Source organism: Mesorhizobium sp. 113-3-3 (genome assembly GCF_016756495.1).
Taxonomy (GTDB): domain Bacteria; phylum Pseudomonadota; class Alphaproteobacteria; order Rhizobiales; family Rhizobiaceae; genus Mesorhizobium.
In genome coordinates, this window is record NZ_AP023243.1 from 2,762,018 (window position 1) to 2,814,851 (window position 52,834).

At 64.6% G+C, this 52,834-nt stretch carries 64 protein-coding genes and 2 pseudogenes (1 of these 66 only partly in view); 34 read left to right on the top strand and 32 right to left on the bottom strand.

The window, feature by feature from the left end; all coding sequences use genetic code 11:
- Positions 1 to 97 precede the first annotated feature (97 nt).
- Both JG746_RS13355 and JG746_RS13360 read right to left on the bottom strand, forming a co-directional pair.
- Positions 98 to 1,345 (bottom strand): ABC transporter substrate-binding protein, encoded by a 1,248-nt coding sequence (locus tag JG746_RS13355; RefSeq protein ID WP_202358550.1) that lies wholly within the window; start codon positions 1,343 to 1,345, stop codon positions 98 to 100.
- Positions 1,346 to 1,410: 65 nt separating this feature from the next.
- Positions 1,411 to 2,454, bottom strand: a complete 1,044-nt coding sequence (locus JG746_RS13360; protein ID WP_202358551.1) for a LacI family DNA-binding transcriptional regulator — start codon at positions 2,452 to 2,454, stop codon at positions 1,411 to 1,413.
- Between the two features lie 592 nt (positions 2,455 to 3,046).
- Between JG746_RS13360 and JG746_RS13365 the strand changes: the two genes are divergently transcribed.
- The 4 genes from JG746_RS13365 (at position 3,047) to JG746_RS13380 (ending at position 5,357) form a co-directional block, all read left to right on the top strand.
- The gene (locus JG746_RS13365; protein WP_202358552.1) at positions 3,047 to 4,105 is read left to right on the top strand and encodes a sensor domain-containing diguanylate cyclase; all 1,059 of its coding nucleotides are present in this window, start codon (positions 3,047 to 3,049) and stop codon (positions 4,103 to 4,105) included.
- A gap of 583 nt (positions 4,106 to 4,688) precedes the next feature.
- Positions 4,689 to 4,895, top strand: a complete 207-nt coding sequence (locus JG746_RS13370) for a hypothetical protein (protein WP_244730777.1) — start codon at positions 4,689 to 4,691, stop codon at positions 4,893 to 4,895.
- A gap of 5 nt (positions 4,896 to 4,900) precedes the next feature.
- Positions 4,901 to 5,092 carry a hypothetical protein gene (locus JG746_RS13375; RefSeq protein WP_202358554.1) on the top strand — a complete coding sequence of 64 codons (192 nt, stop codon included), beginning with the start codon at positions 4,901 to 4,903 and terminating at the stop codon, positions 5,090 to 5,092.
- 43 nt (positions 5,093 to 5,135) lie between these two features.
- On the top strand, positions 5,136 to 5,357 hold the full coding sequence (locus JG746_RS13380; RefSeq protein ID WP_202358555.1) for a DUF6500 family protein: 222 nt from the start codon (positions 5,136 to 5,138) through the stop codon (positions 5,355 to 5,357).
- Between the two features lie 67 nt (positions 5,358 to 5,424).
- Here the strand turns inward: JG746_RS13380 and JG746_RS13385 are convergent, their stop codons facing one another.
- On the bottom strand, positions 5,425 to 5,691 hold the full coding sequence (locus tag JG746_RS13385) for a DUF1488 domain-containing protein (RefSeq protein WP_202358556.1): 267 nt from the start codon (positions 5,689 to 5,691) through the stop codon (positions 5,425 to 5,427).
- Positions 5,688 to 5,942, bottom strand: coding sequence for a hypothetical protein (locus JG746_RS13390; protein ID WP_202359345.1), 255 nt, complete (start codon positions 5,940 to 5,942; stop codon positions 5,688 to 5,690). The genes JG746_RS13385 and JG746_RS13390 overlap by 4 nt, the downstream gene beginning before the upstream one ends.
- A 246-nt stretch (positions 5,943 to 6,188) precedes the next feature.
- Between JG746_RS13390 and JG746_RS13395 the strand changes: the two genes are divergently transcribed.
- From JG746_RS13395 to JG746_RS13415, 5 genes are all read left to right on the top strand, one after another.
- Entirely contained in the window at positions 6,189 to 6,503 is a 315-nt protein-coding gene (locus JG746_RS13395) for a co-chaperone GroES (protein WP_202358557.1), read from the top strand.
- Positions 6,504 to 6,564: 61 nt separating this feature from the next.
- The gene (groL, locus tag JG746_RS13400; RefSeq protein ID WP_202358558.1) at positions 6,565 to 8,193 is read left to right on the top strand and encodes a chaperonin GroEL; all 1,629 of its coding nucleotides are present in this window, start codon (positions 6,565 to 6,567) and stop codon (positions 8,191 to 8,193) included.
- A 132-nt stretch (positions 8,194 to 8,325) separates the two neighbouring features.
- A complete protein-coding gene (locus tag JG746_RS13405) occupies positions 8,326 to 8,484 on the top strand; it encodes a hypothetical protein (protein ID WP_019859659.1) in 159 nt (52 codons plus the stop codon).
- 280 nt (positions 8,485 to 8,764) lie between these two features.
- Positions 8,765 to 9,079 carry a GYD domain-containing protein gene (locus JG746_RS13410; RefSeq protein WP_202358559.1) on the top strand — a complete coding sequence of 105 codons (315 nt, stop codon included), beginning with the start codon at positions 8,765 to 8,767 and terminating at the stop codon, positions 9,077 to 9,079.
- A 175-nt stretch (positions 9,080 to 9,254) separates the two neighbouring features.
- The gene (locus tag JG746_RS13415; protein WP_202358560.1) at positions 9,255 to 9,752 is read left to right on the top strand and encodes a GAF domain-containing protein; all 498 of its coding nucleotides are present in this window, start codon (positions 9,255 to 9,257) and stop codon (positions 9,750 to 9,752) included.
- On the opposite strand, the gene JG746_RS13420 is transcribed toward JG746_RS13415, so the two are convergent.
- The 5 genes from JG746_RS13420 to JG746_RS13440 all read right to left on the bottom strand — a co-directional run bounded on the left by JG746_RS13420 (position 9,753) and on the right by JG746_RS13440 (position 12,947).
- Positions 9,753 to 10,820 carry a YeiH family protein gene (locus tag JG746_RS13420; protein WP_202359346.1) on the bottom strand — a complete coding sequence of 356 codons (1,068 nt, stop codon included), beginning with the start codon at positions 10,818 to 10,820 and terminating at the stop codon, positions 9,753 to 9,755.
- A 118-nt stretch (positions 10,821 to 10,938) separates the two neighbouring features.
- A complete protein-coding gene (locus tag JG746_RS13425; RefSeq protein ID WP_202358561.1) occupies positions 10,939 to 11,223 on the bottom strand; it encodes a type II toxin-antitoxin system RelE/ParE family toxin in 285 nt (94 codons plus the stop codon).
- Positions 11,220 to 11,501, bottom strand: a complete 282-nt coding sequence (locus JG746_RS13430; protein WP_202358562.1) for a type II toxin-antitoxin system ParD family antitoxin — start codon at positions 11,499 to 11,501, stop codon at positions 11,220 to 11,222. Before JG746_RS13430 ends, JG746_RS13425 begins: the two co-directional genes overlap by 4 nt.
- Positions 11,502 to 11,600: 99 nt before the next feature.
- Positions 11,601 to 11,978, bottom strand: a complete 378-nt coding sequence (locus JG746_RS13435) for an ester cyclase (RefSeq protein WP_202358563.1) — start codon at positions 11,976 to 11,978, stop codon at positions 11,601 to 11,603.
- Positions 11,979 to 12,053: 75 nt separating this feature from the next.
- The gene (locus JG746_RS13440; protein WP_202358564.1) at positions 12,054 to 12,947 is read right to left on the bottom strand and encodes a LysR family transcriptional regulator; all 894 of its coding nucleotides are present in this window, start codon (positions 12,945 to 12,947) and stop codon (positions 12,054 to 12,056) included.
- 151 nt (positions 12,948 to 13,098) lie between these two features.
- Here JG746_RS13440 and JG746_RS13445 point away from each other — a divergent pair, with 151 nt between their 5' ends.
- From JG746_RS13445 to JG746_RS13500, 12 genes and pseudogenes are all read left to right on the top strand, one after another.
- Positions 13,099 to 13,494 (top strand): (R)-mandelonitrile lyase, encoded by a 396-nt coding sequence (locus JG746_RS13445; RefSeq protein WP_202358565.1) that lies wholly within the window; start codon positions 13,099 to 13,101, stop codon positions 13,492 to 13,494.
- 52 nt (positions 13,495 to 13,546) lie between these two features.
- Complete coding sequence (locus JG746_RS13450) at positions 13,547 to 13,885, top strand: carboxymuconolactone decarboxylase family protein (protein ID WP_202358566.1); 339 nt, start codon at positions 13,547 to 13,549, stop codon at positions 13,883 to 13,885.
- 4 nt (positions 13,886 to 13,889) lie between these two features.
- A complete protein-coding gene (locus tag JG746_RS13455) occupies positions 13,890 to 14,264 on the top strand; it encodes a DUF2255 family protein (protein WP_202358567.1) in 375 nt (124 codons plus the stop codon).
- Position 14,265: 1 nt separating this feature from the next.
- Positions 14,266 to 15,255, top strand: coding sequence for an aldo/keto reductase (locus JG746_RS13460; RefSeq protein ID WP_202358568.1), 990 nt, complete (start codon positions 14,266 to 14,268; stop codon positions 15,253 to 15,255).
- Between the two features lie 8 nt (positions 15,256 to 15,263).
- Positions 15,264 to 15,422: pseudogene (locus JG746_RS13465) on the top strand (oxidoreductase); the annotation flags it as partial.
- Positions 15,423 to 15,890: 468 nt separating this feature from the next.
- The gene (locus JG746_RS13470) at positions 15,891 to 16,358 is read left to right on the top strand and encodes a GNAT family N-acetyltransferase (protein WP_202359347.1); all 468 of its coding nucleotides are present in this window, start codon (positions 15,891 to 15,893) and stop codon (positions 16,356 to 16,358) included.
- A 28-nt stretch (positions 16,359 to 16,386) separates the two neighbouring features.
- Positions 16,387 to 16,773, top strand: a complete 387-nt coding sequence (locus tag JG746_RS13475) for an ACT domain-containing protein (RefSeq protein ID WP_202358569.1) — start codon at positions 16,387 to 16,389, stop codon at positions 16,771 to 16,773.
- A 170-nt stretch (positions 16,774 to 16,943) separates the two neighbouring features.
- Positions 16,944 to 18,377, top strand: coding sequence for an aldehyde dehydrogenase family protein (locus tag JG746_RS13480; RefSeq protein WP_202358570.1), 1,434 nt, complete (start codon positions 16,944 to 16,946; stop codon positions 18,375 to 18,377).
- 422 nt (positions 18,378 to 18,799) lie between these two features.
- Positions 18,800 to 19,210 carry an MbcA/ParS/Xre antitoxin family protein gene (locus JG746_RS13485; RefSeq protein ID WP_202358571.1) on the top strand — a complete coding sequence of 137 codons (411 nt, stop codon included), beginning with the start codon at positions 18,800 to 18,802 and terminating at the stop codon, positions 19,208 to 19,210.
- On the top strand, positions 19,204 to 19,902 hold the full coding sequence (locus JG746_RS13490; RefSeq protein ID WP_202358572.1) for an RES family NAD+ phosphorylase: 699 nt from the start codon (positions 19,204 to 19,206) through the stop codon (positions 19,900 to 19,902). Before JG746_RS13485 ends, JG746_RS13490 begins: the two co-directional genes overlap by 7 nt.
- 165 nt (positions 19,903 to 20,067) lie before the next feature.
- On the top strand, positions 20,068 to 20,358 hold the full coding sequence (locus tag JG746_RS13495; RefSeq protein ID WP_013894257.1) for an ArsR/SmtB family transcription factor: 291 nt from the start codon (positions 20,068 to 20,070) through the stop codon (positions 20,356 to 20,358).
- Positions 20,359 to 20,411: 53 nt separating this feature from the next.
- On the top strand, positions 20,412 to 21,527 hold the full coding sequence (locus tag JG746_RS13500; protein WP_202358573.1) for an alkene reductase: 1,116 nt from the start codon (positions 20,412 to 20,414) through the stop codon (positions 21,525 to 21,527).
- 180 nt (positions 21,528 to 21,707) lie between these two features.
- On the opposite strand, the gene JG746_RS13505 is transcribed toward JG746_RS13500, so the two are convergent.
- The 7 genes from JG746_RS13505 to JG746_RS13535 all read right to left on the bottom strand — a co-directional run bounded on the left by JG746_RS13505 (position 21,708) and on the right by JG746_RS13535 (position 27,704).
- On the bottom strand, positions 21,708 to 22,436 hold the full coding sequence (locus JG746_RS13505) for an amino acid ABC transporter ATP-binding protein (protein WP_202359348.1): 729 nt from the start codon (positions 22,434 to 22,436) through the stop codon (positions 21,708 to 21,710).
- A gap of 71 nt (positions 22,437 to 22,507) precedes the next feature.
- The gene (locus JG746_RS13510; protein ID WP_115142564.1) at positions 22,508 to 23,182 is read right to left on the bottom strand and encodes an amino acid ABC transporter permease; all 675 of its coding nucleotides are present in this window, start codon (positions 23,180 to 23,182) and stop codon (positions 22,508 to 22,510) included.
- Positions 23,179 to 23,850 carry an amino acid ABC transporter permease gene (locus tag JG746_RS13515; protein WP_202358574.1) on the bottom strand — a complete coding sequence of 224 codons (672 nt, stop codon included), beginning with the start codon at positions 23,848 to 23,850 and terminating at the stop codon, positions 23,179 to 23,181. Before JG746_RS13515 ends, JG746_RS13510 begins: the two co-directional genes overlap by 4 nt.
- Before the next feature lie 153 nt (positions 23,851 to 24,003).
- Positions 24,004 to 24,792, bottom strand: a complete 789-nt coding sequence (locus tag JG746_RS13520) for an ABC transporter substrate-binding protein (protein WP_096448535.1) — start codon at positions 24,790 to 24,792, stop codon at positions 24,004 to 24,006.
- A 95-nt stretch (positions 24,793 to 24,887) separates the two neighbouring features.
- Positions 24,888 to 26,048: a saccharopine dehydrogenase family protein gene (locus tag JG746_RS13525; RefSeq protein WP_202358575.1), complete on the bottom strand. Its 1,161-nt coding sequence runs from the start codon at positions 26,046 to 26,048 to the stop codon at positions 24,888 to 24,890.
- Positions 26,045 to 26,545: an Lrp/AsnC family transcriptional regulator gene (locus tag JG746_RS13530; RefSeq protein ID WP_010910740.1), complete on the bottom strand. Its 501-nt coding sequence runs from the start codon at positions 26,543 to 26,545 to the stop codon at positions 26,045 to 26,047. The genes JG746_RS13525 and JG746_RS13530 overlap by 4 nt, the downstream gene beginning before the upstream one ends.
- Positions 26,546 to 26,807: 262 nt before the next feature.
- Positions 26,808 to 27,704 carry an AraC family transcriptional regulator gene (locus tag JG746_RS13535; RefSeq protein WP_202358576.1) on the bottom strand — a complete coding sequence of 299 codons (897 nt, stop codon included), beginning with the start codon at positions 27,702 to 27,704 and terminating at the stop codon, positions 26,808 to 26,810.
- A gap of 135 nt (positions 27,705 to 27,839) precedes the next feature.
- On the opposite strand from JG746_RS13535, the gene JG746_RS13540 reads away from it, so the two are divergent.
- Positions 27,840 to 28,568: an SDR family oxidoreductase gene (locus tag JG746_RS13540; protein WP_202358577.1), complete on the top strand. Its 729-nt coding sequence runs from the start codon at positions 27,840 to 27,842 to the stop codon at positions 28,566 to 28,568.
- 24 nt (positions 28,569 to 28,592) lie between these two features.
- Here JG746_RS13540 and JG746_RS13545 read toward each other — a convergent pair whose 3' ends face one another.
- Positions 28,593 to 29,468 (bottom strand): LysR substrate-binding domain-containing protein, encoded by an 876-nt coding sequence (locus tag JG746_RS13545; protein ID WP_202358578.1) that lies wholly within the window; start codon positions 29,466 to 29,468, stop codon positions 28,593 to 28,595.
- A 148-nt stretch (positions 29,469 to 29,616) separates the two neighbouring features.
- Here JG746_RS13545 and JG746_RS13550 point away from each other — a divergent pair, with 148 nt between their 5' ends.
- Together JG746_RS13550 and JG746_RS13555 are read left to right on the top strand one after the other, a co-directional pair.
- Complete coding sequence (locus tag JG746_RS13550) at positions 29,617 to 29,820, top strand: hypothetical protein (RefSeq protein ID WP_202358579.1); 204 nt, start codon at positions 29,617 to 29,619, stop codon at positions 29,818 to 29,820.
- Positions 29,821 to 29,841: 21 nt separating this feature from the next.
- Positions 29,842 to 30,591 (top strand): sulfite exporter TauE/SafE family protein, encoded by a 750-nt coding sequence (locus JG746_RS13555; RefSeq protein ID WP_202358580.1) that lies wholly within the window; start codon positions 29,842 to 29,844, stop codon positions 30,589 to 30,591.
- A gap of 7 nt (positions 30,592 to 30,598) precedes the next feature.
- Here JG746_RS13555 and JG746_RS13560 read toward each other — a convergent pair whose 3' ends face one another.
- The 3 genes from JG746_RS13560 to JG746_RS13570 form a co-directional block, all read right to left on the bottom strand.
- Positions 30,599 to 31,156, bottom strand: a complete 558-nt coding sequence (locus tag JG746_RS13560) for a sugar O-acetyltransferase (RefSeq protein WP_202358581.1) — start codon at positions 31,154 to 31,156, stop codon at positions 30,599 to 30,601.
- A gap of 92 nt (positions 31,157 to 31,248) precedes the next feature.
- Positions 31,249 to 31,524, bottom strand: coding sequence for a type II toxin-antitoxin system TacA family antitoxin (locus JG746_RS13565; RefSeq protein WP_202358582.1), 276 nt, complete (start codon positions 31,522 to 31,524; stop codon positions 31,249 to 31,251).
- A 106-nt stretch (positions 31,525 to 31,630) separates the two neighbouring features.
- Positions 31,631 to 32,080, bottom strand: coding sequence for a universal stress protein (locus JG746_RS13570; protein WP_202358583.1), 450 nt, complete (start codon positions 32,078 to 32,080; stop codon positions 31,631 to 31,633).
- 356 nt (positions 32,081 to 32,436) lie between these two features.
- Here JG746_RS13570 and JG746_RS13575 point away from each other — a divergent pair, with 356 nt between their 5' ends.
- Both JG746_RS13575 and JG746_RS13580 read left to right on the top strand, forming a co-directional pair.
- A complete protein-coding gene (locus JG746_RS13575) occupies positions 32,437 to 33,381 on the top strand; it encodes a VirK/YbjX family protein (protein ID WP_244730779.1) in 945 nt (314 codons plus the stop codon).
- Between the two features lie 135 nt (positions 33,382 to 33,516).
- Complete coding sequence (locus tag JG746_RS13580) at positions 33,517 to 34,098, top strand: histidine phosphatase family protein (RefSeq protein WP_202358584.1); 582 nt, start codon at positions 33,517 to 33,519, stop codon at positions 34,096 to 34,098.
- 51 nt (positions 34,099 to 34,149) lie between these two features.
- Here the strand turns inward: JG746_RS13580 and JG746_RS13585 are convergent, their stop codons facing one another.
- The 3 genes from JG746_RS13585 to JG746_RS13595 form a co-directional block, all read right to left on the bottom strand.
- Positions 34,150 to 34,551, bottom strand: coding sequence for a VOC family protein (locus JG746_RS13585; RefSeq protein WP_202358585.1), 402 nt, complete (start codon positions 34,549 to 34,551; stop codon positions 34,150 to 34,152).
- 95 nt (positions 34,552 to 34,646) lie between these two features.
- Positions 34,647 to 35,699 carry a sigma-70 family RNA polymerase sigma factor gene (locus JG746_RS13590; RefSeq protein ID WP_202358586.1) on the bottom strand — a complete coding sequence of 351 codons (1,053 nt, stop codon included), beginning with the start codon at positions 35,697 to 35,699 and terminating at the stop codon, positions 34,647 to 34,649.
- 54 nt (positions 35,700 to 35,753) lie between these two features.
- A complete protein-coding gene (locus tag JG746_RS13595) occupies positions 35,754 to 36,500 on the bottom strand; it encodes an SDR family NAD(P)-dependent oxidoreductase (RefSeq protein WP_202358587.1) in 747 nt (248 codons plus the stop codon).
- A 429-nt stretch (positions 36,501 to 36,929) separates the two neighbouring features.
- Between JG746_RS13595 and JG746_RS13600 the strand changes: the two genes are divergently transcribed.
- Positions 36,930 to 37,433 (top strand): hypothetical protein, encoded by a 504-nt coding sequence (locus JG746_RS13600; protein ID WP_244730782.1) that lies wholly within the window; start codon positions 36,930 to 36,932, stop codon positions 37,431 to 37,433.
- 78 nt (positions 37,434 to 37,511) lie between these two features.
- Positions 37,512 to 37,919 (top strand): hypothetical protein, encoded by a 408-nt coding sequence (locus JG746_RS13605; RefSeq protein ID WP_202358588.1) that lies wholly within the window; start codon positions 37,512 to 37,514, stop codon positions 37,917 to 37,919.
- A 20-nt stretch (positions 37,920 to 37,939) separates the two neighbouring features.
- Here the strand turns inward: JG746_RS13605 and JG746_RS13610 are convergent, their stop codons facing one another.
- A complete protein-coding gene (locus tag JG746_RS13610; protein ID WP_202358589.1) occupies positions 37,940 to 38,686 on the bottom strand; it encodes a pseudouridine synthase in 747 nt (248 codons plus the stop codon).
- 184 nt (positions 38,687 to 38,870) lie between these two features.
- Between JG746_RS13610 and JG746_RS13615 the strand changes: the two genes are divergently transcribed.
- Positions 38,871 to 39,338, top strand: coding sequence for a DUF2231 domain-containing protein (locus tag JG746_RS13615; protein ID WP_202358590.1), 468 nt, complete (start codon positions 38,871 to 38,873; stop codon positions 39,336 to 39,338).
- A gap of 32 nt (positions 39,339 to 39,370) precedes the next feature.
- Here the strand turns inward: JG746_RS13615 and JG746_RS13620 are convergent, their stop codons facing one another.
- The 6 genes and pseudogenes from JG746_RS13620 to JG746_RS13645 form a co-directional block, all read right to left on the bottom strand.
- Positions 39,371 to 40,066 carry a VIT1/CCC1 transporter family protein gene (locus JG746_RS13620; RefSeq protein ID WP_202358591.1) on the bottom strand — a complete coding sequence of 232 codons (696 nt, stop codon included), beginning with the start codon at positions 40,064 to 40,066 and terminating at the stop codon, positions 39,371 to 39,373.
- Positions 40,063 to 40,467 (bottom strand): OsmC family protein, encoded by a 405-nt coding sequence (locus JG746_RS13625; RefSeq protein WP_202358592.1) that lies wholly within the window; start codon positions 40,465 to 40,467, stop codon positions 40,063 to 40,065. Before JG746_RS13625 ends, JG746_RS13620 begins: the two co-directional genes overlap by 4 nt.
- A gap of 108 nt (positions 40,468 to 40,575) precedes the next feature.
- Positions 40,576 to 43,773 (bottom strand): efflux RND transporter permease subunit, encoded by a 3,198-nt coding sequence (locus JG746_RS13630; RefSeq protein WP_202358593.1) that lies wholly within the window; start codon positions 43,771 to 43,773, stop codon positions 40,576 to 40,578.
- Positions 43,770 to 44,732: an efflux RND transporter periplasmic adaptor subunit gene (locus JG746_RS13635; RefSeq protein WP_244730784.1), complete on the bottom strand. Its 963-nt coding sequence runs from the start codon at positions 44,730 to 44,732 to the stop codon at positions 43,770 to 43,772. The genes JG746_RS13630 and JG746_RS13635 overlap by 4 nt, the downstream gene beginning before the upstream one ends.
- Before the next feature lie 11 nt (positions 44,733 to 44,743).
- A complete protein-coding gene (locus JG746_RS13640; RefSeq protein WP_202358595.1) occupies positions 44,744 to 44,944 on the bottom strand; it encodes a YgaP family membrane protein in 201 nt (66 codons plus the stop codon).
- Positions 44,945 to 45,096: 152 nt separating this feature from the next.
- Positions 45,097 to 46,404 (bottom strand): annotated as a pseudogene (locus JG746_RS13645) (NAD(P)/FAD-dependent oxidoreductase).
- 213 nt (positions 46,405 to 46,617) lie between these two features.
- Here JG746_RS13645 and JG746_RS13650 point away from each other — a divergent pair.
- Complete coding sequence (locus tag JG746_RS13650; protein ID WP_202358596.1) at positions 46,618 to 46,953, top strand: ArsR/SmtB family transcription factor; 336 nt, start codon at positions 46,618 to 46,620, stop codon at positions 46,951 to 46,953.
- A 25-nt stretch (positions 46,954 to 46,978) separates the two neighbouring features.
- Here the strand turns inward: JG746_RS13650 and JG746_RS13655 are convergent, their stop codons facing one another.
- The gene (locus JG746_RS13655) at positions 46,979 to 47,863 is read right to left on the bottom strand and encodes an aldo/keto reductase family oxidoreductase (RefSeq protein WP_202358597.1); all 885 of its coding nucleotides are present in this window, start codon (positions 47,861 to 47,863) and stop codon (positions 46,979 to 46,981) included.
- 93 nt (positions 47,864 to 47,956) lie between these two features.
- Here JG746_RS13655 and JG746_RS13660 point away from each other — a divergent pair, with 93 nt between their 5' ends.
- Positions 47,957 to 48,862, top strand: coding sequence for a LysR family transcriptional regulator (locus JG746_RS13660; RefSeq protein WP_202358598.1), 906 nt, complete (start codon positions 47,957 to 47,959; stop codon positions 48,860 to 48,862).
- 76 nt (positions 48,863 to 48,938) lie between these two features.
- Here JG746_RS13660 and JG746_RS13665 read toward each other — a convergent pair whose 3' ends face one another.
- Entirely contained in the window at positions 48,939 to 49,616 is a 678-nt protein-coding gene (locus tag JG746_RS13665) for a pyridoxamine 5'-phosphate oxidase family protein (RefSeq protein WP_244730787.1), read from the bottom strand.
- A 193-nt stretch (positions 49,617 to 49,809) separates the two neighbouring features.
- Here JG746_RS13665 and JG746_RS13670 point away from each other — a divergent pair, with 193 nt between their 5' ends.
- The 3 genes from JG746_RS13670 to arsB form a co-directional block, all read left to right on the top strand.
- Complete coding sequence (locus JG746_RS13670) at positions 49,810 to 51,723, top strand: diguanylate cyclase (RefSeq protein ID WP_202358599.1); 1,914 nt, start codon at positions 49,810 to 49,812, stop codon at positions 51,721 to 51,723.
- A gap of 66 nt (positions 51,724 to 51,789) precedes the next feature.
- A complete protein-coding gene (locus tag JG746_RS13675; protein ID WP_202358600.1) occupies positions 51,790 to 52,122 on the top strand; it encodes an ArsR/SmtB family transcription factor in 333 nt (110 codons plus the stop codon).
- 58 nt (positions 52,123 to 52,180) lie between these two features.
- Positions 52,181 to 52,834, top strand: partial view of an ACR3 family arsenite efflux transporter gene (gene arsB / locus JG746_RS13680; protein WP_446721197.1) — the 5' portion only. The gene runs 453 nt beyond the window's last position; the window shows 654 of its 1,107 coding nt (coding positions 1-654); its start codon is at positions 52,181 to 52,183; its stop codon lies beyond the right edge, outside the window.

A 52,834-nucleotide genomic window follows, 5' to 3' on the forward strand; every position in this document is an offset into this window, starting at 1 on the left:
CGAGTGAGTCTTCTCAACGCGATAGTCCTGCTATTTGAACAAAAACAATAGCCGGCCACCCGCCCAGGGAGAGAGGCGGGCGGCCGGCAGGCGGCCGCTACTTCTGCGGCGCCTGGTCGATGATCGACTGCATGGTCTCCTGCGCGTTGGCGATGGCGCCGTCGACGTCGTCGCCGAAGAAGACCTCGTTGATCATCTGCGTCCACGGGCCGTTGGCGGAGTTGATCAGGTCGTTGAACACCACCGAATAGGGCGTCTTGCCCTTGGCCATGGCCTCGGCGGCGACCTGGTAGCGCGGGTCGAGTTCCCTGAGCGCGTCCTTGGCGATGTCGCCGCGCACCGGCAGGCTGCCATATTTGGCCAGGATGGTCTGGCCTTCAAGCGAATAGGCGAAGTCCAAAAACTCCTTCACCACGGCGAGCTTCTTGGTGCCCTTGGTGACGACGAAATTGTCGCCGCCGGCAAAGGACGACCAGCCGCCGTCCTTGCCCGGCAGGAAGGTGACGCCGTAATCGACATTGGGATACTGGGTGTTGAGCGCGCCGATGGCGAAGGCGCCGGAGGGCGAGATCCCGATATTGCCGGCGGCGAAGGCGGCAAAGAAATTGGCGCCGGTGTCGGTCTGGGCGCCTGCCGGCACCAGGTCCTTCTTGACCATCGAGCGGTAGAGATCGATGGCGCCGCGCAGTTGCGGGCTGTCCAGCGTCGCCTTGGAGCCGTCTTCACTGAGGATATCGCCGCCCGAGGCCCAGATCAGCGGCGTGAAGGTGAAGATGTTGCAGCCGCCGCAATTGCCGGAGAAGTAGAAGCCCTTGATGTTGCCGCCAAGCGCGTTGACCTTCTCGGCATCGGCGGCGATCTCGGCCCAGTTGGCCGGGCCTTTCTCAGGGTCGAGGCCGGCCTGCTTGAACAGCTTCTTGTTCCAGATCAGCACCGAGGCGTCGGCCGAGAAGGGCAGGCCGTAAATGTGGTCCTTGTAGGTGCCGGTCTTGACATGCGCCGGCGACAGGCTGGCGAAATAGGGCAGGGACTTGGCCCAGTCGGTGATGTCCTCCAGCTGGCCGGCGGCGGCGAAGGACGGCGTGTAGATGAGGTCGAGCGACAGCGCGTCGGGCGCCGTGCCGCCGGCGGCGGCCGCGCCATATTTCGGGATGATCTCGGCATTGGGGATGATGTCGAGCTTGATCTGGTTGGTGTGCGCCTTGTTGTAGGCGTCGACGATGCGCGGCATGAAATTCGAGCCGTCGGCGCGCACCCAGATGTTGGCGGTGTCGGCGGCGGCGGCACCGAGACCGCTGCCCAGAACGGCAGTGGCCAGGGCCAGTTTGGCAATCAGCTTCCTCATGTTTTCCTCCTCCAAGGGTTGGCCGCTGTGCGCGGCTTGGCGCCGATCTCGCGGCGCTTTCGTTTTCAGCCGTCCGGTGAGCGGCCACAGGACTGACGCACCACCAGCCGGCACGGCAGTTTTCGAATGCCCGGCGCGGCGGGCTGGCCGCCGACCAGGGAAAGCAGGGTCAGCCCGGCCTCGCGGCCGAGGGCGACCAGGTTCATGTCGACCGAGGTCAGCGGCGGGCGCGTCGCTTCCGCGACGATCTCCCAATTGTCGAAACCGATGACGCCGACATCGCCGGGAACATCGAGGCCGCGCTCGCGCAAGGCATCGATGACGCCGCGCGCGATCTGGTCGTTGCCGCAAAAGACGGCGTCCGGTCTTTGGCTTTTGCCGTCGAACAGCTGCGCCACCGCTTCATGCCCCCAGGCTTCCGACCAGGAGCCGAGCAGCGGTTCGGTCACCGGCAGGCCGTTTTCGGCGAGCACGTCGCGATGGGCCTGGGCGCGGGCATGCACCACGGCGAAGCTCGCCGGTCCGCTGACATGGGCGATGCGCCTGCGGCCGAGCCGGCAGAAATGTTCCACCGCCAGCCGCGCGCCGCCGGCATCGTCCGAGACGAAGGCGACGGCGTCGGGATCGGGCTGGGTGAAGGCGTAGATCACCGGGATGCGCAGATTGGCGAGGTCGACCGGCAGGTGGCGGTCGATGCGTTTTCCCGTGGCGATGATGCCGTCGACGCGCTTGTCGAGCATGGCCTCGACATGCAACTGGCCCAGCCGCGGATCCTCCTCGACATTGCACAGGAACACCGAGACGCCATTGTCGACCAGCGCGTCCGAAATGCCCGACATCAGCGGCAGCGAGAAGCGGCCATAAGTATCGTTGGTGAGCAAGCCGATGGTGAAGGAGCGGCGCCTCAGAAGGCTCTGCGCCAGGCTGTTGGGCCGGAAGCCCAGGCTGCGCGCCGTCTCGCGGATGCGCTCGCGGGTCTCGGCGGTCATGCGCCCCTGGTCGTTGAGCGCCTTCGAGGCCGTCGCAACGCTGACGCCGGCCCGAGCCGCCACGTCACGCAAGGTGACGGGCTTGGGAAAGACCGGAACAGGCTGATCGTCCGCTGCCATCGCGCCGAGAAATCCTTAGTTGGGAAAAGGTTTTCTCACATAGGCCGGGACAAGGCCCGACCAATGGCCGAGCCCGATCAGATCTGTTTGGAAAAACCTTTTCTCAAGTCAGGCTAGGCCAGATTGGGGGAGTGTTCAAGGGGGAAAAGTGGAGCTCTGTCGGTGGGAACAGAAAGTGTGGCTGATCGGCGCGAGGCCTGATTGCCACGTGGTTCCCCCAATCCGTCGCTGCTTCGCAGCGCCACCTTTCCCCCCTCCGGAGGGAAAGGAAGGGAGCGTTATCGGACGAGCGTTGACGGCAAAAAGCTTGGCGCCTTTCCTCTACCCCGTCGATCGGGGGGTCCGAAGGACGGGCGAGACCCGTGGCTCGCCCCGGCTGGTGGCTCGGCGAAGCCGAGACGGAGTGGGGGTCGACCAGCGCAGCATAAGACAATCTATGCGCCAAGCTGCCATGCACGCTGTCGCCAAAGACCAGCTGCCTGGAAATGTGTGCATGCCGTCGCCACTCCCGTGGGGGCGAGGAAACCCAAGGATTGTCAGCGAAGTTTTAATCGCTGCTGCACCATGGTGGTCGCCCGCCAGGAGTCTTGCCATGCCCGATACGCCATACGTTCCGAAAGGCCCGGCCTCGCAGCCCGGCAAGCGGGCGGGGCATGAGAGCGCCGGCGAGCGGCGCCGCGACGCCGACATCTCCAAGCTCAAGGCCGAACTCGCCGCGCAGGCCGCGCTGATCGCCGGCCAAGAGGTTGCGCTGGCGCACAGCCGCAAGATCTTCGATCGCGCCTCGCTCGCAGCGCGCATCGGCGTGTGGGAATGCAGCCTGCCCGGCGAACAATTGCACTGGACCGATGTGGTCTACGATCTGTTCGACCTGCCGCGCGGCGCCACGCTCGACCGCTCGGAGATCATCAAGTGCTATCCACAGGAGTCGCGCAAGGCGCTGGACAGTCTGCGCAGCCGTGCGATCGCCGAGCGCAGCGGCTTCACCCTCGATGCCGAGATCACCACCTTCGCCGGCCACAGCCGCTGGATCCGCATCACCGCGACCGTCGAGTGCGAGGCCGATGTGCCGGTGCGCATCTTCGGCATGAAGCAGGACATCACCGAGGAAAAGATCCTGTCGGACAGGATGCGCTATCTCGCCGAGTTCGACGCCATGACCGGGCTTGCCAACCGCGCCCGGTTCCAGGCGCGGCTGGCGCAGGCGGATGCCAGCCATCCGCTCGGCGCGTTGCTGTTGATCGATCTCGACGGCTTCAAGGCGGTCAACGACACGTTCGGCCATGTCGTCGGCGACGAGTGCCTGAAGGCGGCGGCCGAGCGCCTCGTCGAAGGCTGCGGCGAGGCGGATCTGGTGGCGCGCGTCGGCGGCGACGAGTTCGCGGTGCTGCTCGGATCGCATCTCGACCGGGCCGCCGTCTCCAGCGTGGCGCGCGAGATCGTCGAGAGGATGGGCAAGCCGGTCCCGATACGCGGCCAGTCGCTGCGGCTGGGCGCCTCGGTCGGCATCGCGTTCGCCGGCGCAGGCTCGCCTTGCGACCTGTTCGCGCAGGCCGACACGGCGCTCTATGCCGCCAAGGCGGCGGGTCGCAACACCTTCCGCATCTTCAAGGCCGAGGCCGGCGCGAAAGGCCGGAGCGCCGCGGCGTGAAGGCCTGCGTTTTTCAGGGGAGGCCTGGCAGGCTTACCTTTGGAGTCATTTGTAAACAAAGTGTTAGGGCTGTGATTTGAAGTTCTGAATCACCAGGCGGCGCGCAGCGTCGGTCATTTCTTGTCCGCGCAGCCAGGATACCCGCCCATGGCAGCGCTCACGCCTTCGGGGTTTCGGGGGCGAGGCGTCTGCCAAAGAGCGCTGCCAGCCGACATTTCGCAAAGTGCCGACAGAACAGCGGTCGGGCTTAACGTTTCCGCAAGCATTTCCCCGTTAGTTCGGTCGCAATGGCCTCGTGGCGGAGCGGCTACGCTGGAGACGGCAAATCTCTGAAGCCTCGGTTCGATCCCGAGGCGAGGCCTCCAAAATCCTACAGCCGAGACCCCTGTGCCCGACCACTTGTCGCGGCCGATTTGTGCGGTTGCGGTCGTTGTCGCCTGCGACGGACATGCTCACGCCGGCATGGGGCCGAGGTTAAAACCACCTATCTGCATTTGGCATGCAGGGCGCTCGCGAAAAGAGTGCTATGGCAGGGGCGCGAGCCTGCTCGCTCCGATCTTCCCCGGCATTCGAGGTCATTTTCGTGCGTGAACCGTCATCGCTGCCGGTCTTTGGGAAACTTGGCGTCAAGCCATCCGTCGCCGTCGCGGCGGTGCCAACCGCTTCGGCTGGCATCGTGCCGCGCTTGCGGGAGCTTGTGGCCGCGCATGGCGGCATGGCGTTGAAGCTGTCGGTGATCGCCTGGACGATGCTGGTCCTGGGCACGGTGTTTTTCATGTTGCAGGGCTGAGGATCATGGCAAATCGCTATGCGCTGCGCATGGATCTGCCCCAGAGTTGGGCGATCGTCGATGTCTTCACCGGCCAGCCTGCGATGATCAGGCAAAAGGTGATGGTCGGCATGAGCCCGCGCGAGGCCGAGGACATGGTCGTGCAGATGAATGTCGGCGACATCCGGCGCCGCGAAAGGGCGGAGCGCAAGGGTTGAACGGGGGGCCAAGACCCCGCGGCATAAAAACAAGAGGATTCCCGTGAGAGCCAGCCTGAAGCAAAAGATACTGGAGGTCTGCGACCGCAAGATTTCCGAGAAAGGCCCTGGCGTCGGCCTGTCGTTCTACGCGTTTTTCGCCAACAGGAATGACGACCCCGAACTGCTGATGGAAGCAGCGGAATGGTGGATCAGGACCCACCGCCTCGACCATTTCGAAAAGGCCGCGAAGATACGCACGATGGTCGAGGACATGGACCTTTGATCTTTGTTTCTATGCATGTCGTTATCTCAAAACCGGGGTCACTTTTGAGCGACATGCATAGGGCTGATCAGCCGAAGTCGTCGGCCGTCAGCACATACATGCTCTTGCGCGTGCGGTCATAGGCCTTCGACGCCACGTCGCGGATGGCGCTGCTCTGCGTGTCGAATGTTGCGAGGTAACCGGCCTCATTGGCCGCGGTTGCCGGCTGCATCCTGGTCATCGCGTCGGCGGCTACCGAGAAGGAAATCTGGAACATGCCGTCATGGCCGACGAAGCGGATGCGTTTGCCGGCTTCGTCATAGCTGCGGCTGCGGTTGGGGAAGGTCAGGCTCATGTTTTTGCCTCCGTTGCGGCGGCCTTCTTGGTCGCCCGCTTCTTCTTCGGCGTCGGGTTCAGGGCTTCGGCGACGCGGTCAGCCTCTTCCTTGGCCAGCCGCAACTCCCGCAGCCTTGCCGTCTTGATCTCCCGGGCCCGCGCCTCGGACATGTACTCGGCTGTCGCCTTGTTGCGCTCGGCCGTCTTCTTCTGCTTGTCGACGAAGCGGGCTTCAGCTTTTTCCATGATCGTCTGATTGCCGTCGGCCATCGCATAAATCTCCTTGGTGCCTGGAATCGTGAAAATGAACTTGTCCGATAAATAGGCACTCGACCGGCAAAATTCAATTTTTTGAATTATTTGACTGCTTTGCGATATCACGAAACGGCAGGCCGAAATAATACTTTTCAATATTTAATTCCGGCCGCGAATAATTTTTGGCACTCCTATCTATCGAGTGCCAAAGCGCCTATATAAGGGCGCGGCCGCCTAAGCCGGCCCCAGAAAGAAGTTTTCATGAAGTTTCGGCCACTCCACGACCGCGTCGTCATCCGGCGCGCCGAAGGCGATACCAAATCCAAGGGCGGCATCATCATTCCCGACAATGCCAAGGAAAAGCCGCAGGAGGGCGAAGTCATCGCCATCGGCCCCGGCGCACGCGACGAAAACGGCGCGCTTGTGCCGCTCGACGTCAAGGCCGGCGACCTGATCCTGTTCGGCAAATGGTCGGGCACCGAGGTCAAGATCGACGGTGAGGACCTTCTGATCATGAAGGAAGCCGACATTATGGGCGTGATCGAGAAGAGCGTCGAAGCCAAGAAGGCCGCCTGACTGGAGCGCCGCGCCTTCCGCGCGGGGTTCGTCCACTCCAAATTCGAACGGGATTGAAAAAATGTCTGCCAAGGAAATCAAATTCGCCACCGACGCGCGTGACCGCATGCTGCGCGGCGTCGAGATCCTCACCAATGCGGTGAAGGTCACGCTCGGCCCCAAGGGCCGCAACGTCATCATCGACAAGGCCTATGGCGCGCCGCGCATCACCAAGGACGGCGTCACCGTCGCCAAGGAAATCGAGCTTGCCGACAAGTTCGAGAACATGGGCGCGCAGATGGTGCGCGAAGTGGCCTCCAAGACCAACGACCTGGCCGGCGACGGCACCACCACCGCGACCGTGCTGGCCGCCTCGATCCTGCGCGAAGGCGCCAAGCTTGTTGCCGCCGGCATGAACCCGATGGACCTGAAGCGCGGCATCGACCAGGCGGTCGCCGCCGTGGTCGTCGAGATCAAGGCGAAGGCCAAGAAAGTCAAGTCGTCGGCCGAGATCGCCCAGGTCGGCACCATCGCCGCCAATGGCGACGCCACCGTCGGCGAGATGATCGCCAAGGCGATGGACAAGGTCGGCAATGACGGCGTCATCACCGTCGAGGAAGCCAAGACCGCCGAAACCGAACTCGATGTCGTCGAAGGCATGCAGTTCGACCGCGGCTATCTCAGCCCGTATTTCGTCACCAATGCCGACAAGATGCGTGTCGAGCTCGAAGAGCCCTATGTGCTCCTCCACGAGAAGAAGCTCGGCAATCTGCAGGCGATGCTGCCGATCCTCGAAGCGGTGGTGCAGAGCGGCAGGCCGCTGCTGATTATCTCCGAGGACGTCGAAGGCGAGGCTCTGGCCACGCTGGTCGTCAACAAATTGCGCGGCGGCCTCAAGGTCGCTGCCGTCAAGGCGCCGGGCTTCGGCGACCGCCGCAAGGCGATGCTGGAAGACATCGCCGTGCTGACATCCGGCCAGATGATTTCCGAGGATCTCGGCATCAAGCTCGAAAACGTCACCATCGAGATGCTCGGCCGCGCCAAGCGCGTGCTGATCGAGAAGGACACCACCACGATCATCGATGGCGCCGGCACCAAGGCGACGATCCAGGCGCGCGTCGCCCAGATCAAGGGCCAGATCGAGGAGACGACCTCAGATTACGACAAGGAAAAGCTGCAGGAGCGGCTGGCCAAGCTGTCGGGCGGCGTTGCCGTCATCCGTGTCGGTGGCGTCACCGAGTCGGAAGTGAAGGAAAAGAAGGACCGCATCGACGACGCGCTGAATGCGACGCGCGCGGCGGTCGAGGAAGGCATCGTGCCCGGCGGCGGCGTGGCTTTGCTGCGCGCCCGGTCGGCGCTGGCCGGCCTCAACGGCGCCAATGCCGATGTCACCGCCGGTATTTCGATCGTGCTGCGCGCGCTTGAAGCGCCGATCCGCCAGATCGCCGAGAATTCCGGCGTCGAAGGTTCGATCGTGGTCGGCAAGCTCGCCGACAGCAAGGATCACAATCAGGGCTTTGACGCCCAGAACGAGACCTATGTCGACATGATCAAGGCCGGCATCGTCGATCCGGCGAAAGTGGTGCGCACCGCATTGCAGGACGCCGGCTCGATCGCAGCACTCCTGATCACCGCCGAAGCCATGATCACCGACATCCCGGCCAAGGATGCGGCGCCTGCCGGTGGCGGCGGCGGCATGGGCGGCTACTAACGATTCAGCGGGGGGTGGCTTCATCGAAGCCGCCTCCCGGGCCTGAGCTGCATCCACGCCGGTTCCAGGAGCCGGATATTACCGCCGGGGGCCGCTCCCGGCGCACAGGCCTCTAGCCCAGGAGATCGATCCATGATCGTGTTCGCGCAGAAGCCACAGACGGTCGTCACGACCGAAACCACCGAAGAGAGCCGCTTCGACCGCATCCGCAGGATTGCCGCCGACAAGCACAAGAAATCGGATTCAGATACCGCAACGCCACAAAAGGGCGAGCCGAAGCGTCCGATGTAAGGCTGCGCCGCGACGCCGCCGGCCGTCAGCGCCACATCGCCCATCAACGGCGCGAGCTCGATGCCGTTGGCCGAGCTTTGGTCCAGCCAGACAACATCCCGTCGGCCCGATCGGCGTGTCCGGTATTGTCATTATATTAGCTTCAGCGCATATTTGGGTGGCAGCGAGCCCTTGGCCGCCAACGCGTCCCAGGGCGCCTGCAATTGTTCCGAAAAATAAATCACTCCGTGCGGCTCGAATATGGAGCGGCACGAGACAATGACATTTGGAGGAAATACCCATGAAAGTGACGATCTTGGCAAACTATGCGCCTCATGCCGCCAAAGGATTGATGCAGGGGTCGGACAGGCAGGCTGCGGTCAAGGCGCTTTTTGAAAGCGTTGGCGGCAAGATGACCAGCGTGATGTTCACGCGCGGCATCTATGACGTCGTTGTCAATGGCGAGGTGCCGGACCAGTCAGCGGGAATCGGCATGTCCCTTGCGGTGCGAGCGAGCGGCTCGCTGACCGAGATGGTTGTCCTGGAAGAACTCGACATGAAGGCAGTGCTCGCGGCCGCCAAGAAGGCTGCCGGCTCGTACAAACCCGCCGGCTGATGGCTCGCCGTCTTGATCAAGGCAGCACGGTTCGATGCCGTGCTGCCGAGTGTCGGACAGACATCTTCTTCCGACTTTCGCGGCGACTGGAATTCAAGCTAGTATCGTCCGATGGTCGTTTGGTGCAGAGAGCTTGCGGAAACGGAACCGCGTTTTCTCAATTCGGAGACAAGCCATGTTTGCGGCCAAGGCCATCGACACCTCCGACAAGGCCGCGTTCTACCGCGACCTCGCCGCTCAGCTGAAAGCGCTGCTCGACGGCGAAAGCGATTCGATCGCCAATGCCGCCAACACCGCGGCGCTGATCTTCCAGATGGTGCCGGACCTCAACTGGGCCGGTTTCTATTTCCTGGCCTCGGACGAGGAGCTGGTGCTGGGACCGTTCCAGGGCAAGCCTGCCTGCGTGCGCATCGCCGTCGGCAAGGGGGTGTGCGGAACGGCGGTTGAACTCGGCACCTCGATGCTGATCAAGGACGTGCACGATTTTCCCGGCCACATCGCCTGCGACGCCGACTCGCGTTCGGAACTGGTGGTGCTGCTGGAGGACGATGAAGGCGTCTTCGGCGTGCTCGATCTCGACAGCCCGCTGCCCGGCCGCTTCGACAAGGCCGATCAGGCGGGTATCGAAATGCTGGCGGCGATCTATGCCGCTGCGAGCTCGTTCGAGGACTGATCAGCCTGCGAACTTCACCAGCATCAGGCTGAAGCAGCCGATGAACAGGAAGGCCGAGAAGGCGAGCGCCAGCGGGCGCAGGCCGCGCGAGCGCAGCTGCGAGATGTCGGCCCGCAGGCCCATGGCGGCGAGCCCCATGGTCAGCATGATGGTGGTGGCGAGCGCCATTGCCGCCTTCACTTCGGCCGGCACGGTGATCAGGCTGTTCAGCGCCACGACGGCGACGAAGGCGGCGACGAACCACGGCATGGGCGGCCGCGCGGCCTGCTGGTCGCCGCTCGCCTTGCGGCGCGCCATCAGGCCGAGTGCGATGACCATCGGCGCCAGCATGGCAACGCGCGTCAGCTTGGCGACGGTGGCGATCTCGCCGGACTGGGTGCCGTTCTGGAAGCCTGCGCCGATGACCTGCGCCACCTCGTGGATGGAGGCGCCGGCCCACAGGCCGAACGCATGCTGGTCGAGGCCGAGGGCAGGGGCGAGCAGCGGGAAGCCGAGCATGGCGACGGTGCCGAACAAGGTGATCGAGGCGACGGCATAGGTGACGTCCTCGTCGCGCGCATCGGTGACGATGTTGGTGGCGATGATGGCCGAGGCGCCGCAGATCGAGGTGCCGGCGGCAATCAACTGCGCCAGCTTGCGGTCGACGCCGATCAGCCGGCCGAGCGTGATGGTGAACAGGAAGGTGGCGCCGAGCGTCGCCGCCACGATGCCGACGCCGCCGGCGCCGATCGAGACGACCTGGCCGAGCGTCAGCTGGAAGCCGAGCAGCACGATGGCAAAGCGCAGCAGGCGCTTTTGCGAGAAGGCGATGCCCGCCTTGGCATGCGCCGGCGTGCCGAGCACGTTGGAATAGACCATGCCGGCGACGACGGCCAGGATCATAGGGCTGAACAAGGCAAAGCCGGAGACATTGTGCGCCGAGAAGGCCACGGCTGTGATCATCGCCACCAGCACGATGCCGGGAATGATGCCGTTCCACACCGAATCGAGCCGCTTGCGGCCAGCGGCCAGATCGGCGGAAATTGTGCTTTTCGGAATATCGTTCGCGATGTGGGTAAGGGAAGACAATGCAATGCTCCAGGCGGGTACGCCGGAGGAATGCCATTTCATAATCGATCTTTCCAACGAATTGTTATGGTTGGAATGATCGATTTTTACGAACGATCGTAGTGAAGGACCAGTTCGGCTACAACAATTCCTGCCACCGACGCGCGCCATGAACCACGCGCACAATCTCCGCGCCGTCGTCGATCTGGCGATAGAGGATCAGGTAGTTTCCTGCGGGGAACGTGCGCAGGCCAGCGCGCACGTCTGGCCGGGCAACACCCATTCCCGGCATGTCGGCGATCCGCTGGCAATGGGCATGGATTTCGTCATACCAGCGCAGTGCCGCCGAAGGACTGTCCTCGGCGATATAGAGCGCGACGGCTTCGATATCCGCTTCGGCTTCCGGTCGTAGGCGCAGCGTCATCGCGACGTGCGCTCGGCGATCCTTGCATCGAGCTTGCTTTTGATCCGGGCGAAGGCTTCGTCTCCGTCGACGGCATTGCCGCTTGCCATGCCTTCATCCCAAAGTCGGCCCAACTCGTCGACGGCCTGGTCACGCTGTATCCGGCGAAACTTCCATTCGCGCAATGCTTCACGCATGACCTCGCTCGCCGAGGCATATTCACCCGCCGCGACGACTTCGCGCATCATGCTTGCCATTTCAGGGGTGAGGGCAACGCTCACTTTCTCGACATTGGCCATCTGTGTTCTCCTGCTACACAAGGTAGGCAAGTTTACCACCGGCTGCAAGGACGACTGACAGCCCGCATGATTCCTGGCACCTTCGCGAGATCATGCGTGTCAAAGCTGCGCTTCGATCGCCGCCTTGTCGATGACCGACCAGACGTTCCTGATCCGGTCGTTCAGAAATTCATAGAACACATTCTCGCTGAACGAGACCTTTTTGCCGTTGATGGGCAGGCCGAAGAAGGTTCCCTTCGGCGTGCAGTTGAACTGGATGCGGCTGGCGATGAAGGGCGGTTCGGAGACCAGCAGCTGAACGTCGAAATAGAGGTCCGGAATTTCGCGGAAATCCCGCTCCAGCATGGCGCGGTAGCCTGAAAGGCCGACGCGCTCACTGTTGTAGTGGACCTCGTCATGGACGAAGCGATGCAGCCTTTGCCAATCCTGGTTGTTGAGGCAGTCGATATAGCCTCGGTAGAGGTCGGTCTCGGTCACGGCGATGCTCCGGGGTTTTGGAAAGATCACGCCCGATCGCGAAGATAGAACGACTGCCGGCGCAGTCCAGATCGATCAACCGCGATAGCGCAGCGCATCGACCAGCAGCGAGAAGGCGGGCGTGGTCTGGCGGCGGCTGGGGTAATAGAGGTGGTAGCCGGGGAAGGGTGGGCACCAGTCGGCCAGCACCCGCACCAGCTCGCCGCTGGCAAGCGGCGCGCGCAGCTGGTCCTCGGGCAGATAGGCGAGGCCGAGGCCGGCGCGCACCGCATTCAAGCGCAGCCCTGCCGTGTTGAAGATCAGCTGGCCCTCGACGCGCACCTTCAGCTCGCGCCCGGCCCTTTCGAATTCCCAGGCATAGAGCCCGCCATAGGTCGGCAGGCGCAGGTTGATGCAATTGTGGTTGGTCAGGTCCTGCGGCACGCGCGGCTTCGGCTGCCTGGCGAAATAGGCAGGCGAACCGACCACGGCCATGCGCATGTCCGGGCCGATGCGCACCGCGATCATGTCGTGCGCCACTTGTTCGCCAAGCCGCACGCCGGCGTCGTAGCGCTCGGCGACGATATCGGTCAGGCCGTAGTCGACGATGATCTCGACCTTGATGTCGGGATAGTCGGGCAAAAGCCTCGATATCGCCGGCCACAGCACCGCTTCGGCGGCGTGCTCGCCGGCGGTGATGCGGATGGTGCCGGCGGGCTTTTCACGCAAGGCGCTGAGCGCGGCGAGCTCGGCCTCGATCTCGTCGAGCCTCGGCCCGACGGAGCGCATCAGGCGCTCGCCGGCCTCGGTGGGCGACACGCTGCGCGTGGTGCGGGTGAGCAGGCGCACGCCGAGCCGCTCTTCCAGAGCGCGCACCGTGTGGCTGAGCGCCGATTGCGAGACGCCGAGCTGTGCCGCCGCCCGGGTGAAGCTTTTTTCGCGCGCGACGGCGAGGAAGGCGGTCAGCTCGTTCAGATTGTCTCGCGGCATTGATGAGCTTTCCTCATAAGTACATGCCGGATATAGCACCTAATCCGGACCAATCGCAGGCGCTAAATAGACGCCATCACGATCGCGTGCCCAGGAGCGGCGGCCCAGATGGCGAGTGCGTCGCCCAGCAACGGCGTGGAGAAGGAAAACCATGGACATCAAGCGAAGCGGTTCGCAGCCTTCCGTAAAGGGCGCCGCCGATTATTTCAGCGGTACCGTGCGCGTCGATGCGCCCTTCAAGGGCAGCGAACCGGCCCGCGTGGGTGGCGCCACGGTGACGTTCGAGCCGGGTGCGCGCACGGCCTGGCACACGCATCCGCTCGGCCAGACGCTGATCGTGCTGTCGGGCGCCGGCCTGGCCCAGCGTGAGGGCGGACCGGTCGAGCCGATCCACCCCGGCGACATCGTCTGGTTCGCGCCCGGCGAGAAGCACTGGCATGGCGCGGCACCGACTACGGCGATGAGCCACATCGCCATCGCCGAAGCCCTCGATGGCACGGTCGTCGACTGGATGGAGCATGTTACCGACGAACAATACGGGGTTTGAGCAAGCATCAGCGCCTTGCGCTCGAACCCATGCCGCAACGAAGGAAAGCACCATGACCGATGCACCAGTGCCGCACAGGAATCCGTTCTCCGATATCGCACCCGCGCTCGGAAAATACACCGACGAGGTGTTGTTCGGCGACGTCTGGAAGCGGCCCGGCCTCTCGCCGCGCGACCGCAGCCTCGTCACCGTCAGCAGCCTGATCTCGGGCTACCGGATCAATGAAATGCCTTTCCACATGAAGCGGGCGCTCGACAATGGCGTCACCCGCGACGAACTCATCGAAACCATCACGCATCTCGCCTTTTACGCCGGATGGCCCGTTGCAAGCACCGCGATCGGCATTGCCCGAAAGGTCTTCGAGCAGGCCGACGCCGAGAAAAAGGAATAGGAAAATGCCCTGGGCGAAGGACGAACTCGAAAGGATCGCGGCAACCGACGATCTGCATATTTCGCCTTTGCGCGATGACGGCGTGACCCCGGGCACGCCGACCTGGATCCGGTCGGTCGTTGCCGATGGCGCGCTTTATGTGCGCGGCTACAATGGCCAGCAGTCGCGCTGGTATCAGGCCGCGATCAGGCAGAAGGCCGGACGCATCACTGCCGCCGGCATGACCAGGGACGTTGCCTTCGAAGCCGTCGAGGGAACCGTCAACGCCCGCATCGATGACGCCTACCGGGCGAAATACACAGCCAGCCCTTATCTCGCGCCGATGATCGCGGCGCGCGCCCGCGCCGCCACGGTGCGGATCACACCGAAGGAGAATTGAAATGCAAAAGCGCACACTTGGAAACAGCGGCCTCGAAGTCTCCGCTATCGGGCTGGGATGCATGGGCATGAGCCAGTCCTACGGGCAGCCGATGGAGACGGCGGATGCCGTTCGGCTGATCCGCTCGGCGTTCGAGCGCGGCATCACCTTCTTCGACACCGCCGAGGTCTATGGACCGTTCAAGAACGAGGAGGTCGTCGGCGAGGCTCTGGAGCCGATCCGCGACCAGGTGGTGATCGCCACCAAATTCGGCATCGACATCGCCGGCACCGCCGGACATGAGGGCATGGACAGCCGGCCGCAGCATATTCGCGACGTCGTCGAAGCCTCGCTCAAGCGGCTGAGGACCGACCGCATCGACCTTCTCTACCAGCACCGCGTCGATCCCGTGGTGCCGATCGAAGAGGTGGCGGGTGCGGTCAAGGACCTGATCGGCCAAGGCAAGGTCAAGCATTTCGGCCTCTCCGAGGCGGGCGTGCGCACCATCCGCCGCGCCCACGCGGTGCAGCCGGTCGCGGCGCTGCAAAGCGAATACTCGCTGTGGTGGCGCGAACCCGAGGAGGCGATCCTGCCGGTGCTTGAGGAACTGGGCATCGGCTTCGTGCCGTTCAGCCCGCTGGGCAAGGGTTTCCTGACCGGCGCCATCAATGCCGATACGAGGTTCGACAGCAGCGACTTCCGCAACACCGTGCCGCGTTTCGCGGAAGAGGCGCGCAAGGCCAACCAGGCGCTGGTCGACGCGATCATCGCGATCGCGGCGCAGAAGCAGGTGACCCCGGCGCAGGTCGCGCTTACCTGGCTGCTGGCGCAAAAACCCTGGATCGTTCCGATCCCCGGCACGACGAAGCTCAACCGCCTCGAGGAGAACATCGGATCGGCCACGGTTGCGCTGACGGCGCACGATCTTGCCGACATCGAGCGCGCGGTCTCGGCGATCGCCGTGCAGGGAGAGCGCTACTCGCCGCAACAGGCGGCACGGATCGACCGCTGAGACGGAAGGAGCCCGATGTCGCGGAAGGGGTGCGCGCGCTCTACGACCGGGTGGCCATCCCCGCCGGTTCCTTCGCCAGGGCGGTGGTGTTCGCCATGAGCCAGCCGGACGAGGTCGATATCAATGAGATCCTGTTTCGGCCGACGGCGCAGGAGTATTGGAACTGAGCGATCGCTTCGGATTTCGAATTTGCCCGTCACCTTCTCTGAACGCCGGCGCTGCCCCTCACCTGCCTGCCGGCATCCTCTCCCCGTATAATGACGGGGAGAGGGTCGCTGCCATCGCCGATTTCGCCAATCTTCAACGCTGCAAGGAGGGCGCCGTCGTTGCCGCCAGCCCCTTCTCCCCGTCACTATACGGGGAGAAGTGCCCGGCAGGGCGATGAGGGGCGGCGCCAGCTTTGGCAATTGAGTGGTCTCCGCCACAAGTTCGCCCGACCTTGACAGCCGTACGCTTCCTGCGCCAGCTTGGCGTCATGTTCGCCCTCGCGCCCACCAACACCCAGCGACGCCGCCGTCTAGCACGGAGCGGCAAGCTGATTGCGCGACGACAAAACCCGGCACAATAAAGCCGGTTCGTTCGTTTCCAGCCCCGCCCGCGACAACGCCGGTGGGGTTTTTCATGCCTGGAGCATCTTGATGACAAACAATTCCATCCGGTTTCGGCCGGCCGAAACCGCTGACGCCCTCGCGATCAGGGACATTGTGCGCGCGGCCTATGGCAAATGGGTGCCGGTGATCGGCCGCGAGCCGCTGCCGATGCGCGCCGACTATGACAAGGCTGTTGCCGAGCATCCGTTCGAGCTCGCCGTCGCCGACGGCCGTATCGTCGGCATGATCGAAACCATGCTGGCCGACGACCATCTGTGGATCGAGAATGTCTGCGTCGCGCCGCAGGCGCAGGGCAGGGGGATCGGCCGGCTGCTGCTGGAGCGGGCCGAGCAGAGGGCGCTTGAAGCGGGCCGCCCGGAGTTGCGCCTGCTGACCAATGGCGCCTTCGAGGCCAATGTGTTGTTGTACAAAAAGCATGGCTATACGATCGACCGGGAGGAGCCGTTCATGGGCGGCATGACGGTCTATATGAGCAAGAGATTGACGCGATAGCGGACGAATCGGAGGCATGGATACGACGATGGCGGCCAAGGTCAAACTGAGGCAGCTTCCCGGGTCGTACGCGGTTTCGCGGCTCGGAGCGGGCGACAGCATTCCCGGCTGGGCGGACGGGCCGGGCTTCGTCAGCATCACCAGGACCGACGACGAGCTCTCGATCACCTGCCTGCAGGATCGCGTTCCAGGCACGGTCAAGCACGATGGCGACTGGGTCGCCTTCAAATTGCAGGGGCCCTTTGCCTTCGACGAAACCGGCATCGTGCTGTCGGTCATCCAGCCGCTGTCGGAAAACGAGCTGGGCATCTTCCTGGTGTCCACGTTCGACGGCGATCACCTGCTGGTGAAAGCGACGGATCAGGATGCGGCGCGACAGCATCTGGTGGAGGCCGGACACACGCTGCTGTCATGATCCTACGCCATCGAAACGGCGGGGTTCGCTGGCCCAACGCCTCTGGCTCAATGACTGGCGCGCTGGCTTAACCATTTCGGGGGTTGCGTTTGACAGCGGCGTTTGTGCATCGTTATTTCTGAATGGATATGACGGCCGGAACGGCCATCCGGCGCCCCCAAGGAGAAACCATGTCACACAATCTGCAGTTCTACATTGACGGCGCGTGGGTGGATCCTGTCGTGCCCAGCACGCTCGACGTCATCGATCCGTCGACCGAGGACGCCTTCGCGCAGATCTCGCTCGGCTCCAAGGCCGATGTCGACAAGGCGGTTGCCGCCGCCAAGCGCGCTTTCAACACATTCGGCTTCACCTCGGTGGAAGAGCGCCTCGACATCCTGAACCGCATCATCGCGGTCTACAAGAAGCGCTCCAGGGACCTGGCGCTCGCCGTGTCGCGCGAGATGGGCGCGCCGCGCCAGATGGCGCTCGACAGCCAGGTCGGCGTCGGCCAGGCGCATCTGGAGAAGATGGCGGAGACGCTGAAGACATTCCAGTTCCGCCACGTCAAAGGGTCTTCGCTGATCGTCAAGGAGCCGATCGGCGTCGTCGGCCTGATCACGCCGTGGAACTGGCCGCTGAACCAGATCACCTGCAAGGTCGGCCCGGCGCTCGCCGCCGGCTGCACCATGGTGCTGAAGCCGTCCGAGATCGCGCCGCTCGACGCCATCATCTTCGCCGAGATCCTCGACGAGGCCGGCGTGCCGAAAGGTGTGTTCAACCTCGTCAATGGCGACGGCCCCGGCGTCGGCCAGGCGTTGTCCAGCCATCCCGACGTCGACATGATGTCGTTCACCGGCTCGACGCGGGCCGGCATATTGGTGGCCAAGGCGGCCGCCGACACGGTCAAGCGCGTGCACCAGGAACTGGGCGGCAAGTCGGCCAACATCCTGTTCCCGGATGTCGATCTCGCCCGCGCCGTCACCAAGGGCGTCGCCGGCTGCTTCGGCAACAGCGGTCAGTCCTGCAATGCGCCGACCCGCATGTTCGTGCCGCGCGACCGCCACGACGAGGCCGCCGGTTATGCCAAGGCGGCCGCGGAAAAGTTCGTGGTCGGCCCGGCCGACGGCGCCAACACCAAGCTTGGCCCTGTCGTCAGCCAGATCCAGTTCGACAAGATCCAGGATCTGATCCAGGCCGGCATCGACGAGGGTGCGACGCTGGTCGCCGGCGGCCCCGGCCGCCCGGCCGAACTCAACCGCGGCTACTATGTCAGGCCGACCGTATTCGCCGACGTCACCCACGACATGCGCATCGCGCGCGAAGAGATCTTCGGGCCGGTGCTGGCGATCCTGCCCTATGACACGGTCGAACAGGCGGTCGAGCAGGCCAACGACACCGTCTACGGCCTTGCCTCCTACATCCAGGCCAAGGACATCCAGAAGGCCCGCGACGTGGCGGCGCGCATGCGCTCCGGCAATGTCTACATCAACTACCCGGCCTGGGACGCCGGCCTGCCCTTCGGCGGCTACAAGCAGTCGGGCAATGGCCGCGAATACGCCGAATACGGGCTGGAGGATTTCCTCGAGATCAAGGGCATCGCGGGCTATGAGGCGGCGGAGTAGACGTCGATAAGGTGCGCCGCGACAGGCGGCGCGCCTGCCAGGGGTCGATAGTTCGAAGCCGGCGCCGCCCCTCATCCGCCTGCGGCACCTTCTCCCCGTATAGTGACGGGGAGAAGGGAAGCTGCGTTGGCCTCGGCGCTCTTCTTGCGACATTGGTGATTGGCGAAAGCGCCGATGACAGCGTCTTTCTCCCCGTCACTATACGGGGAGAAATGCCCGGCAGGGCAATGAGGGACAGCGCGAACGTCCGGATCTGGGCCTGAAGAAACATCTGTCAGAGCTGAGCCCGGCCGGCAAGGCGAAGGTGCTGGGCAGGTAGCGGGTACTGGGCGCCGACTTTCCAGAACCCTGGTCTGTTGAGGTCTCATCCTTGCCAATTGGCAAATACATGCTATATCTCTGCCAATAGCAGGGTGAGCAACATGCAGCTTCAGTCCATCGTCACGACGCCGGCCACGGTCGGGTCAGCCATTTCGGAAGAAGAGGCGGGCGCGCTGGCGCGCACCACCGTCAATCTGTTCAAGGCGTGGGGCCTCACCGACTTGGAGGCTTGCATCCTGCTTGGCGGCATGTCTGCACGCACCTGGGCACGCTGGAAGGAGGGCGGCATCGGCCGGATCGACCGCGATTTGCGCACCCGCATGGCGCATTTGATGGGCATCCATAAGGGCCTGCGCTATCTCTTCACCGAGCCGGCACGCGGCTATGCCTGGATACGCAAGCCCAATGCCACGTTCGGCGGCCAGTCGGCGCTCGACCTGATGCTGCGCGGCGAAATCTCCGACCTTGCCGCCATGCGCGAATGGCTCGATGCGGAGCGTGGTGCATGGTGAGTGGGTTTGCGGTCCGGCGCCGTGTCCACTGGCCCCAGACGTTTCGCATCATCCGCTCCATCCATCCGCCGATCGACCTGTTCGAGGACATTGCCGATCCGCGCGACTGGGAGGCGCTGGCCGCCGTCGAGGAGAAGACCAACCCGCGGATCCGGCTGGAGATCGGCGACCTCGGCAAGGTCGCGGCCGCAAGGCGGGTGTCCGGCCCGGGCGCCAGCTTCGTCATGGCGCCCTTCGTGCATTGTTCGACGCTGCGGCCCGGGCGTTTTTCCGATGGCAGCTACGGCCTCTATTATGCCGGCGACAGCGAGGATGTGGCGCTGGCCGAAACCATCCACCACCACCAGAACTTCATGCGCGCCACCAATGAGGATCCGGGCTGGACGGCCGACTTTCGCGTGCTGATCGGCAGCGTCGATCGCGACCTCGATGACGTCAACGCGGTGCCCGGCGTGCTCGATCCCGACGATTACACCGCCTCGCAGGCGGAAGGGCGAGCGCTGCGGGCGCAAGGCAGCGACGGGCTTCTCTGGAACAGCGTGCGCATGCCGGAGGGCCAATGCATCGGCATCTTCTGGCCCGATGTCATTCCCGTTCCGGTGCAGGGCCGGCACTACTCCTATCACTGGGACGGCAAACGCGTGGATTTCGTGCGCCAGCACGATACGGGCAAGGTCCTGGCGGTCGTGTGACGGGATAGAGGCGCATTCGCTGGGCTCGCGCCCGGCGGCGAGTTTCCGGTTCCTTGCAGCGTTCAGAGAGCGCCATGCTCCGATCACCCCGAAAAATGGCATGGATTTCCTGCCATATCGGCTCCACCCGATCTATATATCGGTTGAGATCGATGCGAGGTGAAGATGGACCACGACATCATATTGAAGGCACTGGCGCATCCGTTTCGACGCGATGTCCTGGCGTGGCTGAAGGAGCCTGAACAGCACTTCGCCGCGCAGGCGCATCCGCTCGAAATGGGTGTCTGCGCCAGCCAGTTCGACCATCGCGGCCTGGCGCAGTCCAGTGTCTCCGCGCATCTGGCGACGCTGGCGTCGGCCGACCTCGTGACGACGCGGCGGGTCGGCCAATGGGTGTTCTACAAGCGCAACGAAGAAACCATCGCCGCCTTCCAGGCCGCCTTGTCCGATCTCTGACGATTCCGATCTCTGACGATCCTCCCCCCCCGAATGCATGAAAGGCATTTCTCATGACCACCCTCTTTGATCCCTTGCGGGCCGGCGATCTTGCGCTGGCGAACCGCATCGTCATGGCGCCGCTGACGCGCAATCGCTCGCCCAATGCGGTGCCCGGCGACCTCTCGGTGACCTATTACAGCCAGCGCGCCACGGCCGGTCTAATCGTGACCGAAGCCACGGCCATCAGCCATCAGGGCCAAGGCTACGCCAACGTGCCCGGCCTTTATGGCGAAGATCAACTGGCCGGCTGGAAGCGCGTCACCGACGCCGTTCACAAGGGCGGCGGCAAGCTCGTGGTGCAGCTCTGGCACGTCGGACGCATCTCGCACACCACGCTGCAGCCCGGCGGCGGCAAGCCGGTGGCGCCATCGGCGATCAGGGCAAACTCCAAGACTTTCCTGGTCAAGCCGGATGGCAGCGGCGAGTTCGCCGAGACCTCCGAGCCGCGCGCGCTGGAAACGGCCGAACTGCCCGGCATCGTTGATGATTTCCGCCGCGCCGCCAAGGCGGCGATCGAGGTGGCGGGTTTCGACGGCGTCGAGATCCACGGTGCCAACGGCTATCTCCTGGACCAGTTCCTGCGCTCGGGCACTAACCATCGCGGCGATGATTATGGCGGTTCCATCGAGAATAGGGCGCGCCTATTGTTCGAGGTGGTCGACGCGGTCACGGGCGCCGTCGGCGCCGGCAGGACCGGAATCAGGCTCTCGCCGGTAACGCCCGCCAACGACGCTTCGGACGCCGATCCGCAGCCGCTGTTCAATCATGTCGTGGCGGGGCTGGGCAGCCGCGGCCTTGCCTATGTCCATATCGTCGAAGGCGCCACCGGCGGCGCGCGCGACTTCCGCCAGGGCGACAGGCCGTTCGACTATGCGGAGCTCAAGGCCACCTATCGCCAGGCCGGCGGCGCCGGGGCCTGGCTGGTGAACAACGGCTATGACAAGGACTTGGCTGAAAAGGCCGTCGGGGATGGCTATGCCGACCTTGTCGCGTTCGGCAAGCTGTTCATCGCCAATCCCGACCTCGTCAGCCGACTGAAGCGCAATGCCGAACTGAACGCTCCCGACAAGGCGACGTTCTATGGCGGCGACGCCAGGGGCTATACGGATTACCCGACGGCGGCTTGAGCCGCTCCGGGACGGTTTGCCCTTTCGCTTGCGGCGGAAGGGCAGTCGGTCGCCTGGTACGACGACCCACGACCGGACTGAACATCGCGCCCGAACGGCGCACAGGCCCATCGCAAGGTAACGCCAGCGGCCGCCGGATAGATTGACGGGATGCGCCGAGAAGGCGCTCCCGTCGCCACTTCAATGCCTGAGAATCTTGCTCAGGAAAGCCCGGCTGCGGTCGGTCCTGGGGTGTGAGAAGAATTCGTCGGGCGTGCCGCTTTCGACGATGGCGCCGGCGTCCATGAACACCACGCGCTGGGCGACCTTGCGGGCAAAGCCCATCTCATGAGTCACCACCATCATGGTCATGCCTTCCTCGGCCACCGCCACCATGACGTCGAGCACTTCCGAAATCATCTCGGGGTCGAGCGCCGAGGTCGGTTCGTCGAACAGCATGATCTTGGGCCGCATGCCCAGGCACCGCGCGATCGCCACGCGCTGCTGCTGGCCGCCGGAGAGTTGTGCGGGATAGGCGTTGACCTTGTCGGCCAGCCCGACCTTGGCCAGCAAGTCGCGCCCGGCCTTTTCTGCCTCGGCGCGCGGGATCTTGCGGACATGGATCGGGGCCAGCGTGACGTTTTCGAGCGCGGTCTTGTGCGGGTAGAGGTTGAACGACTGGAAGACGAAGCCGATCTCGGTGCGCAGCTGCGTCATGTTGGTGGCGGGGTCGCCGACACGTTGGCCGTCGACGATGAGGTCGCCGTCCTTGATCGTCTCCAGGCCGTTGATGCAGCGGATCAGCGTGCTCTTGCCGGAGCCGCTCGGGCCGCAGACGACGACCACTTCGCGCGGCTCGACGCTCAGCGTGATGTCCTTCAACACGTTGAGCGCGCCGAACCATTTGTTGACGCCGCGAAAGTCGATCATCCCGGTTTTGGCTGGGCCGGTCTTGGTCGGATTTGGTTGGGTCATATTGGCCGGACCTTTGGAGTTGACTGTCACAGCTGCACCTCGCCATGCGCCGCGCCCATGCGGCGCTCGAGCCGGCGTGCCAGCATGATCAGCGGATAGCAGACGATGAAATAGCCGACGCCGACCAGGAAGAAGACCAAGAGGCCGTTGGGCACACGCTGCACCACCAGCCAGCCGACGCGGGTGAGGTCGGTCAGGCCGATCGCCGAGACAACGGACGAATCCTTGATCAGCAGCACATATTGGCCGACCAGCGGCGGCAGCACGATGCGCATCGCCTGCGGCAGCACCACTTGGCGCATGCGCTGCCAGCGCGACAGGCCGGATGCCAGTGCTGCCTCGACCTGGCCGGTCGGCACGGAACGGATGCCGGCCGCGACGATCTCGCAGATGAAGCAGGCGGCGAGATTGGTCAGCGCGATGATGCCGGCGGTGAAGGCGTCGAGCTCGATGCCGAACTCCGGCAGGATGAAGAAGATCAGGAAGATCTGCACCAGGAACGGCGTGCCGCGGATGAGGTCGACCCAAGCGCCGATGATGCCCGAGATCAGCCTGTTGCCGCCGGTGCGCAGGATGCCGAGGCCGAAGCCGAGCAGGGTGCCGAGCACCAGGCTGATCAGCGACAGCACCACGGTCATGCCCAAGCCGCGCAGGGCCAGCGGATAGGAGCCGGCGAGGCTGAGGAATTGTTGCCAGATCATGCGCGCGCTCCCGCCGAGCCGAGCCAGCGGCTGGAGACAACGGCCAGTCCCTTCAGGCCGTAGTAGAGCAGGAGGTAGAAGGCGGCGATGGTGAGAAAGCCCTCCGCCGGCATGAAGCGGTCGGACGCCAGCAGTTGCCCGGCGCGGGTCAGTTCGGCAACCGAGATCAGCGACAGCAGGGCGGAATCCTTGACCAGCACGATCGCCTGGCCGAGCAGCGGCGGGATCGTCACCTTGAAGGCTTGTGGCAGCACGACCAGGCGCATGCGCTGGACATAGGTCATGCCGGAAGCGACGCTGGCCTCGACCTGGCCGCGCGGGATCGACAGGATGCCGGCGCGAATGATCTCGGCGATATAGGCGCCGCTGTTGAGCGACAAAGCGAGGATGCCGACAACGAGCTCCGGCAGCACGAAGCCGAGCCGGGGCAAGCCGAAATAGAGGAAATAGAGCTGCGCCAGCAGGGGCGTGGCACGCACGGCGTCGATATAGGCCTTGGCCGGCGCGCGAAACAGCCAGCCGCGCTGCAAATTCATGGCGCACAGCACGATGCCGACGACGAGCGCGCCGACAAAGGAAATCGCCGACAGCCAGACGGTCGTGACCAGGCCCTGCCCGAACAAAGGCAGATATTCGACGATGGTGCGGAAACTGAAATTTTCGAGCATGGCTGTGCGGCGGTGGAGGGGGAAGGGCGAGTAGAGAGCAGCGAATAGGGAATAGCGAATAGCGAATAGCGAGTAGCGAAGAAGGGAGCAGCAGAGCGTGGCCGCAACGGCCATTCCCTATTCGCTACTCCCTATTCGCTATTCGCTAATTCCTCAGTGATCCTTCTTCCAGGCGTCGGAATTCACCCAGTAGTCGAGGTTCTTCTGCAGGCGGCCGTCGATGGTGACCTGGTTGAGGAACAGGTTCATCCAGATCAAGAGGTCAGGTTCGTCATAGCGGGTGGCGAAGGCAAGCGGTTCCTTCGACAGAAGATCCGGCATGACGGTGAAGGTGCCGGCGGGGTAGGCCGTCTGCTGACCCTTGACCGCCGAGATGTCGTTGACGCCGCAATCGGCCTGGCCGTTGTTGACGGCGTCGAGCAGCAGCGGGCCGCCGCCCTTGTAGCTCTTGATGTCGGCATCGGGGAAGGCGGCCTTGGCTTCCTTCTCGCCGGTGGCGCCGAGCAGAACAGCGATCTTGGTGCCCTTGGCCTTGCAGTCCTCGGTGGTCTTGAACTTGCTGTCGGCCTTGGTGAAGACGGTGCTGCCCGTGTACATGTAGGGCGTGGTGAAGGCGACCTTCATGCCGCGTGCCAGCGTCGGCGTCATGTCGGCGACCAGAAGGTCGGCCTTACCGGACAAGAGCGCCGGGATCAGGCCGTCCCAGTCGAAGTCGAGGAATTTGATTTTGACGCCCATTTCCTTGGCCATCAGCTCGGCCAGTTCTACCGAACTGCCGGTGCGTTCGCCATTGGCGCCGACCAGCGAGAAGGGCGGTCCTTGGGTCTGCACGGCAACGCGCAATTCGCCGCGCTTGGTGATCTCGTCAAGCGTTCCGGCACTGGCGGCAGCGGTCAAGCCCGCAAGCGCAAGTCCGGCGATGAAAAGTCTGGCAATCTTCATTCTGGTATTCCTCCCTGTTGTTGTTTGCCCGCGGCTTCCCTTGGGCGCTTTTTTGAGCGGCGGCGCCGTTTTGCCGGCGGGCCGTTCGAAAATCCTCAGTCCCAGGCCACCGTCTCGGCAATTTTGATGCCGCGTTTGGCCAGTTCGTCGAAGAAGGGTTCGTCGGGCACGTCGAGCAGCGGGTTGAGCAGGCCGGCCTTGCTGATTTCGCGCCGCGCCAGCATCTGCGCCACGATGCTGGCGGGGTAGCCGACGCCGAGGCTCATGCCGAACAGGCCCGACGCCAGATCGCGCTCGATGACCAGATCGGATGTCACCGTCTTGGCGCGGCCGCCTTCGAGGCCGGAAAAGACGTTGCGCATCACGCACAGGTCCTTCTCGTGGGGGCCATATTGCAGTTGCGGGCCGAGCAGCCGGCCGAGGAATTCGCGCGGGCTGCTGGAGGTGCCGGGCACCTTGTCTTCCGACAGGAAGCCGAGCTCCTTCAGCGGTGCCCAGAAGGCCGACCATCCGGGCCAGCGCAGCGTGTAGCGGCCGGTGCGGCGCAGGCCTTTTGCCGCGGGAAGCATCTCGACATAGTGCAGCGCATCGCCATTGGGAAAGGCTTCCAGCCGGCCGAGGCCGGCGACCTCGATCTCGTGGATGAAGGGGCTGTCATGCTGGCGGGCGGCGGGGACTTCGACGCGCTTGCCGTCCTCGATCATCACGCTGTCGCGGTTCTGGCTGACCAGAACCATGTCGAAGTTCCAGCTCACCTTGTAGCAAAGCGGCTTGGCCATCGCCTTCGGCTCGGGGATGCCGCCGCAATAGGAATCGATCGCGGTGATGGCATCGAACTGCCTTGCGGCGCGGGCGTAGAGCACGAGGTCGATGCCGGGGTCGAGCCCGCATTCGGTCATAACAGATACGCCCGCACGTTCGGCTTCCGGCGCCAGATCGGCGATGGCCTTGCCGTAATTGGTGGTGACCAGCGGCGTGCGGGTAGCGATGGCGGCCTGCACCGCCTCGCGCATCAGCGGCTGCGGCAGCAGATCGATGACGGCGTCGGCATCGGCCAGCACATCGGCGAGCGCCGGTCCGATCGCGCCCTTGGGCATGACGAAACGCACGCGGGAAAGGTCGGTCAGATCAGCAAGCCGGGCCGCGCCGTCCGGCGCGGTATCGACGCAGATCACCTCCTCGACACCGCTGGCGACGAGATCGGCGATGGCCGCCCGGCCTTGCAGGCCGAGGCCACCGAGAACAGCGATCCTCATGCCGGCTCCTTGCGGTCGTCAGACCAGCAGCCCTCGGGAAGACTGACCCATTTGTTGCAGGATGCCATGACGACGAAGGTCTCGCTGCGCACGACTTCGCCCGGCTCGCCGGCGCCCGGGATCAGCTCGCTGGTGACGCGGTAGAGATCGGCGACATCACCGGCCACCGTCACGTCGACGATGATGTCGAAGCGGCCGGTGACCACCGAGGCCGAGTTTACGAAGGGCAGTTCGGAAATGCGTTGCGCCAGTTCGCGGGCCCGGCCGCGTCCCTGGGCATTGATGCCGACAATGGCCGAGATCAGCTCGGGCCGCTCGGTCAGGTTCAGCAGCCCGACGATCTTGAGCAGATTGCGGTCGAGCAGGTTGCGCAGCCGCGAGCGCACCGTCGGCACCGAAATCGCCAAGATCTCGGCGAGGCGGTTGATGCCCGGCTGGGCGTCCTGCGACAGCTGTTTGACCAGCCGCCGATCGGTCAGATCGAGATGCTCCCGCAAAAGCCCTGTCTTTCATAAATGAGATAAATTGGCATTTTTTTCTTTCTTATGTGAAAAATACCTTATGGGCAATTTTTAATATCAGCAAGGCCTGTGTCGCCTCAGAGTCACGACCATCTCCTCATCCATGCGGGTAGGCGGGATAAAGCGCTTGGTGGTGGACGTATCGAAGCCCCCGCATGGATCGCCCTCGGGGCGCGGTGCAAGGGCTAGGAGGGCGTGGTCTTCCCGCTTTACTCTTGCATCTTCGAATTCAAGAGGGTCAGGCGAGCTCGGTGGGCTCTGGCGCGGCGCGCAGGCGGCCGATATCGCGCAGGGGCGGCGCACCGAACAGGCGGGCATATTCACGGCTGAACTGGGACGCGCTTTCATAGCCGACGGAAAAGGCGGCGCCGGCCGCATCGCCTGACGTGGCGAGCAGGCGCCGGCGCGCTTCATTGAGGCGGATGCGCTTCTGGTACTGGATCGGCGTCATCGCCGTGACCGCCTTGAAGTGGCGGTGGAACACCGAGGCGCTCATGCCGGCTGTCCGGGCAAGATCCTCGACGCGGAACGGCTCGGCATAGTGGTCGCGGATCCAGCCCAGTGCGCGGCGGATCTGCGACAGGCGGCTGTCGGCGCCGGCAATCTGGCGCAGCATGGCGCCTTGCGGTCCCTGCAGCAGCCGAAACAGGATCTCGCGTTCGAGCAACGGCGCCAGCACAGGGATTTCGGCCGGATGATCGATGAGCTCGATCATGCGCAGCCACGCATCGACCAGCGCCTCGTCGGCCTGGCTGACGGCAAAGCCATGACCGATTGGCGCTTCGGCAACGGGCGGCATGTCGAGCAGCAGCGAGGCGATGAGCGTGGTGTCAAGGGCCAGGCTGACCGAGAGGTAGGGACGCTGCGGGCTGGCCTGCAAAACCTTGCCGACGGCCGGCACCTCGACGGCGGCGATAAAGTAGCGGCCGGCATCGTAATGCAGCAGCTGATCGCCGATCATGACGGATTTGGCGCCCTGCAGGACCAGGCAAAGCCTTGGGTCGTAGAGCCCCAGCAACGGCCCGGTCGTCGCCTCGCCTTTCATGATGGCGACGCGGGCAATGCCGGTTTCGGTCAGCCGGCCGCGCGCATGGCGCAGCACCAGCGCTTTGAGGTCGTCGAGCGATTTCATCACAGTCTCTAGATCGCATCGGCACGGCCGGCAATCAAGCGTCCGGCAGGAATAGGCAAGAACTCACCAGTTTTCGGCACGCGGCGGCCAGCGGTCCGCCCCATCTCTGCCGCAGACCAACCACAGATCAAACTGGAGATGGAAATGACCGACAAAACCGCATTGGTGACCGGCGCCAACAAGAGCATCGGCTACGAAACCGCACGCCGGCTGGGCGAAGCGGGCTACAGGATTTGGCTGGGCAGCCGCGACAGGGAACGCGGCGAAGCGGCGGCAGCCGAGCTCAGGCAGAAGGGCCATGACGTGCGCGTGCTGGAGATCGACGTCGCCAGCGACGCCAGCGTCGAGGCGGCCGCCACACGCGTTTTGCAGGAGGACGGACGTCTCGATGTGCTGGTCAACAATGCCGGCGTCCTCGGCTCCATGCTCGCTCCCAGCGAAGAGCCCATAGCCATCATCAAGGATGTCTACGAGGTCAACGTGTTCGGCCCGATCCGCACCACCCAGGCCTTCCTGCCGCTGCTTAGGGCAGCTCCGCGCGCCAATGTGGTGATGGTTTCCAGCGGGCTGGGGTCACTGGGCAGATTGACCGATCCGGCCAGCGAATTCTATTCGATCAATATCCTTGGCTACAACAGCTCCAAGACGGCACTCAACGCCGCCACCGTTGCCTTCTCGAAGGAGCTTGCCGCGGCGGACATCAAGGTCAATGCGGCCGATCCCGGCTATACCGCGACGGACTTCAACGGACACAGTGGCTACCGCACAGTGGAGCAGGCGGCCGAGATCATTGTTCGCCTGGCGACCCTGGACGAGAACGGTCCGACCGGCGGCTATTTCTACGATGAAGGTCCGTTGCCCTGGTGAGACCCGCCAGCGACCCGTTTCGGCTCAACCCAGCGCCGCGGCCAGCAATTTCGCCTGCGGCGTCAGTTCTTCGAAGCTGCGGGCGCAGAGGTTGAGCTGGCGGGTCGCCCAGTCGTCGCGGAGCCGCAGGCTGCGTAGCGTGCGGGCGGAGCGGCGCGCCGCACTTTCCGGCACGATGGCGATGCCGGCGCCCTGCGCGACCAGCCGGCAGACATTGTCGAGGCCGGGCACGCGGATGCGGATGTGCAGATGGCCGCCGAGGCGGGCGGCCTGGCGGGTGATGTGCTCCTGCAGGGGATGACCGAGGCTCAGCCCAACAAAGGACTCGCTCAAGATGTCGGCGAGGTTGACGGCATGCAGGTCGGCGAGGCCGGGCCAGTCGCGGGCGGCGATCACCACCAGCCGGTCGATAAAGAACGGCTTCTGTTCGAGATGCGACAGGCCGGCCCAGGTCGCGGCGATGCCGAGATCGGCGGCACCGCTGGCCACCGCCTCGGCGATCTCGTGGCTGGGGCGCTCGTCCAGATCGATGTCGATGCCGGGATGCGCCACCAGGAAGGCCGGCAGGGCGTTGCGCAAAAGCTCGGCCGTGGCGGCGGTGTTGGCCATCAGCCGCACGCGGGCGCGCAGGCCGCCGGCATAGGCGCCGAGGTCGCCGGCCATCGCCTCGATCTGGTTCTGCACGGCGCGCGCATGGTGCAGCAGCGCCTGGCCGGCGGCCGTCGGTACCACGCCACGGCGGCGGCGCTCAAGAAGCGGCGCCCCGAGCCGCTCCTCCATGCCCTTGATGCGGGCGCTCGCCGAGGCCAGCGCCAGCCCGGCAAGCTCGGCGCCATGGGTGATGCTGCCGCGCTCGGCGACCAGCAGGAACAGTCGGAGATCGGTGAGATCGAAGCGCATTTTTTGTTCCCTGCAAAACAGTCCGGCAGTTCGGAAAGCCAAGCTGACTTCTGCGACCAGCCTTCGTCTTGGCCGAAGGCTGGCAGCGCAATTTCCACATTGTGCGCGGGCCGCATCTCCGTCAAATCTTTTGCGATGGAGATTTGCGATGAGCGAAAAAGCACCAGGCCGGCTCGGCATCCTTGAAAGCGCGGCGATCGTGCTGGCCGTCGCCGTGGCCACGCTTGCCATGGCGCAGGCGCAGCCCGGGTTGCGGGGATGTTCGACAAGGGCGCCTTCAATCAGTTCCGATGCCGCGCCGGCAAAACCCGGCCCGGACGCCGACGCGACCGACATGCTGCTGCATGATTGATCGCGTGGTGAAGGTCACGTCATGCTAAGTGCCGGCGTCATCGCCTGGATCGGCGCCGTCTTCCTCGCCGCCGGCTTCGTCAAGGGCGTCGTCGGCATGGGGCTGCCGACCGTGGCGATGGGATTGCTGGCGGTGACGATGCCGCCGGCCGAGGCCGCCGCCTTGCTGCTGATCCCGTCGCTGGTCACCAATCTCTGGCAGTTGTTCACCGGCCCCGCCTTCGGCGGCCTGTGCAGGCGGCTGTGGACGATGATGGCGGGCATCATGCTGGGTACCGTCGCCGGAGCAGGGGTGCTCACCGGAGCGCATGCGGGCGCGGCCTCGGCGGGGCTCTGCGCGGCGCTGGTGCTTTACGCCATTCTCGGTCTGTTCAAGCTTGGCTTCACCACGCCGGCGCGCCACGAGGCCCTGGTGTCACCGCTGGTCGGCGTGGCGACCGGGCTGGTCACCGGCGCTACCGGCGTCTTCGTCATCCCGGCGGTGCCCTATCTGCAATCGCTGCGGCTGGAGAGGGAAGACCTCATCCAGGCGCTCGGCCTGTCCTTCACCGTCTCGACGGCGGCGCTTGCCATCGGCCTGTTCAGGACAGGCGCGCTGGCATCGCCGACGGCGCAACTGACAGGCTCGATCCTGGCGCTGCTGCCGGCGCTGGCCGGCATGTTCATCGGCCAGGCGCTGCGCCAGACGATGAGCGTCGAGACGTTTCGCAGAGTGTTCTTCGTGGGGTTGCTGGCGCTGGGGGCGTATCTGGCGCTGGAGGGGCTGTGGTAGGTTGCCCTCACTCGGCAATCGACCTGATAACCCGCGCCGGGTTGCCGCCGACAAGCGTGTTCGCGGGAACATCCTTCGTGACCACCGAGCCCGCCGCGACGACAGCGTTTTCGCCGACGGTGACGCCGCCGATGACCGTCGCGCCGGCGGCGATCCAGACGTTGCGTTCGATGACGATCGGCTTCGCGGTGGTGAAGGCGCGCCGCCGCGATGGTTCGAGCGGATGGCCCGATGTGATGAGGCTGACATTCGGCCCGATCAGCACGTCGTCGGCAATGTCGAGCCCGCCAAGATCATAAAAGGTGCAGTTCTGATTGATGAAGACATTGCGGCCGACGCGGGTGTCGGCCCCACCGGTTGCGTAGAAGGGCGGGATCAGCAGGAAACTGTCATCGACCTTTTTGCCGATGAGTTCGCTGAACAAGACGCGGACCTCGTCCGCGTCGTTGAACGTCAGACGGTTGAGACGGGCGGTGATCGCCATCGCCCGTTTGACGTCCGCCAGCATGGCTGCCGATTGCGGCGTTCTCCCGGGGATTGTCCGGGTGCGATCCTCATGCGCCATTCGTTGCTTTCTCCAGGGCACGGTCGACCGAATGGCGAGGGCGATACGGTTATGCTGTTTACCGATCGGCACTTCTTGCCACGTGATGGAGCTCACGAGTGGGTCTGGCCGGCCTTGGCGGCGCGGATAAGACGGCTGGTCGGGGAGGGCGGGTTTTCAAGTAGGTCGAGGATGCGCAGGCTGTCCCGTTCCGACAGCGCAAGATGCTCGGCGCGCTCGATCGTGGCCTGGGCGTCACGCAATGCGGAGCGCGCAATGAACTCGGTCAGGCCGACATTCGACAAAGACGCCGCACGTGCGATTACGGCTTTCGCTTCGGGCGGAATCCGGAAATCGATTCGACCGTTGTCGCTGGCGTTGCGGGGCATAGGTATCTCCTTTGCCCCCAATTATTCAGTACGGATTGAATCCGTACAACATGAATCCCGTCGTATGGACCTTATGGACATATGACGAGCGCTCCGGGTCAATCTATTACCGGACCACCAGCACCGGGATCGCGGTGTAGGACAGCACTTCCGCCGTCTGGCTGCCGAGAAGCAGCTTGCCCAGTCCGCGGCGGCCATGCGAGGCCATCACGATCAGGTCGCAGCCTTGCGCCTGCGACAGTTCCAGGATCGCTTCGGCGGGCCGTTTGTCCTCGACATGGACAAGCTTGGCGGAGACGCCGGCCGCGTCGGCCGAGGCCTTGCATTTGGCCAGAACCTCCTTGCCATATTTGCGCGACTCCTCCTGGTAGACGGCCAGTTCGTCGCCCGCCGCATAGCCGGCCATGGCGCCGCCCCAGGCGAAGATCGGGTACGGTTCCGAGACGGTTACGAAGGTGACGGCGGCGCCGATGCCCTTTGCCAATGTGAGGCCATGGGCAACGCCCTTGTCGGCCAGTTCCGATCCGTCGGTGGCGATGAGCAGATGTTTGTACATGATGATCTGACCTGTTGTGCAAGGGCTGGCGCCCTTGGAGTGGCGGGAGCGTTGGAAGCTTACTTTCATATAGTTGCGCCGCCGGCCTGCTCACAGGGCCAGCGTCATGTGGATCAGGGCCAGGCGAGGGGCACGCCGCGGCGATCTGCCGGTATCCCTCTCGGCCTCGGCTCGGTTGCGCCGCAACCGAGGTGATTGCGACGAAGGGCGGACGCCGAAGACCACGCGCGGGAAGGTCGATCTTGGTGGCTCCCTTACGGATTCGTATATCCGCGGCGAGGTGGCGGTAAGTTCCGACATCCAACATTGAGATCATCAGTCGCCTTGACTGACACGTCCGAAGAAGAATGCAGCAAATGACGATTGCCATGGGCGCGCCGCGGCCATCCCGGCCAAGAGGCCCAATAAACCGGTCGCCCTCCGAGTTTCGGCGCAAGCTGAACAAATGGGTGCATGAAAGCAAATGGGCGGCGCTTCGGTGGATGTTCCGGCGCGATATTGCTGCCATCCGGTCGACCCTCGGTGTTGAGCCGTTCACGGCAATCCTTGCTCAATATCCCGACATTGCGCTGAAGCCGGTTCGGCCGTATCTCGTGGCCAATCTGATGCGTATCCATCGTTCCGCCGCCGTCGTTGGTCACTACACCGCGGCGGCGCGTCTTTTGACCGATGCCGCCCTGGTTGAAAGTCACACGCGCGGTCGTCGTCTCCTGGCAATGTCGACCGTTGCTGGTGACGTCACGGTGGAACTGACGGGCCAGGCAGGCTTGTACCGGGAGGGGGAATGGCGCCTTCTCCTGCGCCTGGAAGGACGTCCCGTCATCGAAATGGCGCTCGCGATCGTGGATCGGTCGCTTCTGCAACTCGGTGGCGCCGGCAAGGTTCTCTATATTGGCGCTCTGAAGTCGATGTCGACCGGTGTGCAAGGTCTCGAGGATTCCCGGATACTGACCAAAGCCATGGAAGGCTTGCGACCGAAAACGCTGCTGCTCCTGGTGGCCCAGACGCTGGCATCCTCACTCAAACTCCGTGGCCTTGTCGCGGCATCAAACGCAGGCCACGTCTTTTCGAGGGACTATGCCCTGCGCCGCCGCATCACCGCGGACTATGACGGCTTCTGGGCGGAGTCCGGGGGGAGGCTCATACGTCGCACGATGTATGCCTTGCCCCTGGTGAAGGCTCAGCGGGATCCAGCCGACTACAAGCCGAACAAACGGGCGCAAATACGCAGGCGTCAGCGCCGCGAGGTCGAAATCGCGGACTATGTCAACGAATCCGTCAGGCAGTTGCTGCGGAGCTGAAGGCCTTGCCGGGCCTGCTTCCTGTGCTTCCCGCCGATCACCATGCCGGGTGGTGTGCCGCGATGGTCACCGGGTCTTTCGCTCCCTTGCGCCGACCGCTACAGCTTGGCCTGACACCAACGAAAGGCCGAGCGTATGAGCAGCGCATATCCGCAAATCCACCTGGTCCGGCATGGCGAGACGGCGTGGAGCCTTTCGGGGCAGCATACCGGCCGCACCGACATGCCGCTGACGCCGGCAGGCGAGGCGGCCGCGCGGGGCGTGGCGGAGCGGCTCAAGGGCCTGTCGTTCTCGGCGGTTTGGTCGAGCCCCTCGCAGCGCGCCTACAACACCAGCGTGCTGGCCGGTTTTGGCGCGGCAAGCATCAGAAACGACGATCTGCAGGAGTGGGACTACGGCGCCTATGAGGGGCGCACCACCAAGGAGATCCTGGCCGAGCGGCCAGGCTGGAACGTGTTTCGCGACGGCTGCCCGCAAGGCGAGATGGCCGCCGATGTCGGCGCCCGCGCCGACAGGATCATCGGGCAGGTTCGCGAAGCTGGCGGCTCGATCCTGATCTTTTCCAGCGCGCATTTCCTGCGCGTGCTCGCCGCCCGCTGGCTCGGCCTGCCGCCGGAAGGCGGCGCGCTGTTCGTGCTCGACACGGCCAGCATCAGCGTGCTCGGCTACGAGCACGATCTCAGCGAGCCGGTCGTGCGCAAGTGGAACCTGAAGTAGGCTCCAGCCAATTTCAGACGTCTGGCGCTGCACGGATTTGCGCCTCGCCTCCTACTTCTCGAACTTCCGGATCGCTTCCGCCGTCACCGGCGTGAAGAAATTCACCAGATTACCGTCGGGGTCGCGAAACAGCAGCGAGCGGTTGCCCCAGGGCATGGTGGTCGGTTTCTGCACGGTCGTGTCCCTGATGAAATCCGAGAGCCGGGCGAATTCGGCATCGACGTCGCCGACGCGGAATTCGAGGATGGCCGTGTGGTTGTCGGCGGGCCGGGCGATGTCGCCGCCGAACAGCATCAGGGTGCGCGTGCTGCCGATCGCCAGCGTGCAGGAAGGTGTCGAGAGTTCCGCGAAGTCCTCGGTGTAGACCGTCACCGGCATGCCGGTGATCTCACCGTAGAAGCGCACGAGGCGCTGAACATCCGACGTGATGATGCGGACAGAGACGAAATTCATCGATTGGCTCCTTGATGATCGCTGAAGCCACGGCCGGGCTTCCCGGCAGTTCTATAGGCCAGGCCTCCTGCCAGCTTTCCGTCAGGAGAGGATGGCTACGCTTCCGGTCCGGACAAGACAGGCGGCAGGCCGAAGGCGGCGAACAGGTCTGGGCCGAGCGGGGCAACATAGATCGTCAGCGCGGCGATGGCGCCATCGGCCGGCTCGACGACGTGCAGCGATTGCGCGCGCCATTCTTGTTCCTGATGGCGCCGTGCATAGAGGGCGACGACGGGCTGGCCGTTGGCCCGCGTCGCGACGGCGCGATAGCCGGCGTAATTGCTCCACACGGTTTTGAAGAAACCATGGATCGCTTGGCGTCCCTGGTACCAGTCGCGCCATGGCGGCATGTGGTAAGTGGCGTCCTCGCGCAGCAGCGCGACGAAGCCGTCGAGATTGGCGGCCTGCCAGGCGCTGATATAGCGTTCGAGCAGCTCGCCTTCCTCCGGGTTGGGTTGCGATCGCTGCAAGGGGCGTCCGCCGGGATAGTGCTCGCCAAGTGTCGCGCGCGCCCGCTGCAGGGCGCTGTTGACCGAGGCAGTCGAGCCGCCCAGCAATTGCGCGGTTTCCAGCGCCGACCAGCCCAGCACGTCGCACAGCAGGAGGGACGCGCGTTGCCGGGGCGGCAGCAACTGGATGGCGGCGACGAAGGCCAGCCGCACAGCCTCGCTTGTCTCGTAGCGCGCGTCCGGGCCGGGCTCGCCATCGACGAGGTCCGGCAGTTCGGCGTCGGGGTAAGGCTCCAGCCAGGAGAGCTCGGCGGCCGGCCCGGCGGCGGCGCGCCCTTCGCTCGGCGGCCGTGCGGGCTCTTCGAGGATGCGATGCGCCGACGACCGCGCCTTGATGGCGTTGAGGCAGGCGTTGGTGGCGATCGAATAAAGCCAGCCGCGCGGCGAGCCGCGCCCGTCGAATTGCGCGCGGCCGCGCCAGGCTTTCAGGAACGTCTCCTGGACGAGATCGTCGGCCTCGTGCAGCGAGCCCATCATCCGGTAGCAGTGCAGCTTCAGCGCGCGGCGGTGCGCCATCGTCAGGCGCTCGAAGGCAGGCCGATCGAGGATCGGCACGCCTCTCGAGCCCAGCGGCTCAAACGGGCCGGGAGCGTCTGTCATGTCGTGCCTGCCACGCGCGGAATTTGCCGGAGTTCGCCTCGCATTCTGCGCGCCTCATGCCGCCGCCGCAAGGCCGCTGCCGCTCACCGTGAAGGCGACGCCTGGCATCTTGCCGCCGGCCAGCGCGACCACGGCGCGTCCGACATCGGCGGGCGTCTGCACATCGCTCATGCTGGCCAGGAAATCCGCCGGGCTGATGCCGAGATAGGCGGAAATGCCTAGAATGCCGCGCTGGCCGACGCCGGTGCCGGCCATGATGCGCATCGGCGCGAGCGCCATGAAGCGCAGGCCGAGGCCAAGCCGGTCGGCCTCCTTCTGGCTGTGGGCGGCAAGGAACATCTGCATCTGCTTGGCGCCGGAATAGCCGCCGGAATTCGGCGGTCCGCCGCTGAATGCCGCGCCGCTGGAGATCAGCACCACGCGGCTGCCCGGCTTCAGTTGCCCCTGTAGCGCCGCCTTGCAGAACAGGAACGACGCCTTGACGTCGGTCTCCCAATTCGCCGAGAAATCGTCCCAGCTCTGGTCCTGGATGAGCGCCGACGGCGCGAAGGCGCCGGCGCAGAGGACCAGCACATCCGGCTCCAGCGCGGCGAACACGGCGTCGGGCGCGGTGTCCTGCGTGGCGTCGGCGGCCAGCGTCCTGACGTCGGAGACTTCCCAGGCGAGTTCCTTCAAAGCTTCCGCGCCGCGGGCGACGGCAAGCACGGTTGCGCCCTCGGCGCGTGCAGCTTCCACGATCGAGCGGCCGACACCCCGGCTGCCTCCGACCACGACGACATTTTGCCCCTTCAACGATCCCATGGATCACCTCGCTTTTCCGGCCCGGACAATTCCGGCGCCTATGGATGAGGACAGCGCAGGCGGGTGGAAATCATCGGTCGACCGAGAATTTTTTCTGGGACGCCTGTCTGCGGCCGGGAGGCCTCGGCCAGTTTCTCGAGGGTCAGCGGCAGGCCGGGTAATACGGTCCGCCGCACAGCCGGCCAGCAACGCCGGCTATTTCGGGGGCGAGCCGTTCCCATAGCCCTGTGTTGTTTGCGGAAATCGGGTCACTATCCCTGACATTCGCGCTAGATCGGCTATCCGTCATGGCGCTTGTTCTTGGCTCGGATCGCTTTTTACGGTTCTTTTTTATAGGCATGAAGACAGTATATTCCTGCTCCGTGCGGTTTAAATATTGAAAGCCAACACCGTTGGATATTGTTTCGATTCTATTCTGATAACCATGAATTGATCGATCTGGCTGCTTCCGTGATTGGCGGCTTGTTTGCGGCTGCCATAAAACCGTCGATGGAGAATTCGCTGGTCGGGGGGGCTGACATGAACTGCGGCGTGACGAGTGTCATATCGGGGCTTGCGCTTCTGGGACTTACGGTCTGTCCGGCTTCTGCTTACACCCACTCGTCCACTTACCAGAAGACAGCGCTTTCGGGCCAGGAGATCTATGTTTTCGGTGGCGCGAGCCTGAACGCGGACTGTTCCAGCGCCGGCAAGGATGATGTGCGCGTGGTTTCCGGCCCGAGCCACGGAAATGTAAAGCTCGTCCACGGCAAGGTGCATGCGGTCTATCCCAAGTCGAACGAGCGTTCAAAATGCAATTCCCGCATGGTGAACGGCATCAGGGCGCTTTACCGGTCGAAATCCGGTTTCAAGGGTTGGGACCAGGTCACAATTTCGGTCCACACCTATATGGGCAACGCCTTCACATATGTTGCCAACATCAAGGTCGAGTAGCGGGAAAACGTGGGCGGCGCCGCAATCGGCCGTCTTCGGCCGAAATGGGATTTCATGCAGCCAGGGGATCGCTGAAAAATGGTGCACAAAACCGCAGGTTTCGTAGCGGCGTTGACGGCTTTGGGACTGGCGGCCTGGCCCGCGGCCGCGGGGACGGAGAGCTATCGAAAGACGGCGCTGTCGGGGCAGGAGATCTATATCCTCAGGGATGTGAGCCTGAATGTCGACTGCTCGAGCGCCGGCGCCAACGATGTCAGGGTCATCGCCGGCCCAAGCCACGGCAAGGTCAGGCTGGTGCACGCAAAGCTCTATTCCGGTTTCCCCAAATCGAATGAGCGCTGGAAATGCAACACGCACAAGGTCAATGGCATCAAAGGGCTTTACCGGTCGAATCCCGGGTTCAGGGGACACGACGAGGTGACGTTCTCGACCCATACCTATACGGGAAATGCCCATAAGACGGTCGTGAGCATCGACGTCGAATAGCGCGGGCGAAGCCTCACTGCTCACTCCGCCAGCAGCGCCAGCTCCTCCGGCGTCAAATGCCGCGCCGTGCCCTTGGCGAGGTCGCCCAGGGGCAGCCGGCCGATGGCGATGCGGATGAGGCGCTTGACCTCGATGCCGTGCGCGGCGAGCAGGCGGCGGATGTGGCGGTTGCGCCCCTCGTCGAGCACGATCTCCAGCCAGGCGGTGCGGCCGCCGCTGCGCAAAAGCGCGATCGAATTGGCCGTCAGGGTCTCGCCGTCGACACTGACGCCCGCGCGCAATGTCTTGAGCATCGCTTCGTCAGGCACCGTGCCGACCTGGACATGATAGGTTTTGGGCAGATGCGAGGCCGGGTCCATCAGCCGGTTGGCGAAATGCGTGTCGTTGGTCATCAGCAGCAAGCCTTCGCTCGCCTTGTCGAGGCGGCCGACCGGCGAGACGAAGGGCAGGTCGAGCCCTTCCAGGCAGGCATAGACGGTGTCGCGCTGCTGCGGGTCGTCGCGGGTGGTGACCAGCCCGCGCGGCTTGTTGAGCATGACATAGACCTTGCGCTCGGCAACGACTTGCTCGCCATCGACGACGATGCGGTCGCGGTTCAGGTCGACGCGAAGTGCTGCATCGCGCACCACCTTGCCGCCGACGCGCACGCGCCCCTCGGCGATCAGCACCTCGGCCTGCGTGCGCGAGCACAGGCCGAGTTTCGAAAGCGCGCGGTTGAGGCTGACGCCGGGCGGCCTGGCTGTGAGCGATGTCGGTCGTGCTGCCATTCTGTCTGGGTCGCTGCGTTGTATCGGACAGATGGCATGGGAGACGCGGGAATCGCAAGCGTCCGGCGGTCGCGGTGGCCTTGTCCTGGATCAAGAGAGCGATTGCGTCGCCGGGCTAAGTTGCGTGCGGTGCCCGTCGACAAGGGGCATTTTCGATCCGTTTCAAGAGAAGGTTTGAAGCAGCATGGTTCCCATTCAGCATATCCACCCGATCTTCGTGCATTTTCCAATCGTGATCATCTTGACCGTGACGCTGGTCGACATCGTCGGATTCTGGCGGCGTCATGACATGACCGTGCGCAGCGGCGCGGGCACAATCTCGACCGGCCTGGCCGTGGCCGCCGGGCTGTTTGCCGTGGCAACCTGGTATCTTGGCGGGCTGGCGCTCGATTTCGCCGAATCGGGCGGCTTCAGCAGCCCGGTGGCGGAAACGCATGAGGGGCTGGGCGGCGCCACCGCGCTGGCGTTCCTCATCTGGGGTGCCGTAAGGCTGGGCCTCTGGCTGCGCAATCGCGGCATCGGCTCGATGGCCGTCGCCATCCCGGCGATCGAAATCGCCGGTTCCGTGCTGGTCACGATCACCGCCTACTATGGTGGCATCCTGGTGTACGATCTCGGTGTCAATGTCGCCAAGGTCGCGGTCGGCGGGTGATGGCATAGGCGGTCGAGCAGTTGGCCGGCCGCCTACACCGCGGTCCCGACCAGCGCGCCGATGCCTGCGGTGAGCGCCATGGCGAAGGCGCCCCAGAAGGTCACCCGCAACGTTGCGCGAGGGATGTTGGCGCCGCCCGCCCTGGCGCCGATGGCGCCCAGCAGGGCAAGGAAAAGCAGGGACGCGAGCGAGACCGCCAGCACCAGCATGGAGGCCGGCGACACCAGCACCATGAGCAACGGCATTGCCGCGCCCACGCTGAAGGTCGCCGCCGAGGTCAGCGCCGCCTGGATCGGCCGCGCCGTGGTCATTTCCGAAATGCCGAGTTCGTCATGGGCATGCGCGGCCAGCGCATCCTTGGCCATGAGCTGGTCGGCGACCTGGCGGGCCAGCTCCGTCTCCAGCCCGCGCTTGACGTAGATCTGCGCCAACTCTTCGCGCTCGAATTCGGGCTGGGTCTTCAGTTCCTGGCGTTCGCGGGCAAGGTCGGCATTCTCGGTGTCCGACTGCGAACTGACCGAGACGTATTCGCCGGCCGCCATCGACATGGCGCCTGCCACCAGGCCGGCTATTCCGGCGACCAGAACCTGAGAAGCCGGCGCGGCGGCCGACGCCACGCCGACGATCAGGCTCGCGGTCGAGACGATGCCGTCATTGGCCCCCAGGACGGCGGCGCGCAACCAGCCGATGCGCGACACCTGGTGGTTTTCGACATGCAGGCGGCTCATGCTTTTCTCCTGATCTTGCCTTCGAGTTTCGTGGCGGCGGCGATTGTATTGGAAATCGTGCCGTACTTGCGGACGTTCTTGTGCAGCAGGTCCAGCCGCTGGTCGGTTTCATCGGTGTCGACGACAAGCTCGTAGTCGATGGAGGCAATCCCCGGCGGGCTGTCGCGCCGAACGGCATGCAATGCGACCCTGACGCCGCGCAGTTTGAAACCGAGCATCGGGGTGACGCGCTCGATGCCCTTGATCATGCAGGCGGCGATCGCCGCCAGAAGCAGTTCGGCTGGATTGAAGGCATCGGTCCGGCCCTCGAGGCTGGTGTCGAGAACGAGTGCGGCGTTCTTGGCCGTGGCCATGCTGCCTCGCGCATCGGTGCGCCTTGCTTCAACGCTGTATTCGAACATGGTGCCGCCTGCCTTGCCGCCCGCGCTGCGGGTGCCGTTCAGGCGTTTCTAGCCTCTTTTCAGCAACGCGGTTTGATCCAGGTCAGAATCCGGTCGTGCTGGCTCCGTTCACGTGCGCAGCACCCGGTAGATCGCGGGGATGACCAGCACCGTCAGCAGCGTCGAGGAGGCCAGGCCGAACAGCAGCGAGATCGCCAGCCCCTGGAAGATCGGATCGGTCAGGATCACCGCCGCGCCGATCATGGCGGCAAGTGCGGTCAGCAGGATCGGCTTGAATCGGATCGCGCCGGCCTCGATCAGGACCTCGGGCAATTGCCTGTCGGGCGACGCCGCGTGGCGGATGAAATCGACCAGCAGGATCGAATTGCGCACGATGATGCCGGCCAGCGCGATGAAGCCGATCATCGAGGTGGCGGTGAACGGCGCGCCGAACAGCCAGTGCCCGCCGAGGATGCCGATGAAAGTCAGCGGGATCGGCGTCAGGATCACCAGCGGCACCTTGAACGAGCCGAACTGGGCGACCACCAGGATGTAGATGCCGAGCAGCGCGACGCCGAAGGCCGCCCCCATGTCGCGGAAGGTCACCCAGGTAACTTCCCATTCGCCGTCCCACAAAAGCGTCGGCCGGCTTTCATCCTCCGGCTGGCCATGCAGCGAGATCGCGGGCTTCTGCAGGCCGGTCCAGTCCTGCGCGTCGATGGCCTTGCTGACGGCGAGCATGCCGTAGAGCGGCGCCTCGAAGCTGCCGGCAAGCTCGGCCGTCACCATTTCGGCTGCGCGGCCATTGTGCCTGAACACCGGGAACGAAGCGCGCTCCGGCGTCACCCGCACGACATCGCCGAGTTCGACGACGCCGCGGTCGCCGGGCAGGACATTGGCCGGAATCGGCGTGGTCAGGAAGCGCTCGTCGAGCGTCCTTTCGCCCTTCCGCCGCTCGATTCGGATCGGGATAGGCTGGCGGCCGCCGCCGCGATGCGAATAGCCGACGGTCTTCCCGCCATTGAGGATGGCGAGCGTGTCGAAGACGTCGCTCTCCTCGACATGGAAGAACTCCACATCGTCGGTGGAAATGGTGGCGCGCAACCGGCGTGCCGGCTGTCCCCAGGAATTGTCGACATCGACGATGAAGGGCACGGAGCGGAACGCCGCCTCGATCCTGGCGGCGACCTTGCGGCGGGTCTCGCCGTCGGGTCCGTAGATTTCGGCCAGCAGCGTTGACATCACCGGCGGGCCGGGCGGCGGCTCGACCACCTTCAGGCTGGTGCCTTGCGGTACGGGGATCGTGGCGATGCGCTGGCGGATGTCGAGCGCGATCTCGTGGCTGGAGCGGGCACGGTCCGCCTTCGGCAGCAGGTTGAGCGCCACGTCTCCCTGCTGCGGCTCGGTGCGCAGGACGGCATGGCGGACGAGGCCGTTGAAATTGAAGGGCGCCGCCGTTGCGGCGTGTGTCTGGACCGATCGAACCTCCTTCAGCTCGAGAACTTTGGCGGCGACGGCCTGCGCCACCGCATCGGTCGCCTCGACGGAAGACCCTTCCGGCAGGTCGATGGTCACCGACAATTCGTACTTGTTGTCGAAGGGCAGGAGCTTGACCGTGACATGCTCGGTGTAGAACAGCGCAAGCGAGCCCAGGGTCAGCACGCCGACGATGAGCAGGAAGGCCCAGCTCGCCTTCTTCGAGGCCAGAATCGGCCGGGCGACGGCGGTGTAGGCGCGACCGAGCGGGCCGCCATTGCCATGATCCTGATGGGCATGCACCGGCGTCCGTCCGGCAAGTCTAAGCATCAGCCACGGCGTCACCATCACCGCGACGAAGAAGGAGAAGATCATCGCCGCCGAGGCATTGGCCGGAATCGGGCTCATATAGGGGCCCATCATTCCCGACACGAACAGCATCGGCAGCAGTGCGGCGACCACGGTCAAGGTGGCGACGATGGTCGGGTTGCCGACCTCTGCCACCGCCTCGATTGCCGCCTGCCGGCGATCGCGGCCGCCGCCCATGGCCCAGTGTCGCGAGATGTTCTCGATCACCACGATGGCATCGTCGACGAGAATGCCTATGGAAAAGATCAGCGCGAACAGCGAGACGCGGTTCAGCGTGTAGCCCATGACGCGCGAGGCAAACAGCGTGAGCAGGATGGTCACCGGGATGACGACGGCCACGACCATCGCTTCGCGGCGGCCGATGGCGACCCAGACCAGCACGATGATCGAGATCGTCGCCAGGCCGAGATGGTAGAGGAGCTCATTGGCCTTGTCGTTGGCGGTCTCGCCGTAATTGCGCGTCACGTCGGTGGCGATATCGTTGGGGATCAATCCGCCCTGCAGCAGGGCGACCCGGTGCAGGATGTCGTCGGCGACGGCGACCGCGTTCGATCCGGCGCGCTTGGCAATGGCCAGCGTGACCGATGGCACGCGCTCGACGCCAACGCCGGCTCTGGTGACCGTGGACACCAGCGCATCACCGGTGTCGGTGGCGAAGGCGACGTCGGCGACGTCGCGGACATAGACGGGGCGGTTGTCGCGCGAGGTCAGGAGCAGGTTGCCGATCTGGTCGGGCGAGGCCAGCGTTTCGCCGGCGACGATGTCGATCTGCTCGCCCTTGTCGCGCACGCGTCCGGCGGGAAAGGCCTTGTTGGCGCCCGACACCTTGGCGGCGAGTTGCTGCAGCGTGACGCCGTAAAGGGCGAGCTTTTCCGGGTTCGGGTTGACGCGGATGATCTCTCCGGTGTCGCCGACCAGATAGGTCAGGCCGACATTGTCGATCTTGGCGATCTCGGTGCGCAGTTCGCGCGCGATGCGGGTGAGGTCGTTGGCCGTCATGCGCGCGGCTGTCTCCGGCTTCGGCGACAGCGTCAGCGTGACGATGGCGACGTCGTCGATGCCGCGGCCGACTATCAGCGGCTCGGGCACGCCGACGGGGATGCGGTCCATGTTGGCGCGCACCTTGTCGTGGACGCGCAGCACGGCAGCGTCCGACGAGGTGCCGACGACGAAGCGGGCGGTGACCATCACCTGGTCGTCGCGCGTCTGCGAATAGACATGCTCGACGCCGTCGATGCCCTTGACGATCGTCTCCAGCGGTTCGGTGATCAGCTTGACGGCGTCGTCGGCCTTCAGTCCGTCGGCGCGCACGAAGATGTCGACCATCGGCACCGAGATCTGCGGCTCTTCCTCGCGCGGCAGCGTGAGCAGCGCCACCAGCCCGAAGGCGAAGGCGGCGACCAGGAACAACGGCGTCAGCGGCGAGGCGATGAAGGCCCGCGTCAGTTCGCCGGCAATACCGAACGAGGCGGGACCTTTCATGGCGTGACCACGACATCGCCGGCCGCGAGGCCTGTCAGGATCTCGACATGGTCACCGTCGGCGCGCTTGGTGCGCTCGCCGGTGACCACCGCGCGATCGGCCTGTGCGCCGCCGGCGGCGACGCGCACGAAATCGATCCCTGAACGGGTCGCGATCGCCGACGCCGGCACCAGCAGCGCGGAGCGCTCGGCGACCGGCAGTTCGACCAGGACACGGGCATCGATGAAATTGGTATCGAGATTGCCGACCTCGACGTCGGCGATGACGCGGCCATTGTCGATCTGCGGATAGATCTTGGCGAGGCGGCCGGCGGCCTCCTTGCCGCCGGCATTGATGCGGATGGCGGCTCCCTCTCTCAGGGAGGCCGCGTACCGTTCCGGAACGGCCAGCCGCAGGAACACCCCGCCGCCGCCAATGGTGACCACAACCTCACCGGCCATGATGACCGCGCCCCGCGTCACCGGCACGGTCAGCACGCGGCCGTCGCCGGGAGCAAAGACATCGCCCTCGGCGCCCTGCTGCACGATCACCGAACGCTGCGCCTCCGTCGCGGCAAGCTGGCTTCGCGCGACGTCGACCTCGGTACGCAGCTGGTCAAGACGCTGCGCGGTCATGACACCCTTGTCGACCAGCATCTGGCCGCGCGCGAGTTCGGATTGCGCGGTGTCCAGCTGTGCCTGCAGCGCGCGCAACTGGGCGTCCAGCGCGGCGACCTGAAAGGCGATCTTGTCGTCCTGGACGGTGGCGATCTTTTGCCCCGCCTTGACCAGTTCGCCCTCGGTGACGGCCAGGTCGACGATCAGGCCGCCGATGCGGGCGCGCGCCGGAACGGTGTCGCGCGCCTCGACACGGCCATAGACCGCTTTCCACTCGGTCACCGTCGTCGGCGCCAGTGTCAGCGTGCCGGCAAGCGCCGGAGAGGCCGCGAGCAACGCGGCGAACAAGAGAGGCATGCGCATGCGGGTCTTCCTTAGAACGCGCATCCCGGCTTGACGCCGAGCTTGCGGAAGACCATCGCCGCCGGGCAAAAGCCGGTGAACGCCGACTGCAGCATATTGAGCCCGACGAAGACCGTCAGCCAGACAAACAGCGGCGAGACAAGGGCGGTGAGTACGACGGACAGCAGCACCATGATACCGGCGAAAGCGAGAACGGAACGGTCGAGGGACATCGTCATCTCCATTTGTATATGATCATATTTAAATATATGCACATTATCGTTGGCCGCAAGAGACGGCGACAGATTTGCCGCCGGCGATTGCGGGATCTTCGTTCCCGCCAAACTCCGACCGCAAAAAGCCCAGCCACGGCGGCTTGCTCCGGTCAGGCTCCCGGGACATCCGCTGGCGCCTCGACCTTGATCTGCTTGAGCTTATCGATGCCCAGAGCCTGCAGCGCGAGGCGCTCGTAGAAGGGCTCCGACTTGCCGGCCCTTATCTTGTGCAGGAAATACTTCTCGAAGCCGACCTTGGCGGTGTGTACCCATTTGCCGGAGGACGACCAGTTGACGTTGCGCGGCGGGATCTGCGGTTGCGCCACGAAGGCGACGCCGGAATCGCCGAAATCGGCGAGGCAGACCGCATTCCACGTGCCCTGGGCGTCAGGCTGCTTGCCCTCCACCAGCCGGCCGATGTTACGCGCCGTCGCCGTCACCATGGATTCGATCATGAAGCCGGTCTTGGGCACGCCAACGGGGACCGGTGTCTTGCCGATCGGCGGGATGGCCACGCAGACGCCGACCGCGAATATTTCGGGGAACGCCGGGTTGCGCTGGTGCTTGTCGACAAGGATGAAGCCGCGCGGATTGGTGAGCCCCTCGATGCCGCGCACCGCCGCCACGCCACGGAAAGCTGGCAGCATCATGGCGTAGGCATGCGGCAATTCATGCGCCTGCCTGACCGACCCGTCGTCGGCGATTTCCTGGACGAACATCTTGCCGGGCTCGACCTTGTCGACCTTGGCGTTGCAGATCCACTTGATGTGATGCTGGCGCATCTCGCTCTCGAGCAGACCCTTGGTGTCTCCGACGCCGTCGAGGCCGAGATGGCCGATATAGGGTTCGGAGGTGACGAAGGTCATGGGCACGCGGTCGCGCACCCTGGCGTCGCGCAACGCCTTGTCGAGGATGAAGGTGAATTCGTAAGCCGGCCCGAAGCAGGACGCGCCCTGGACCGCGCCGATGACGACCGGGCCTGGCTTGGCGACGAGCGCGTCGAAGGCGGTCCTAGCCTTGAGCGCATGATCGATGTGGCAGACGGACTGAGTGTTGTGCTCCGGTCCGAGGCCCTCGATCTCGTCGAAGGCGAGTTCGGGACCGGTGGCGATGACCAGATAGTCGTAGGAGACAGATGAGCCGTCGTTGAGTTCCACCGTGCGCTCGACCGGGTGGACGCGCCTGGCTCCCTGCGGATGAAAACCGATCTTGCGCCGTGCCAGCACCGGAGCAAGGTCGATTTCGACCGCTTGCCTGTCGCGCCAGCCAACGGCGAACCAAGGGTTGGACGGCACGAATGAATAATGGCTGCCATTGTTGACGACGGAAACCTGGTGTTCCCCGGCCAGTCCGTCGCGAAGCTCCTAGGCCATGATGGTGCCTCCCAGCCCGGCACCCAGGACGACTATATGCGCCATGCTGTCCCTCCATTGCGGCGTCGCTTTGGCGCAACGCCGACACTGCTGATCCCATGCGGGATTGGCTGATTTTGCGCCATTGTGGCGGGCTGCGACTTGATGCTGATCAAACGACGTTGACGGAGCGAAGCACCGGTTTCGATCCATCGACTTGACAGGCAGTCGTGCCAGAATGGTATTTATTTGTAACTCTTAATATGATAATGTGTTCATATGCGTAATATAAAGATAGCCGAACTGGACAAGCAGGCGCGCGAAGCGTCCGAACTGCTCGCCGCGATGGCGAATGAAAAACGGCTGATGATCCTGTGCCATCTGCTGGACGGCGAGACGAGCGTGAACGAACTGGCCGAACTGGTTGCGATGAACCAGTCGGCGCTGTCGCAGCAGCTTTCAAAGTTGCGCGCGCTCAAGCTCGTGGACACGAGGCGCGACGCCCAGCAGGTCTACTACCGGTTGGCATCGGTGGAGGTAGAGCGAATCCTGCACACGCTTTACGGCATCTATTGCGATCCGCAGACGCGGATCGCCAGGGGCGGCAGCCGGTAGTCTGTCGACCGACGGCAGGAATGCCTTATGCCGCTTGCTCGGCTTCACTGCCGATGCCGTTCAGCACGGCGAGCGCGTCGGCGGGCAGTTCCAGTTCGGCCGCCGCCAGGTTTTCGCGGAGATGACCGACCGAGGAGGTGCCGGGGATCAGCAGGATGTTGGGCGCGCGGCGCAACAGCCAGGCGAGCGCCACCTGCATCGGGGTCGCGCCGAGTTTCCTGGCGACATTGGCCAGCGTGTCCGACTGCAGCGGCGTGAAGCCGCCGAGCGGGAAGAACGGCACATAGGGGATGCCGTCGGCCGCAAGCGCATCGATCAGCGCGTCGTCGTCGCGATGCGCGATGTTGTACTGGTTCTGCACGCAGACGATCTCGGTGATGCTGCGTCCCTGGGCGATCTGGGTCGATGTGACGTTGCTTATGCCGATATGGCGGATGAGGCCCTGGCGCTGCAATTCGGCAAGCGTGTTCAACTGCGGCTCGAGCGATCCTTCGGCGGGGCCGTGGATGCCGTGCATGGAGCGCAGGTTCACCACCTCGATCACATCAAGCCCAAGATTGCGCAGATTGTCGTGCACGGCCTGCGTCAACTCCTGCGGTGACATGGCGGGAAGCCAGGATGCATCCGCGCCGCGCCGGGCGCTGACCTTGGTGACGATGGTGAGGTTGGCGGGGTAGGGGTGCAACGCCTCGCGGATGATCTGGTTGGTGACGTGCGGTCCATAGAAATCCGATGTGTCGATGTGGTCGACGCCGCTGGCGATCGCCTCGCGCAGCACGGCAAGTGCGGCGTCGCGATCCTTCGGCGGGCCGAAGACGCCGGGTCCTGCCAGTTGCATGGCGCCGTAGCCGAGGCGCTTCACGATGCGGTCGCCGAGTTTGAAGGTTCCGGCCTTGCTGATGTCGGTCATGGTCTCATCTCCTTTGGATCAGCCCAAGATAGACAAAGCGTGCCTGCGCGATAATATGGTGCAATCGGCACAGGCTGTGCGGAAAGGCGAACAATGGCTACGGATCTAGGCGACCTCCAGGCGTTCATGGCGGTGGTGCGCGCCGGCGGCTTTCGCGAGGCGGCCCGCGTGGGCAGCGTCAGCGCCTCCAGCCTCTCCGAGACGGTGCGGCGGCTGGAGACCGGGCTCGGCGTGCGGCTGCTCAACCGCACGACGCGCAGCGTCGCCCCCACCGAGGCCGGCGCGCGCCTGCTGGAGCGGCTCGGCCCGGCGCTCGGCGAGGTCGAAGCGGCGCTCGACGTGGTCAACGGCTTTCGCGGCCAGCCTGCCGGCACGCTGCGGCTCAACGTGCCGGTCGTGGCGGCGAAACTGGTGCTGCCGCGGCTGTTGCCGCCTTTCCTCGCTGCCTATCCCGACATTCGCGTGGAGGTCACCGCCGAGGACAGTTTCGTCGACATATTGGCGAGCGGCTGCGATGCCGGCATCCGCTATGAAGAGCGGCTGGAGCAGGACATGATCGCCGTGCCGATCGGCCCGCGCCGCCAGCATTACGCCACTGCCGCCGCGCCGGCCTATCTCGACCGGCGCGGCCGGCCCGAGCATCCGCGCGACCTGCTGCATCACGCCTGCCTGCGCGGCCGCTTCGCCAGCGGCCTGACGCCGCCCTGGGAATTCGAACGCGACGGCGAGGTGGTGAGCGTCGAACCGACCGGCCCGCTTCTGGTCAGCACCGGCACGGCCATGGCGCTGGCGCTCGAAGTGGCGGTCGCCGGCGGCGGCATCGTCTCGCTGTTCGAGGACTGGCTGCGCCCCTATTTCGACGATGGCCGGCTGGAGCCGGTGCTGCAACCCTGGTGGCAGGAATTTTCCGGCCCGTTCCTCTACTATCCCGGCCGGCGGCTCACACCAGCGCCGCTCAGGGCGTTCATAGATTTTGTCGCTGGGATGCGCTGGGGCTGAGAACTGGACGAATTGCAGCGAACGGCCTCAAGCACGAGAGCGAAGGCAGGTGAGGGCTGGCGGCGGCTGGGATATTTCAGAGATCGACCTTTGCATTGTCGCCCACATGCGGTTTGGAGCCGGTGACAGCCGCAAACACCATCTTTGCAGTTGCCACGATCAGTCCTGGGCTGTCCCACAGCTCGCCTTCGTCCGGCGTGACCGTTATCAGACGAATTTCTGGATCCTCGGCGTTGTCCCACCATGCCGCGTCCGTCTTCTCCCACAACTCGGTGATCTTTGCTCTGTCGTTTGTCACCGCCGCAGTGCCAGAGATGGTGACGTATTTGTAATGGCTGCTGTCACTCCAAGCCAAGGTCACCTTCGGATAGGTCGATAGTTGCTTGTTCTTGGCGCTGTCGTCGTTCACGAGAAAGTAGATCGCGTTTTCTCCACGGAACACACGAGCAGAGAGCGGCCGGGCTCGATTGTATTCGCCGTCCCACGTCACAAACATGCAGATGTCGATTTCCTTGGCGAGCTCCCAGATGCGATCGGTCGCCTCGGCTGGACTTAGATCCGTCTGTTGCTCTTGACGCTTGGCCATAAACTGTCCTCCCGGGATTGGATTGCGCTGGTACAACTCGCGTCCGGCCGCGACGTTCCCTGGGGCCGAGAAATGCTTGATACGCGGCAGGAAGCCTTCTGGACCGGTGTGAACGGCACGGGTAATCCCTGACGCGAGCGCCCAAATGCCGGGTCGAAACTGATTCAACGGGCGCGCTTAAGCGTCTGTTCTTATGCTGGAATTTATGTCGTCGCGCAAAGCTGCAGCCCGTTGATGCCGATCCGGCAGGGAAACCATGTCCGAACAATCCAAACCCGGTCCGTAACGGTTTGTTTCCTCGCTCGGCGTATCCACGGGAGGCCGCGTCGCGCATGGCCGACGCACAATGGACGCATGAAGCATGGGTTCGCCCTGGTCCGAATTGCTGGCCAATCTCGCGGTCGTTGCGATGTTCGTTTCGGCCTGGATCCACACGCATGTGTGGCTGGATCGCTGGCCGGCGGCGGTAAAGGCCGTGGCCTTCGGCCTGCTGATGGGCGCCGGCGCCATCATCCTGATGCTGACTCCCATGCAGCTGCAGCCGGGCGTGCTGGTCGATCTCAGAGCGACGATGATTGCCATTGCCGGCTTCTTCGGCGGCCCGGTCGCCGGTATCGTCGCAGGCGTCATGGCCGGTGCTTTCCGGACTTTCGAGGGCGGCATCGGCGCCTTCGCCGGAGCGGTCGGGATCGCGGCCACCATGCTGGTCGGCATCGCCGGCAATCTTGCGCTCAGGGGCCGGCGGCCCACCATGGCCGACATCATGATCCTGGGTGCCGCGACCGCGTGCGGATCGCTGCTTGGGCTGAGCGTCCTGCCGCGCTCGGTCGTGCAGACGGTCCTGCCGCAGGTGGTGTTCCCCTCCACCCTCCTCATCTTCGTCTCCGTGGCGATGTCGGGGCTGGCGCTCTACCAGGAGCGGCGGCGCCTGGAGGCGCTGCAGTCGAGGCGCATCTTCAAGGCCGTGGTCGAAACCTTGCCCGACTGCCTGAACGTCAAGGATCGCGACGGACGGTTCATCGCCGCCAATCCGGCGACCGCCGAATTGATGCAAGCGGCCAACGCGAAGGCGCTGATCGGCAAGACGGATTTCGATTTCTACCCCAGCGAAACGGCTAAGGAATTCCGCGAGGACGAGCTGGCCGTGCTGGCATCGGGCGTCGCCTCCACCATCGAGCAGCATCTTCATCACGAAGACGGCACCGACGCCTGGCTGGCGACGCTGAAGGCGCCGTTTCGCGATAAGGCCGGTGCCGTCATCGGCCTGATCACGCACAATCGCGACATCACCCAACGCAAGCAGCTGGAGACCGAGCTGGCGGAAAGCCAGGCCAGGCTCGGAGACGCGCTGACGCATATGGCCGACGGCCTGGTGATGTTCGACCCGGACGGCAGGCTGATGCTGTGCAACGCCCAGTACCGCACCATGTTTCCGAAGACGGCCGATTTGAGGGTGCCGGGTGCCGATTATCGCGACATTCTGCGTGCGTCGGTGGCGCGCGGTGAAAGCGTCACGCCGCCCGACGCGGTCGAGGGGTGGATCGCCGAGATCATGGCCATGCAGACATTGTCCAGCCACCGCCAGGTCCGGCTCGCCGACGGGCGCTGGCTCGACGTGCGGACCCGGCCGACCGGCGATGGCGGCAGCCTGAGCGTGTTTTCCGACATCACCGAGGCCAAGCACGTCGAAGCCGAACTGCTGGCCGCCAACGAAAAGCTGAACCTTCTGGCGCATCGCGACGGGCTGACCGAACTGTTGACGCGGCGCGCCTTCGACGACGCGCTGGCGCGCGAATTCGCGCGTGGCCGGCGCAACATGACGCCGCTCAGCCTGCTCATCATCGATGTCGACTGGTTCAAGCGCTTCAACGATCATTACGGCCATCCGGCGGGCGACGAATGCCTGCGCGCCGTCAGCGGCTGCATCGAGGCAACGGCACGGCGGCCGGCCGACGCGGCGGCGCGCTATGGCGGCGAGGAGTTCGCGCTCGTGCTGCCCGAGACCGAGGCGCGGGGCGCCTTCGTCATCGCCGAAACGCTCAGGAGCAAGGTGCGCGACCTCCGGCTTGCGCATGCCGGCAGCGAAAAGGGCATCGTCACTGTCAGCATCGGGGTCGGCACTTTCGACGGGAGTGCCGACATCGAGATCGCCGATCTCTTACGGCGCGCCGACGAGGCCCTCTATGGCGCCAAGGCCGCCGGGCGGGACCGCGTGCATGGCTGGCGCCCGCATCTGAGCGAACCACGCCCGACGGGTTCTTGGCGCAAAGCGTAAGCCCTGGCTGTCACAGCCTTGTCATGATCGGCTGGCATTAATCCATAAATCTGGATAGATGGATTGATGGACAAGACAACAGCATTGCTGGCGCTCGCCGCACTCGGCCAGGAAACCAGGCTGGAGGTGTTCCGGCTGCTGGTGCGGGCCGGGGCCGAAGGTGTGCCGGCGGGCGAGATCGCGACAAGGCTCGGCACCGTGCAGAACACCATGTCGGCGCATCTGAAGATCCTCGGTCAGGCGGGCCTGGTGCATGCCGAGCGCGAAGGGCGCAGCGTGCGCTATACGGCCGACATGACCGGGTTCCGCGATCTGCTGGCCTATCTGATGGAGGATTGCTGCAATGGCGCGCCGGAGCTTTGCCAGCCGATCCTCCAGGCGGTGACCTGTAAATGTTGAGGTGGGCGCCATGACCGATCGCGATCTGCCCAAGACTGGCTGAGCCAAGGAAATCATCATGTCAGATCACGTTCTGAATGCCGGCGAGACGGCACAGCCGACTATCGGTTTCGTCGAGAAGTACCTGACGGTATGGGTGGCGCTGTGCATCGTCGCCGGTGTTGCCCTTGGCCATTTGCTGCCTGGCGTGTTCGGCGCCATCGCCTCCGCGGAGGTCGCCAACGTCAATATCCCCGTTGCCGTGCTGATCTGGCTGATGATCGTGCCCATGCTGCTGCGTGTCGATTTCGCTTCGCTGGCCAGTGTCGGCACCTATTGGCGCGGGATCGGGGTCACTCTCTTCATCAACTGGGCGGTGAAGCCGTTTTCCATGGCGCTGTTGGGCTGGTTGTTCGTCGGCTGGCTGTTCCGGCCCTGGTTGCCCGCCGCGCAAATCGATTCCTACATAGCCGGGCTGATCATTCTCGCGGCGGCCCCGTGCACCGCCATGGTGTTCGTCTGGTCCAACCTTACGCGCGGCGAGCCGAACTTTACGCTGTCGCAGGTTGCGCTCAACGATGCGATCATGATTGTCGCCTTTGCGCCCATCGTCGGCCTGCTGCTCGGGCTGTCGGCGATCACGGTGCCATGGGCTACGCTTGTGCTGTCGGTTGCCCTCTACATCGTCCTGCCGGTGCTGGTTGCTCAACTGGTTCGCTGGCGGCTGCTGGCG

What these genes read in the sequence shown, in the direction of transcription:
- JG746_RS13355 (WP_202358550.1), bottom strand. Translation starts at nt 1,345, where the DNA reads ATGAGGAAGCTGATTGCCAAACTGGCCCTGGCCACTGCCGTTCTGGGC.
- JG746_RS13360 (WP_202358551.1), bottom strand. Translation starts at nt 2,454, where the DNA reads ATGGCAGCGGACGATCAGCCTGTTCCGGTCTTTCCCAAGCCCGTCACC.
- JG746_RS13365 (WP_202358552.1), top strand. Translation starts at nt 3,047, where the DNA reads ATGCCCGATACGCCATACGTTCCGAAAGGCCCGGCCTCGCAGCCCGGC.
- JG746_RS13375 (WP_202358554.1), top strand. Translation starts at nt 4,901, where the DNA reads ATGGCAAATCGCTATGCGCTGCGCATGGATCTGCCCCAGAGTTGGGCG.
- JG746_RS13385 (WP_202358556.1), bottom strand. Translation starts at nt 5,691, where the DNA reads ATGAGCCTGACCTTCCCCAACCGCAGCCGCAGCTATGACGAAGCCGGC.
- JG746_RS13390 (WP_202359345.1), bottom strand. Translation starts at nt 5,942, where the DNA reads ATGGCCGACGGCAATCAGACGATCATGGAAAAAGCTGAAGCCCGCTTC.
- JG746_RS13395 (WP_202358557.1), top strand. Translation starts at nt 6,189, where the DNA reads ATGAAGTTTCGGCCACTCCACGACCGCGTCGTCATCCGGCGCGCCGAA.
- groL (WP_202358558.1), top strand. Translation starts at nt 6,565, where the DNA reads ATGTCTGCCAAGGAAATCAAATTCGCCACCGACGCGCGTGACCGCATG.
- JG746_RS13405 (WP_019859659.1), top strand. Translation starts at nt 8,326, where the DNA reads ATGATCGTGTTCGCGCAGAAGCCACAGACGGTCGTCACGACCGAAACC.
- JG746_RS13410 (WP_202358559.1), top strand. Translation starts at nt 8,765, where the DNA reads ATGAAAGTGACGATCTTGGCAAACTATGCGCCTCATGCCGCCAAAGGA.
- JG746_RS13415 (WP_202358560.1), top strand. Translation starts at nt 9,255, where the DNA reads ATGTTTGCGGCCAAGGCCATCGACACCTCCGACAAGGCCGCGTTCTAC.
- JG746_RS13425 (WP_202358561.1), bottom strand. Translation starts at nt 11,223, where the DNA reads ATGACGCTGCGCCTACGACCGGAAGCCGAAGCGGATATCGAAGCCGTC.
- JG746_RS13430 (WP_202358562.1), bottom strand. Translation starts at nt 11,501, where the DNA reads ATGGCCAATGTCGAGAAAGTGAGCGTTGCCCTCACCCCTGAAATGGCA.
- JG746_RS13440 (WP_202358564.1), bottom strand. Translation starts at nt 12,947, where the DNA reads ATGCCGCGAGACAATCTGAACGAGCTGACCGCCTTCCTCGCCGTCGCG.
- JG746_RS13445 (WP_202358565.1), top strand. Translation starts at nt 13,099, where the DNA reads ATGGACATCAAGCGAAGCGGTTCGCAGCCTTCCGTAAAGGGCGCCGCC.
- JG746_RS13450 (WP_202358566.1), top strand. Translation starts at nt 13,547, where the DNA reads ATGACCGATGCACCAGTGCCGCACAGGAATCCGTTCTCCGATATCGCA.
- JG746_RS13455 (WP_202358567.1), top strand. Translation starts at nt 13,890, where the DNA reads ATGCCCTGGGCGAAGGACGAACTCGAAAGGATCGCGGCAACCGACGAT.
- JG746_RS13460 (WP_202358568.1), top strand. Translation starts at nt 14,266, where the DNA reads ATGCAAAAGCGCACACTTGGAAACAGCGGCCTCGAAGTCTCCGCTATC.
- JG746_RS13475 (WP_202358569.1), top strand. Translation starts at nt 16,387, where the DNA reads ATGGCGGCCAAGGTCAAACTGAGGCAGCTTCCCGGGTCGTACGCGGTT.
- JG746_RS13480 (WP_202358570.1), top strand. Translation starts at nt 16,944, where the DNA reads ATGTCACACAATCTGCAGTTCTACATTGACGGCGCGTGGGTGGATCCT.
- JG746_RS13485 (WP_202358571.1), top strand. Translation starts at nt 18,800, where the DNA reads ATGCAGCTTCAGTCCATCGTCACGACGCCGGCCACGGTCGGGTCAGCC.
- JG746_RS13490 (WP_202358572.1), top strand. Translation starts at nt 19,204, where the DNA reads ATGGTGAGTGGGTTTGCGGTCCGGCGCCGTGTCCACTGGCCCCAGACG.
- JG746_RS13495 (WP_013894257.1), top strand. Translation starts at nt 20,068, where the DNA reads ATGGACCACGACATCATATTGAAGGCACTGGCGCATCCGTTTCGACGC.
- JG746_RS13500 (WP_202358573.1), top strand. Translation starts at nt 20,412, where the DNA reads ATGACCACCCTCTTTGATCCCTTGCGGGCCGGCGATCTTGCGCTGGCG.
- JG746_RS13505 (WP_202359348.1), bottom strand. Translation starts at nt 22,436, where the DNA reads ATGATCGACTTTCGCGGCGTCAACAAATGGTTCGGCGCGCTCAACGTG.
- JG746_RS13510 (WP_115142564.1), bottom strand. Translation starts at nt 23,182, where the DNA reads ATGATCTGGCAACAATTCCTCAGCCTCGCCGGCTCCTATCCGCTGGCC.
- JG746_RS13515 (WP_202358574.1), bottom strand. Translation starts at nt 23,850, where the DNA reads ATGCTCGAAAATTTCAGTTTCCGCACCATCGTCGAATATCTGCCTTTG.
- JG746_RS13520 (WP_096448535.1), bottom strand. Translation starts at nt 24,792, where the DNA reads ATGAAGATTGCCAGACTTTTCATCGCCGGACTTGCGCTTGCGGGCTTG.
- JG746_RS13525 (WP_202358575.1), bottom strand. Translation starts at nt 26,048, where the DNA reads ATGAGGATCGCTGTTCTCGGTGGCCTCGGCCTGCAAGGCCGGGCGGCC.
- JG746_RS13540 (WP_202358577.1), top strand. Translation starts at nt 27,840, where the DNA reads ATGGAAATGACCGACAAAACCGCATTGGTGACCGGCGCCAACAAGAGC.
- JG746_RS13545 (WP_202358578.1), bottom strand. Translation starts at nt 29,468, where the DNA reads ATGCGCTTCGATCTCACCGATCTCCGACTGTTCCTGCTGGTCGCCGAG.
- JG746_RS13550 (WP_202358579.1), top strand. Translation starts at nt 29,617, where the DNA reads ATGAGCGAAAAAGCACCAGGCCGGCTCGGCATCCTTGAAAGCGCGGCG.
- JG746_RS13555 (WP_202358580.1), top strand. Translation starts at nt 29,842, where the DNA reads ATGCTAAGTGCCGGCGTCATCGCCTGGATCGGCGCCGTCTTCCTCGCC.
- JG746_RS13560 (WP_202358581.1), bottom strand. Translation starts at nt 31,156, where the DNA reads ATGGCGCATGAGGATCGCACCCGGACAATCCCCGGGAGAACGCCGCAA.
- JG746_RS13565 (WP_202358582.1), bottom strand. Translation starts at nt 31,524, where the DNA reads ATGCCCCGCAACGCCAGCGACAACGGTCGAATCGATTTCCGGATTCCG.
- JG746_RS13570 (WP_202358583.1), bottom strand. Translation starts at nt 32,080, where the DNA reads ATGTACAAACATCTGCTCATCGCCACCGACGGATCGGAACTGGCCGAC.
- JG746_RS13575 (WP_244730779.1), top strand. Translation starts at nt 32,437, where the DNA reads ATGACGATTGCCATGGGCGCGCCGCGGCCATCCCGGCCAAGAGGCCCA.
- JG746_RS13580 (WP_202358584.1), top strand. Translation starts at nt 33,517, where the DNA reads ATGAGCAGCGCATATCCGCAAATCCACCTGGTCCGGCATGGCGAGACG.
- JG746_RS13585 (WP_202358585.1), bottom strand. Translation starts at nt 34,551, where the DNA reads ATGAATTTCGTCTCTGTCCGCATCATCACGTCGGATGTTCAGCGCCTC.
- JG746_RS13590 (WP_202358586.1), bottom strand. Translation starts at nt 35,699, where the DNA reads ATGACAGACGCTCCCGGCCCGTTTGAGCCGCTGGGCTCGAGAGGCGTG.
- JG746_RS13595 (WP_202358587.1), bottom strand. Translation starts at nt 36,500, where the DNA reads ATGGGATCGTTGAAGGGGCAAAATGTCGTCGTGGTCGGAGGCAGCCGG.
- JG746_RS13605 (WP_202358588.1), top strand. Translation starts at nt 37,512, where the DNA reads ATGGTGCACAAAACCGCAGGTTTCGTAGCGGCGTTGACGGCTTTGGGA.
- JG746_RS13610 (WP_202358589.1), bottom strand. Translation starts at nt 38,686, where the DNA reads ATGGCAGCACGACCGACATCGCTCACAGCCAGGCCGCCCGGCGTCAGC.
- JG746_RS13615 (WP_202358590.1), top strand. Translation starts at nt 38,871, where the DNA reads ATGGTTCCCATTCAGCATATCCACCCGATCTTCGTGCATTTTCCAATC.
- JG746_RS13620 (WP_202358591.1), bottom strand. Translation starts at nt 40,066, where the DNA reads ATGAGCCGCCTGCATGTCGAAAACCACCAGGTGTCGCGCATCGGCTGG.
- JG746_RS13625 (WP_202358592.1), bottom strand. Translation starts at nt 40,467, where the DNA reads ATGTTCGAATACAGCGTTGAAGCAAGGCGCACCGATGCGCGAGGCAGC.
- JG746_RS13630 (WP_202358593.1), bottom strand. Translation starts at nt 43,773, where the DNA reads ATGAAAGGTCCCGCCTCGTTCGGTATTGCCGGCGAACTGACGCGGGCC.
- JG746_RS13635 (WP_244730784.1), bottom strand. Translation starts at nt 44,732, where the DNA reads ATGCGCATGCCTCTCTTGTTCGCCGCGTTGCTCGCGGCCTCTCCGGCG.
- JG746_RS13640 (WP_202358595.1), bottom strand. Translation starts at nt 44,944, where the DNA reads ATGTCCCTCGACCGTTCCGTTCTCGCTTTCGCCGGTATCATGGTGCTG.
- JG746_RS13650 (WP_202358596.1), top strand. Translation starts at nt 46,618, where the DNA reads ATGCGTAATATAAAGATAGCCGAACTGGACAAGCAGGCGCGCGAAGCG.
- JG746_RS13655 (WP_202358597.1), bottom strand. Translation starts at nt 47,863, where the DNA reads ATGACCGACATCAGCAAGGCCGGAACCTTCAAACTCGGCGACCGCATC.
- JG746_RS13660 (WP_202358598.1), top strand. Translation starts at nt 47,957, where the DNA reads ATGGCTACGGATCTAGGCGACCTCCAGGCGTTCATGGCGGTGGTGCGC.
- JG746_RS13670 (WP_202358599.1), top strand. Translation starts at nt 49,810, where the DNA reads ATGGGTTCGCCCTGGTCCGAATTGCTGGCCAATCTCGCGGTCGTTGCG.
- JG746_RS13675 (WP_202358600.1), top strand. Translation starts at nt 51,790, where the DNA reads ATGGACAAGACAACAGCATTGCTGGCGCTCGCCGCACTCGGCCAGGAA.